The organism is Pseudonocardia xinjiangensis (assembly GCF_012911925.1).
Classification (GTDB): domain Bacteria; phylum Actinomycetota; class Actinomycetes; order Mycobacteriales; family Pseudonocardiaceae; genus Pseudonocardia; species Pseudonocardia xinjiangensis.
This window is the reverse complement of the sequence record NZ_JAAXKY010000016.1, coordinates 1-57,493: the sequence shown is the minus strand read 5'-3', so window position 1 is coordinate 57,493 and position 57,493 is coordinate 1. Positions and strand designations below refer to the sequence as shown.

53 protein-coding genes (1 of these 53 cut by a window edge) are annotated in these 57,493 nt (G+C 73.0%); 23 read left to right on the top strand and 30 right to left on the bottom strand.

Going from position 1 to position 57,493, the window contains the following annotated elements; genetic code table 11:
• The 6 genes from HF577_RS07805 to HF577_RS07780 form a co-directional block, all read left to right on the top strand.
• A protein-coding gene (locus HF577_RS07805; RefSeq protein ID WP_312859000.1) for an SMP-30/gluconolactonase/LRE family protein crosses the window boundary here: on the top strand, positions 1-28 show its end. It extends 842 nt beyond the left edge of the window; only the last 28 of its 870 coding nucleotides appear in the window; the start codon falls outside the window, past its left edge; the stop codon is at positions 26-28.
• A gap of 140 nt (positions 29-168) precedes the next feature.
• Complete coding sequence (gene mihF / locus HF577_RS07800) at positions 169-480, top strand: integration host factor, actinobacterial type (protein WP_169395071.1); 312 nt, start codon at positions 169-171, stop codon at positions 478-480.
• 157 nt (positions 481-637) lie between these two features.
• Positions 638-1,501, top strand: coding sequence for an alpha/beta fold hydrolase (locus HF577_RS07795; protein WP_169395070.1), 864 nt, complete (start codon positions 638-640; stop codon positions 1,499-1,501).
• 126 nt (positions 1,502-1,627) lie between these two features.
• On the top strand, positions 1,628-1,792 hold the full coding sequence (locus HF577_RS07790) for a hypothetical protein (protein WP_169395069.1): 165 nt from the start codon (positions 1,628-1,630) through the stop codon (positions 1,790-1,792).
• A 728-nt stretch (positions 1,793-2,520) separates the two neighbouring features.
• Complete coding sequence (locus HF577_RS07785) at positions 2,521-3,414, top strand: ParA family protein (protein ID WP_169395068.1); 894 nt, start codon at positions 2,521-2,523, stop codon at positions 3,412-3,414.
• Complete coding sequence (locus HF577_RS07780) at positions 3,411-3,842, top strand: hypothetical protein (RefSeq protein ID WP_169395067.1); 432 nt, start codon at positions 3,411-3,413, stop codon at positions 3,840-3,842. The genes HF577_RS07785 and HF577_RS07780 overlap by 4 nt, the downstream gene beginning before the upstream one ends.
• 93 nt (positions 3,843-3,935) lie before the next feature.
• On the opposite strand, the gene HF577_RS07775 is transcribed toward HF577_RS07780, so the two are convergent.
• From HF577_RS07775 to HF577_RS07740, 8 genes are all read right to left on the bottom strand, one after another.
• Positions 3,936-4,754, bottom strand: coding sequence for a DUF1684 domain-containing protein (locus tag HF577_RS07775; protein WP_169395066.1), 819 nt, complete (start codon positions 4,752-4,754; stop codon positions 3,936-3,938).
• 46 nt (positions 4,755-4,800) lie between these two features.
• Complete coding sequence (locus HF577_RS07770; protein WP_169395065.1) at positions 4,801-5,955, bottom strand: MsnO8 family LLM class oxidoreductase; 1,155 nt, start codon at positions 5,953-5,955, stop codon at positions 4,801-4,803.
• Complete coding sequence (locus HF577_RS07765) at positions 5,952-6,209, bottom strand: hypothetical protein (protein ID WP_169395064.1); 258 nt, start codon at positions 6,207-6,209, stop codon at positions 5,952-5,954. Before HF577_RS07765 ends, HF577_RS07770 begins: the two co-directional genes overlap by 4 nt.
• 62 nt (positions 6,210-6,271) lie before the next feature.
• Positions 6,272-7,954, bottom strand: coding sequence for a dipeptide ABC transporter ATP-binding protein (locus HF577_RS07760; RefSeq protein WP_169395063.1), 1,683 nt, complete (start codon positions 7,952-7,954; stop codon positions 6,272-6,274).
• Positions 7,951-8,865, bottom strand: coding sequence for an ABC transporter permease (locus tag HF577_RS07755; protein ID WP_169395062.1), 915 nt, complete (start codon positions 8,863-8,865; stop codon positions 7,951-7,953). Before HF577_RS07755 ends, HF577_RS07760 begins: the two co-directional genes overlap by 4 nt.
• Positions 8,862-9,806, bottom strand: a complete 945-nt coding sequence (locus HF577_RS07750) for an ABC transporter permease (protein WP_169395061.1) — start codon at positions 9,804-9,806, stop codon at positions 8,862-8,864. Before HF577_RS07750 ends, HF577_RS07755 begins: the two co-directional genes overlap by 4 nt.
• Before the next feature lie 3 nt (positions 9,807-9,809).
• Entirely contained in the window at positions 9,810-11,444 is a 1,635-nt protein-coding gene (locus tag HF577_RS07745) for an ABC transporter substrate-binding protein (RefSeq protein WP_169395060.1), read from the bottom strand.
• 313 nt (positions 11,445-11,757) lie between these two features.
• The gene (locus HF577_RS07740) at positions 11,758-12,123 is read right to left on the bottom strand and encodes a hypothetical protein (RefSeq protein ID WP_169395059.1); all 366 of its coding nucleotides are present in this window, start codon (positions 12,121-12,123) and stop codon (positions 11,758-11,760) included.
• A gap of 89 nt (positions 12,124-12,212) precedes the next feature.
• Here HF577_RS07740 and HF577_RS07735 point away from each other — a divergent pair, with 89 nt between their 5' ends.
• The 6 genes from HF577_RS07735 (at position 12,213) to HF577_RS07710 (ending at position 19,268) form a co-directional block, all read left to right on the top strand.
• Entirely contained in the window at positions 12,213-12,932 is a 720-nt protein-coding gene (locus HF577_RS07735) for a GntR family transcriptional regulator (protein WP_169395058.1), read from the top strand.
• A 127-nt stretch (positions 12,933-13,059) separates the two neighbouring features.
• Positions 13,060-14,370 (top strand): sugar ABC transporter substrate-binding protein, encoded by a 1,311-nt coding sequence (locus HF577_RS07730; RefSeq protein ID WP_169395057.1) that lies wholly within the window; start codon positions 13,060-13,062, stop codon positions 14,368-14,370.
• The gene (locus HF577_RS07725; RefSeq protein WP_211173928.1) at positions 14,367-15,350 is read left to right on the top strand and encodes a carbohydrate ABC transporter permease; all 984 of its coding nucleotides are present in this window, start codon (positions 14,367-14,369) and stop codon (positions 15,348-15,350) included. The genes HF577_RS07730 and HF577_RS07725 overlap by 4 nt, the downstream gene beginning before the upstream one ends.
• Before the next feature lie 113 nt (positions 15,351-15,463).
• Positions 15,464-16,261 carry a carbohydrate ABC transporter permease gene (locus HF577_RS07720; RefSeq protein WP_425563880.1) on the top strand — a complete coding sequence of 266 codons (798 nt, stop codon included), beginning with the start codon at positions 15,464-15,466 and terminating at the stop codon, positions 16,259-16,261.
• On the top strand, positions 16,258-17,664 hold the full coding sequence (locus HF577_RS07715; RefSeq protein ID WP_169395055.1) for a glycoside hydrolase family 3 protein: 1,407 nt from the start codon (positions 16,258-16,260) through the stop codon (positions 17,662-17,664). The genes HF577_RS07720 and HF577_RS07715 overlap by 4 nt, the downstream gene beginning before the upstream one ends.
• A gap of 89 nt (positions 17,665-17,753) precedes the next feature.
• On the top strand, positions 17,754-19,268 hold the full coding sequence (locus HF577_RS07710; protein ID WP_211173927.1) for a S1C family serine protease: 1,515 nt from the start codon (positions 17,754-17,756) through the stop codon (positions 19,266-19,268).
• Between the two features lie 79 nt (positions 19,269-19,347).
• On the opposite strand, the gene HF577_RS07705 is transcribed toward HF577_RS07710, so the two are convergent.
• From HF577_RS07705 to HF577_RS07670, 8 genes are all read right to left on the bottom strand, one after another.
• On the bottom strand, positions 19,348-20,505 hold the full coding sequence (locus HF577_RS07705) for a CaiB/BaiF CoA transferase family protein (RefSeq protein WP_169395054.1): 1,158 nt from the start codon (positions 20,503-20,505) through the stop codon (positions 19,348-19,350).
• 24 nt (positions 20,506-20,529) lie between these two features.
• Entirely contained in the window at positions 20,530-21,942 is a 1,413-nt protein-coding gene (locus HF577_RS07700) for an MFS transporter (protein ID WP_169395053.1), read from the bottom strand.
• A 71-nt stretch (positions 21,943-22,013) separates the two neighbouring features.
• Entirely contained in the window at positions 22,014-22,517 is a 504-nt protein-coding gene (locus HF577_RS07695; RefSeq protein WP_169395052.1) for a MarR family winged helix-turn-helix transcriptional regulator, read from the bottom strand.
• A gap of 72 nt (positions 22,518-22,589) precedes the next feature.
• On the bottom strand, positions 22,590-23,324 hold the full coding sequence (locus HF577_RS07690; RefSeq protein WP_169395051.1) for an alpha/beta fold hydrolase: 735 nt from the start codon (positions 23,322-23,324) through the stop codon (positions 22,590-22,592).
• A gap of 19 nt (positions 23,325-23,343) precedes the next feature.
• On the bottom strand, positions 23,344-25,509 hold the full coding sequence (locus HF577_RS07685; RefSeq protein ID WP_312858998.1) for a phage holin family protein: 2,166 nt from the start codon (positions 25,507-25,509) through the stop codon (positions 23,344-23,346).
• Positions 25,479-26,075 (bottom strand): DedA family protein, encoded by a 597-nt coding sequence (locus HF577_RS07680; protein WP_312858997.1) that lies wholly within the window; start codon positions 26,073-26,075, stop codon positions 25,479-25,481. Before HF577_RS07680 ends, HF577_RS07685 begins: the two co-directional genes overlap by 31 nt.
• The gene (locus HF577_RS07675; protein WP_169395050.1) at positions 26,072-26,923 is read right to left on the bottom strand and encodes an MBL fold metallo-hydrolase; all 852 of its coding nucleotides are present in this window, start codon (positions 26,921-26,923) and stop codon (positions 26,072-26,074) included. Before HF577_RS07675 ends, HF577_RS07680 begins: the two co-directional genes overlap by 4 nt.
• A gap of 291 nt (positions 26,924-27,214) precedes the next feature.
• A complete protein-coding gene (locus tag HF577_RS07670) occupies positions 27,215-28,519 on the bottom strand; it encodes an ATP-dependent 6-phosphofructokinase (protein WP_169395084.1) in 1,305 nt (434 codons plus the stop codon).
• A gap of 348 nt (positions 28,520-28,867) precedes the next feature.
• Here HF577_RS07670 and HF577_RS07665 point away from each other — a divergent pair, with 348 nt between their 5' ends.
• The gene (locus HF577_RS07665) at positions 28,868-30,298 is read left to right on the top strand and encodes an MFS transporter (protein ID WP_312858996.1); all 1,431 of its coding nucleotides are present in this window, start codon (positions 28,868-28,870) and stop codon (positions 30,296-30,298) included.
• Here the strand turns inward: HF577_RS07665 and HF577_RS07660 are convergent.
• Positions 30,261-31,679: a DHA2 family efflux MFS transporter permease subunit gene (locus HF577_RS07660; protein WP_169395048.1), complete on the bottom strand. Its 1,419-nt coding sequence runs from the start codon at positions 31,677-31,679 to the stop codon at positions 30,261-30,263. The genes HF577_RS07665 and HF577_RS07660 overlap by 38 nt on opposite strands.
• A gap of 94 nt (positions 31,680-31,773) precedes the next feature.
• Here HF577_RS07660 and HF577_RS07655 point away from each other — a divergent pair, with 94 nt between their 5' ends.
• Positions 31,774-32,187: an SRPBCC family protein gene (locus HF577_RS07655; protein WP_169395047.1), complete on the top strand. Its 414-nt coding sequence runs from the start codon at positions 31,774-31,776 to the stop codon at positions 32,185-32,187.
• Positions 32,188-32,190: 3 nt separating this feature from the next.
• On the opposite strand, the gene HF577_RS07650 is transcribed toward HF577_RS07655, so the two are convergent.
• Together HF577_RS07650 and HF577_RS07645 are read right to left on the bottom strand one after the other, a co-directional pair.
• A complete protein-coding gene (locus tag HF577_RS07650) occupies positions 32,191-32,559 on the bottom strand; it encodes a VOC family protein (protein ID WP_169395046.1) in 369 nt (122 codons plus the stop codon).
• A gap of 122 nt (positions 32,560-32,681) precedes the next feature.
• Positions 32,682-33,536, bottom strand: a complete 855-nt coding sequence (locus HF577_RS07645) for an alpha/beta fold hydrolase (RefSeq protein ID WP_169395045.1) — start codon at positions 33,534-33,536, stop codon at positions 32,682-32,684.
• A gap of 168 nt (positions 33,537-33,704) precedes the next feature.
• Here HF577_RS07645 and HF577_RS07640 point away from each other — a divergent pair, with 168 nt between their 5' ends.
• Entirely contained in the window at positions 33,705-39,398 is a 5,694-nt protein-coding gene (locus HF577_RS07640) for an ATP-binding protein (protein ID WP_312858995.1), read from the top strand.
• 12 nt (positions 39,399-39,410) lie between these two features.
• On the opposite strand, the gene HF577_RS07635 is transcribed toward HF577_RS07640, so the two are convergent.
• Positions 39,411-40,622: a glycoside hydrolase family 3 N-terminal domain-containing protein gene (locus tag HF577_RS07635; RefSeq protein WP_169395044.1), complete on the bottom strand. Its 1,212-nt coding sequence runs from the start codon at positions 40,620-40,622 to the stop codon at positions 39,411-39,413.
• A 96-nt stretch (positions 40,623-40,718) separates the two neighbouring features.
• On the opposite strand from HF577_RS07635, the gene HF577_RS07630 reads away from it, so the two are divergent.
• Positions 40,719-40,967: an AbrB/MazE/SpoVT family DNA-binding domain-containing protein gene (locus HF577_RS07630; RefSeq protein WP_169395043.1), complete on the top strand. Its 249-nt coding sequence runs from the start codon at positions 40,719-40,721 to the stop codon at positions 40,965-40,967.
• Positions 40,964-41,368, top strand: coding sequence for a PIN domain-containing protein (locus HF577_RS07625; RefSeq protein WP_169395042.1), 405 nt, complete (start codon positions 40,964-40,966; stop codon positions 41,366-41,368). The genes HF577_RS07630 and HF577_RS07625 overlap by 4 nt, the downstream gene beginning before the upstream one ends.
• Here the strand turns inward: HF577_RS07625 and HF577_RS07620 are convergent.
• The 7 genes from HF577_RS07620 to HF577_RS07590 all read right to left on the bottom strand — a co-directional run bounded on the left by HF577_RS07620 (position 41,361) and on the right by HF577_RS07590 (position 47,470).
• Positions 41,361-42,359, bottom strand: a complete 999-nt coding sequence (locus HF577_RS07620; RefSeq protein WP_169395041.1) for a glutathione S-transferase family protein — start codon at positions 42,357-42,359, stop codon at positions 41,361-41,363. The two genes, HF577_RS07625 and HF577_RS07620, sit on opposite strands and share 8 nt — an antisense overlap.
• A gap of 52 nt (positions 42,360-42,411) precedes the next feature.
• Positions 42,412-43,125 (bottom strand): SDR family oxidoreductase, encoded by a 714-nt coding sequence (locus HF577_RS07615; RefSeq protein WP_169395040.1) that lies wholly within the window; start codon positions 43,123-43,125, stop codon positions 42,412-42,414.
• A 170-nt stretch (positions 43,126-43,295) separates the two neighbouring features.
• Complete coding sequence (locus HF577_RS07610) at positions 43,296-43,850, bottom strand: GtrA family protein (RefSeq protein WP_169395039.1); 555 nt, start codon at positions 43,848-43,850, stop codon at positions 43,296-43,298.
• A 164-nt stretch (positions 43,851-44,014) separates the two neighbouring features.
• Entirely contained in the window at positions 44,015-44,563 is a 549-nt protein-coding gene (pcaG, locus tag HF577_RS07605) for a protocatechuate 3,4-dioxygenase subunit alpha (RefSeq protein WP_169395038.1), read from the bottom strand.
• The gene (gene pcaH / locus HF577_RS07600) at positions 44,556-45,272 is read right to left on the bottom strand and encodes a protocatechuate 3,4-dioxygenase subunit beta (RefSeq protein ID WP_312858994.1); all 717 of its coding nucleotides are present in this window, start codon (positions 45,270-45,272) and stop codon (positions 44,556-44,558) included. The genes pcaG and pcaH overlap by 8 nt, the downstream gene beginning before the upstream one ends.
• 22 nt (positions 45,273-45,294) lie before the next feature.
• The gene (locus HF577_RS07595; RefSeq protein ID WP_169395037.1) at positions 45,295-46,464 is read right to left on the bottom strand and encodes a 4-hydroxybenzoate 3-monooxygenase; all 1,170 of its coding nucleotides are present in this window, start codon (positions 46,462-46,464) and stop codon (positions 45,295-45,297) included.
• Positions 46,465-46,555: 91 nt separating this feature from the next.
• Positions 46,556-47,470 carry a helix-turn-helix transcriptional regulator gene (locus HF577_RS07590; RefSeq protein ID WP_169395036.1) on the bottom strand — a complete coding sequence of 305 codons (915 nt, stop codon included), beginning with the start codon at positions 47,468-47,470 and terminating at the stop codon, positions 46,556-46,558.
• A gap of 121 nt (positions 47,471-47,591) precedes the next feature.
• On the opposite strand from HF577_RS07590, the gene HF577_RS07585 reads away from it, so the two are divergent.
• Together HF577_RS07585 and HF577_RS07580 are read left to right on the top strand one after the other, a co-directional pair.
• Positions 47,592-48,968, top strand: coding sequence for an MFS transporter (locus HF577_RS07585; protein WP_169395035.1), 1,377 nt, complete (start codon positions 47,592-47,594; stop codon positions 48,966-48,968).
• A gap of 63 nt (positions 48,969-49,031) precedes the next feature.
• The gene (locus HF577_RS07580) at positions 49,032-49,772 is read left to right on the top strand and encodes an IclR family transcriptional regulator (protein WP_169395034.1); all 741 of its coding nucleotides are present in this window, start codon (positions 49,032-49,034) and stop codon (positions 49,770-49,772) included.
• Between the two features lie 306 nt (positions 49,773-50,078).
• Here the strand turns inward: HF577_RS07580 and HF577_RS07575 are convergent, their stop codons facing one another.
• Positions 50,079-51,356 carry an HNH endonuclease signature motif containing protein gene (locus HF577_RS07575; RefSeq protein WP_169395033.1) on the bottom strand — a complete coding sequence of 426 codons (1,278 nt, stop codon included), beginning with the start codon at positions 51,354-51,356 and terminating at the stop codon, positions 50,079-50,081.
• A gap of 371 nt (positions 51,357-51,727) precedes the next feature.
• Between HF577_RS07575 and HF577_RS07570 the strand changes: the two genes are divergently transcribed.
• Genes HF577_RS07570 through HF577_RS07560 form a run of 3 tightly spaced genes read left to right on the top strand, consistent with a single transcriptional unit; the run spans position 51,728 to position 54,632 of the window.
• Positions 51,728-52,726 (top strand): acetamidase/formamidase family protein, encoded by a 999-nt coding sequence (locus tag HF577_RS07570; protein WP_169395032.1) that lies wholly within the window; start codon positions 51,728-51,730, stop codon positions 52,724-52,726.
• A 12-nt stretch (positions 52,727-52,738) separates the two neighbouring features.
• Positions 52,739-53,497, top strand: a complete 759-nt coding sequence (locus tag HF577_RS07565) for an SDR family NAD(P)-dependent oxidoreductase (protein ID WP_169395031.1) — start codon at positions 52,739-52,741, stop codon at positions 53,495-53,497.
• Between the two features lies 1 nt (position 53,498).
• Complete coding sequence (locus tag HF577_RS07560; RefSeq protein WP_169395030.1) at positions 53,499-54,632, top strand: epoxide hydrolase family protein; 1,134 nt, start codon at positions 53,499-53,501, stop codon at positions 54,630-54,632.
• A 136-nt stretch (positions 54,633-54,768) separates the two neighbouring features.
• On the opposite strand, the gene HF577_RS07555 is transcribed toward HF577_RS07560, so the two are convergent.
• Together HF577_RS07555 and HF577_RS07550 are read right to left on the bottom strand one after the other, a co-directional pair.
• Entirely contained in the window at positions 54,769-56,058 is a 1,290-nt protein-coding gene (locus HF577_RS07555; protein ID WP_169395029.1) for a competence/damage-inducible protein A, read from the bottom strand.
• A gap of 47 nt (positions 56,059-56,105) precedes the next feature.
• Positions 56,106-57,098, bottom strand: a complete 993-nt coding sequence (locus HF577_RS07550) for a patatin-like phospholipase family protein (protein WP_169395028.1) — start codon at positions 57,096-57,098, stop codon at positions 56,106-56,108.
• Positions 57,099-57,268: 170 nt separating this feature from the next.
• On the opposite strand from HF577_RS07550, the gene HF577_RS07545 reads away from it, so the two are divergent.
• Positions 57,269-57,493: hypothetical protein (locus HF577_RS07545; RefSeq protein ID WP_169395027.1), on the top strand; the 225-nt coding region annotated here is incomplete at its 3' end.

Here is a 57,493-nt window from a genome sequence, read left to right as displayed (position 1 = left end):
TCTTGAACCCCTCCCGTACCAGGGCTAGACCCCCCGATCGGGGGACCCGCCAGGGCCCCCACCGAGGGGGGCATTCGCGTGGCGTTGTGCGGTTCTGTCAGGCTGAGCAGTGAAGATGACCTGCGGACATCCGGTTCGAGGTGTCCGCACGGAGAGGAGAACCACGACATGGCACTGCCCACGCTCACTCCCGAGCAGCGCGCCGAAGCCCTCAAGAAGGCAGCCGCTGCCCGCACCGCGCGCAAGGAGCTGCGCGACTCGATCGCCCGCGGGGAGCAGACCATCCCAGCGGTCCTCGATCGCGCGAAGTCCGACACGATCGTCGGCAAGACCAAGGTGGCCGATCTGCTCAAGAGCCTTCCCGGGTACGGACCGGCGAAGGTCTCCGCGCTGCTGGAGCAGACCGGTATCGACGCGTCGCGGCGGGCCGCCGGGCTCGGCGAGCGCCAGCGCCAGGCCCTGCTCGACGCGCTGAAGTAGGACCGCGGCTCCAGATCCCTCAGGAGGGTCCGGAGCACGCACGAGGCGACCTCCCATGCCCTGGCTCCCGGCGTTCGCGCCGGGGCCGGCAGGGGTGGCCGTCCCACCGGGGCGTACCGGTTCGACACGCAACACGGGCGGCAGGCAGTCTGACCCCGTGGAACGCTACGTCGATGTCGCCCCGGACGTCCGCCTCTGGGCCGAGGACATCGCCCCCACCGGGCCGCGCCCCGGCGAGCCGTTGCTCCTCGTGATGGGAGCGGCATCGTCCGGGCTCGTGTGGCCGGACGCGCTGGTCGCCCTGCTCGCGGAACGGCACCGCGTGATCCGGTACGACCATCGGGACACCGGCCGCTCGTCCGCCGTCTTCGACGAGCAGCCCTACGGGATCACCGACCTCGCCTCCGACGCGATCGCGGTGCTGGACGCCTTCGAGGCCCCCCGGGCGCACGTCGTCGGCATGTCGATGGGCGGCCTGCTCGTGCAGCTGATGCTGCTCGACCACCCCGGGCGCCTCGCCTCGGCCACCCTGTTCTGCACCGGTGCCCTGCCGTTCCCCGGTGCGCCCGACCTCCCCGCCCCCGACCCTGCCCTGCTGCGGATGTGGGGCGAGCTCGACGACCCGCGCGACGCCGAGGGCGAGCTCCGGTGGCGCGTGGAGCACTGGCGCCTCCTCAACGGCTCCGGCACGTCGTTCGACGCCGCGGAGTTCCGCGCGCTCGAGGAGCGCGTCGTCGCCCACACCGGCCGGCACGACCCGGTCGTCGCGCACGCCCTGATGGACACCAGCGGCTTGGAGCGGGGCGCCGAGCTCGCCTCCGTCACCGTGCCGACGCTGGTGATCGAGGCACCCGAGGACCCCGCGTACCCGCCACCGCACTCCGGTCACCTCGTCCGCACCCTGGGCCATGCCCGGATGGTCCGGATCCCCGGCATGGGTCACACCATCAACCGCACGGTGATCTCGCCACTGGCCGCCGCGATCCTGACACAGACGACCCAGACCGCGGCTCCGGCCTGACCCGGTGGGCCGAGGCGGCGCCCCGGCGCGGTCGGCCATGATGGGCGGCGCCATGGTGTGGACCATGACAGCGCCGCGCGGAACCGGAGGCCGTTCCGCGCGTCCGAACCGCACGAGAGGTGAACGATGGGCATCGAGGATCCCGACGCGGACGTGGCCGAGCAGCTACAGGCGATCGATGACGACATCGACCCCGTGACCGACCCCAACGGACTCCCGTTGGAGGCCGACCCGGCCGATGTGGCCGAGCAGCGTGAGGTCGTCCCGCAGGACGACGACGAAGAACGGTGACCCGCGGCGGCCGGATTCGGTGGACCTCCGCCGAACCGGCTCCTGTATGGGGTATGCATTCCCACGAGGTGGACGCACCCATCATCCGACCGGGTGGTTTATCGCAGAGGCCGTTCTGCGAATCCGCGAACCCGCCGGCTCTGCGCGTGGCCCGGGACGAGCTCGTCCGGGCGGGCCCATGGGTGCCACCCCTCGGGGTGGGCGCTTTCCCTGTCCGATTCCCGCCCCCCGACGAGCCCGGCGACGACGGCCCGGCGCGTCGCGGGGAGCGTCGCCGACCCCATGGGGCCACCGGCTGAACCTGCGCTCCCGCGGGCGGGCCGCTGCTGATGTTGGTCCCGTTCTCCGACGTGGGTCGGGCCGACGCGCCCCCGCGGGCCCGGGCGGCCTCTCACCAGGACATCGGCCCCGTACGGCGACGCCGGTGCCGAGCTCTTCCCGGCTCGCGGCGGCGCGGAGCGGGTCACCCGGGACCGGCCCGGCGGGACGGCCACCGGGGCGACCGGGAGCGTCTCCTGCGCCACCCGTTCCCCGCCAACGCGGGCCGGTGGCACCGGGAACCCCGGCCGCGCTTCCTGGCGTAGCCTCCGCTCGGACCAGCGGACTGGTCGGTATGGAGTATCGCGCCGTCGCCCACCGAACGGGCGACGCGACACGGAGTGACCTAAGGGCGGGGCGGTTCGAGCGGTATGGCATCGTTCCCGCCGCGTGATGCGGGGAGGAGAACGGTGAAGGTCATTTCGATCATCAACCACAAAGGCGGAGTGGGAAAGACCACTCTCACCGCCAACCTTGGCGCCGGGCTGGCGGCCCGTGGCCAGAAGGTGCTACTCGTCGACCTCGATGCGCAGGCCAGCCTGACCGTCTCGTTCTTCACCCAGAGCGAGTGGACGGCCGACCTGCTGCCGAGCAAAACCATCAAGCACTGGTTCGACGACATCGGCACGCCGGAGGCGATGCAGAACCCGGCACCGCTCGTGTCGGCGCCACCACGGGTCCACGACAAGCTCGCCCGTAGCCGCGGCACGCTCGGCCTCATCGCCGCGCACCGCGACCTCTCCGACGTCGAGACCGGGCTCGCGGCGGAGCTCCTGGGAGAGCCCAAGCGCTTCGCGGAGCTGCACGGGCGGCTGCGGGAAGGGCTGGCCCACCCGGCGTTCGCCGAGTACGACACCGTGCTCATCGACTGCGCGCCGAACTTCGGGCTCATCGCCAAGAACGCCGTGGCGGCGAGCGACCTGCTGCTGATCCCCACAAAGCCCGACTACCTGTCGACCAACGGGATCGACTCGCTCGGGCTGAAGATCAGGGCCTTCATCGAGGAGTACAACGAGTTCTCCCCGGAGCACCCCGTGCAGCGCCCGGCCGCCGCAGTCGTGTTCACCATGGTCCAGAACCACGACGGCGCTCCCATCGAGGCGCAGCGCAGCGTCATCAGCCGGATCGTGGCGCGGGAGGTGCCGACCTTCGCCACCACGATCCGGGACAGCAAGTCGGTCTACGGACCGGCGCCCGAGCACGGGGTGCCGGTGATCCTCGGTGGTACCGGCCGCGCCCAGACCCGCGAGCTGCGGGACTTCGTCTCCGAGCTCACGGGCAGGCTCGAGGGGAGCGCTGCATGACAGGTACGACCGGATCGACCTCCTTCACCGTCGCGCTCCAGCAGGCCACGGAGATGGTGAAGACCCTCACCCCGCAGCAGCTGGACGATCTCGCCGCCGGGCGCGGCGAGCTCGTCTTCCGCCGCGCACCGCACGCTGCCACCACGAGTTCCACCGCTCCCACGCGCCGGCAGCGGCCCGACGTCGACATCTCCGCCGACGTCGACGAGATCAACCGCCTCGGTACCCCCGGCGAGGTGGACGACTACCTGCACCACCACGACAGCCGGTTCACGGTGCCGGTGCTCCGGCAGATCGCCAGGGCGCTCGGCCCGACCGTCGCGACCACCGGTCGCACCAAGGCCGAGATCCGGCGGGACATCGTGGCCGGCACCGCGGGTTTCCGCACCCGCTCAGCGGCGATGTCCGGCGGAGCGTGGTCCAGCTAGGCCCCGTCGGGCCACCGACCGCTGTGGGCCGCCCTCAGCGCCCCTGAGGGGCACTGCCGGGCGACCCACGCGAGTCGGTCGGTCTAGAAACGTCTAGACCCGGTCCGGCCGCAACGGGTTCCGCTCCCCCGCCTCAACGGCCACGGGGAGCACGTTGCCGGCCGGCGGCAGCGGGCAGGTGGCGAAGTCGGTGAACGCGCACGGCAGGTTGACCACGCGGTTGAGATCGAGGGTCAGGCTGCCGTCCGGCGCCGGGTCGGCGGTGCGCACGACCCGGCCGCCCGGGTAGGTGGAGCCACCGGAGGTGGCGTCACGGAAGTGCAGCGACAGGCCACCGGCCTTGCCCCCCGTCGCGACCAGACGGTGCTCCTGCCCGTCGAGCTCGAACCGCACCTCACCCACCGCACTCAGGTAGTGGTTGAGGCCCTCCACCACGGCGTCGACCGTGATCGCACGCGGCTCCGGGTACGGCTCGAACCGCGCGTGAAGCACCCAGCGCTCGTCCACCGGGAAGGTCGGGACACCCGCGAAGGCGGTGCGGGTGACGGCCTCGGGGTCACGCACGCGGATCGCGTGCGAGTCGGTGCGCCGGACGACCTCGATCACCGCGGCGCCCATCTCCACGAGCGTGCCGGGAAGGCCGTCCACGGGGTGCAGGGTGACGGTCCCGTCGATCCGGCGCGGCTCGCGGACCGTGCGGACCACGAGGTCGTCGGCCGCGGTCGCGGTGATCACCACGCCGTCCGGGGTGGCGCTCCAGAGGCCCGGGATCCCGTCGAACGTCGCGGGTTCCGGGGTGAGCCAGTGCAGCGCGGTGAGGCTCAACCAGCCGTGCGGAGCGCGTAGCTCCTCCTCGCGCAGGCTGTGCCATTCGGTCCAGCTGTGCTCCAGGTCGGACAGGGTGCTCGTCATGTGAACTCCAACGTCGCAGGATCACCGTTCATGCCGGAACCGCAGCTCACCCTGCGTTCCAGACCTTCGCGAGCAGCTCGTAGCTGCGCACCCGGTCGGCGTGCTCGGTGGTGATCGTCGTCACCACCAGCTCGTCGGCCCCCGTGACGCGCGCCAGCGTCTCCAGCTTCTCGGCGACCGTGGCGGGCGAACCGACGATCTGCGTGGACACCCGGTCGGCCACGACGGCCCGCTCCGCGTCCGTCCACGTCCTGGCCCTCGCCTCCTCCGGGGTCACGTACGGCTCCGCGCCGCGGCCGCTCCGGATGCCGAGCACCCACTGCGCGTAGGGCGCGGCGAGCTCCTCTGCGGTGGCGTCGTCGTCGGCCACGACGACGTCGGCCGAGACGGCCACGTAGGGCCGCTCCCGCCCCCGCGGGCCCACTCCCGGCCGGAACGCCGCCCGGTAGGCCCCGACGGCGTCCAGCACGGCGTGCGGGAACACGTGGTAGGCGGCGGCGAGGGGCAGTCCGGACGCCCCTGCGACCTGTGCACTGGCACCCCCCGTGGAGGCCAGCACCCAGACGTCGAGGTCCGCGCCCTCGGCCGGCAGTACGTGCAGCGGCTCGCCGTCCGAGCGCACCGCCGTGCCGTCGAGGTAGGAGAGGATGTCGGCCACCTCCTGCGCGTAGTCCGACGGCGGGCCGTCCGCGGTGATGCCGAGCATCGCACCGAGCGTCACGAACTGCGTCAGATCACCGCCGGGAGGGGCCGGCCGCGGTATCAGCAGGCCGTCGACCACCCGCTCCTCGGCCGGCGGAGGTCCACCCGGTCCGGGAGGCGGCACACCGCGCTCCCGGAACGCGAGGACCCTCTGCAGGTCGAACCGACCGACCCCGAGGTCGATGCGCCCGGGGTGCAGCGCCGCGATCGTGCCGAACTGCTCGGCGACGAGCAGCGGCGGCGTGTTCGGCATGAGCACGGCCCCGGACCCGACGCGGATCCGCTCGGTGGCGCCCGCGAGGAGTGCCACCAGCACCGGCGTCGACGACGACGCCACGCCCGTGACCAGGTGGTGCTCGGCCACCCAGTAGCGGCGGTAGCCGGCCCGCTCGGTCGCCCTGGCGAGGTCGATCGTGTTGCGGATCGCATCGGCCGCGGTGCCGCCTGCCGGCACGGGCGCGAGGTCGAGCACCGACAGGGGTAAGGAACGGTTCGTCATGCCGGTACCTGCGCCTTCCGGTCGGCGGGTGCCACATGGGTCGTCCGGTCGATCCCCTGCTGGGAGCTCCCGCTGGGGACTGAGCTGCGCTCCACGAATTCCTCCAGTGTCGTGACCACGGGGTTCAGGCCGAGGACGGCGCCGAACGTCCTCCGTCGCGGCCCGAAGATCGGCCAGAACATCGCGTAGACCTCCGCGCAGGTGTGCGCCGGCGGTTCCCGTGCCCACGACGGTGTCGGCCAGATCAACTCCATCGTGCACCTGCCGAGCCGCCCACCCACTGCCCGACTGGCTGGCAGGCAGTCTGCGGGCAACCTCACGGAGTGCCCACCACCGGCGCCGGGGTGCGACGCCGCCCGGCGATGGCGGCCAGCAGTTCCCTGGTGTACTCCTCCCCGGGGGCGTCGAACAGCTCCTCGGTCGGGCGCAGCTCCAGCAGTCTGCCGTCCCGCATCACACCCACGCGGTGCGCGACCCTGCGCACCACCGCGAGATCGTGGGAGATGAAGAGGTAGGCGAGCCCGGCCTCGGCCTGGAGCTCGGCGAGCAGGTCGAGCACCTTCGCCTGCACCGAGACGTCGAGCGCGGACACCGGCTCGTCGCAGACCACGAGGTCCGGTGACAGCGCCAGTGCACGCGCGACGGCGACGCGCTGGCGCTGGCCGCCGGAGAGCTCCACGGGCCGGCGCGCGAGCACCGACGCCGGCAGCGCCACCTTCTGCACCAGGTCGGCGGCCCGCTGCCGCTGCTCCGCCGACGACCCCACCCTGAAGGCCCGCAGCGGCTCGGTGACGACCTCCTCCACGCTGAACTTCGGGTCCAGCGAGGCGTAGGGGTTCTGGTAGACCAGCTGTGCCCGGCGCCGCAGCGCCCGCCAGTCCTTCCCCGTCACCCTGGTGATGTCCGTGCCGTCGAAGAGCACCTGCCCCGCCGTCGGGTCGGCCAGCCGCAGCACCAGCCGGGCCGTCGTGGACTTGCCCGACCCCGACTCCCCCACCAGCGCGAGCGTCTCGCCGCGCCCGATGGTGAAGCTGACGTCGTCGACGGCCCGGAGCACGCCGCGCCTGCCGTTCACCCGGGGCAGGGGGAAGTCCTTGACCAGGTTGCGCACCTCGACGAGCGGCTCACCCACCGGCACGGGCGCGCGCGTCTCCGCGCCGGAGCGCCGCAGCCCGGGCGCGCTCGCGAGCAGGGTCCGGGTGTACGGGTCGGCGGGCGAGCCGAGGATGGTGCCGACCGGCCCCTCCTCGACGATCTCCCCGCCCGACATCACCAGGATCCGGTCCGCCCGGTCGGCGGCCACGCCCAGGTCGTGCGTGATGAGCAGGACAGCGGTGCCCGTCTCGCGGGTCAGGTGCTCGAGGTGGTCGAGGATGCGGCGCTGCACGGTGGCGTCGAGCGCGCTCGTCGGCTCGTCGGCGATCAGCAGCGCCGGGTTCGCCGCGACCGCGATCGCGATGAGCACCCGCTGACGCATGCCGCCGGACAGCTCGTGCGGATACTGCCCCGCCCGCACCCGCGGATCGGGCAGACCGGCCCTGGCCAGGAGCTCCACCGCGTCGATCGCCGCCTGCCGCCGGTCGGCCAGCCCGTGCACCCGTAGCGCCTCCGCCACCTGCGTGCCGATCTTCTGCACCGGGTTCAGCGACACCGTCGGGTCCTGCGGGACGAGCCCGATCCGGCGCCCCCGGATCGACCGGAACGCCTTCTCCGGCAGGCCCGCGAGCTCCTCGGCCGGCCCGTGGCCGCCGGCCAGCCGGATGCTCCCCGCGTCGACCGAGCCGTTCGGCGGGAGCAGCCCGATCACCGACTGGGCCAGCGTCGACTTGCCCGACCCCGACTCCCCCACGATCGCCACCACCTCGCCGGGCGCGACCGTCAACGACGCACCGCGGACGGCGTGCAGCGACCCGCCGGCCGTCCGGTAGGAGACGTCGAGACCCTCCACCCGCAGCAGCGGCTCACCGCCCTGCTCACCTGGCACCGGTGTCCCGGTCATCGCGCCCGGCCCCACTCCCCGTCCAGTGCCCGGGAGATCCGGTTGACCGACAGCACCGTCGCCGCGATGGCGAACCCCGGCATCGCGCAGAGCCACCACGACGCCGCGATGTAGTTGCGGCCCTCCGCGATGAGCGATCCCCACTCCGGAGCAGGCGGGGCCGCCCCGTACCCGAGGAAGCTGAGCGAGGAGACCGCGAGGATCGCGAGCCCGAACTCCAGCACCGCGAGCACCAGCACCGGGCCTGCGGCGTTGGGCAGCACGTGCCGGGCCAGCGTCACGTACCACCGCGTCCCGACCGAGCGGGCGGCCTCGACGTAGGTCGACTGCCGGATCCGCAGCGTCTCCGCCCGCATCACCCTGGCGAAGTGCGCCACGCTCGCGACGCCCACGGCGATCGCCACCTTCACCGTCCCGTAGCCCAGCGCCGTGATCAGGGCGAGCGACAGCAGGATCGCCGGGATCGCCATCAGCACGTCGACGAGGCGCATGAGGCCCTCGTCGACCCAGCGGCCGACGAACCCGGCGAGCAGGCCGATGAGCCCCCCGACCACCAGGGCCACCGCCACCGCGATCACCGTGGCCTGCAGGGAGAGCGAGGCGCCGTGCACCACCCTCGTGTAGACGTCCCGGCCCAGGTAGTCGGTGCCGAACACGTGGGCGGCGCTCGGGGCCTGGAGCTTGTCGGCAGGCACCCCCACGGCCGGGTCGCCGCCCGCCAGCACCCCCGGCGCGAACGCCGCGACCAGCACGATCGCCACGAACACGATCGACACGACCAGTCCTGGCCTGCGCGCGAAGAAGCGCAGCGCGCGGGCCGCCCGTTCCCGGGGCGTCGACGCCACCGGCTGGGCGGTGGCCGCGCCCGGCGGGACGTCCCCGATGGGCTCCCTGATCAGCAGTTCGGTCATACCGCCGCTCCCGTCGCGATCCTGGGGTCGAGCACCGGGTAGACGAGATCCACCAGCAGGTTGACCGCCACGAACACCGCGGCCGCGAAGACGACGATCCCCTGCACCAGCGGGATGTCCTGGACGCTCACGGCCGCCACTGTCAGGCGGCCCAGCCCCGGGCGGGTGAACACCGTCTCGACCACCACCGAGCCGGCCAGCAGGTTGCCCACCACGTAACCGAGGACGGTCAGCGCAGGCAGGGCGGCGTTGCGCAGGGCGTGCCGGAGGTGGATCACGACCCGCCCGGCGCCCTTGGCCCGTGCTGTGACGACGTAGGGCTCGTCGAGGACGATGGACAGGCTCTTCGCGAGCACCTGCGCCACGAGCGCGCCCGTGGGCAGCCCGAGGGTGATCGCCGGCAGCACCAGCGACTCCGGGCCCTTCGCCCCGACCGAGGGCAGCAGCCCGAGCCGGAACGAGAACAGCTGCACCAGCATCAGCCCCACCCAGAAGACGGGCAGCGACACCGCGAGAGACGGCAGCGCCATGAGCACCTGCCGCAGCCAGCGCACGGACGTGTAGGTCGCGACCAGCGCCACGACGGACCCGAACACGACGGCGAAGGCCAGCCCGGCCACCGAGATCTGGATGGTCGGCGGCAGTGCCTCCCGGATCGCCGCGCCGACGTCCTGCCCGCTCTGGATGGAGGTGCCGAAATCGCCGTGCAGGGCGGCCCACAACCGCGTGCCGTACTGCACGATCAACGGCTGGTCGAGGCCGTAGCGGGCGCGCAGCGCGTCGAGCGCCGCGGGGCTGAGCGGCTCACCGTCGAGCCCACCTCCGGCCATGGTGGCCACCGGGTCGCCGGGCAGCAGGTAGAGCACGACGAACGAGACCGTGAACGCCGCCCACAGCACCCCGATCGCGAGCGCGACACGTCGGACGAGGTAGCCGGCCATCCGCTACTCCGACTTCCAGGCGTCGTGCAGGAAGATCCGCGACGACGCGTCGAACCGGACGTCGTGGGTGTTCGATGCGACGCCGAGCACCGTGGTCAGCTCCACCACCGGCACCGTGTAGGTGTTCTGCAACAGCAGTGCCTGGGCCTGGCCGACGATCGCGGTGCGCTCGGCCTGGTCGGGCTCGGCCGCCTGGTCGGCGAGGAGCTGGTCCAGGGGGCCGGGCGGCAGCCGGAAGTAGTTGTTGCCCGCGGTGGAGTACTGGGTGCGCAGGATGTCGGGGTCGGCGCGGGTGAGGTTCCCCCAGGTGGCGACGAAGTCGCCGCTCTGCTGCACCGGCGTGGCGTCGGAGATCGGCCGTTCCCGCAGCTGCAGGTCGATCCCGACCTTCCTGACCTGCTGCTGGATGAGCTCCAGCGCCGGCTTGTTCGTCGCGGCGTTGGAGAAGAACGTCAGCTCGATCGTGAGCGGCTGCCCGTCCTTGACCCGGATGCCGTCCGGGCCGGGCGCCCAGCCGTCCGCGTCGAGTGTGGAATCCGCCCTCGCCGCGTCGAACGTGAGCTGCGCCGACGCGTCGGCGTAGGACGGCGTGCTCGACGCGAGTACGCCGGTGGCCGGTCTGGTCTGGGAGGTGAAGACCGCGCTGACCACCTCCGGGCGGTCGATCGCGAGCGAGAGCGCGCTGCGCACGCTCGGGTCCGACACGATCGGCTTCTGCAGGTTGAAGTTGACGCCGAACGGGACGCCGGGGTTGGCCCTCGCGAGCAGTTGGACGCCGACGGCGGTCAGCGGGGCCTCGTCCTGCGGGCCGATGCTGCCGATCGCGTCGACCTCGCCGGACTGCAGGCTGCCGGTCCGCACGCCCGACTCGGGGACCACGCGGAACTCGATCCGGTCGAGGTAGGCCTCGCCGGGGTGCGTCCACAGCGAGGACCCCCAGTCGTACCCCGTCCGTTTGGTGAGGACCGTCGACTGGTTCAGCGTGTAGCTCTCGATCACGAACAGGCCCGAGCCGATCACCCCCGCGCAGCGCTCGTCGTCGGTCTTCGCGACCGAGGCCGGCGAGAGGATGCCGAGGCTGAACGTGGAGGAGCCCTGCAGGAACTGCACGTTCGGCTTGCTGAAGGTCACGGTGAACGTCGTCGGGCTCGTCACGGTGGTGCCTTGGTAGCCCGCCAGGTAGCCCTTGGCCAGTGTGGCGCGCGCGCCCAGCTGCTGGACCTTGTCGAAGTTGGCCTTCACGGCGTCCGCGTCGAGCGGCGTGCCGTCGCTGAAGGTGACGCCCTGGCGCAGTGTGAACGTGTAGGCCGTGGCGTCGGGGCTGACCTGCCAGCCGGTGGCCAGCCACGGCTTGATCTCACCGGTGGCGGGGTCCTGGTCGGTGAGCGAGTCGACGATCTGGCGCAGCGAGTAGACCGAGTCGTTGCTGGTGACCTGCTGCGGGTCGGCACAGCCCTGGTCGCTGCCGACCGCGAAGCGCAGGGTGCCGCCGGCCTGCGGCGGGCCGGCCGCGGCCTGGTCGGCGCCGCCTGCGCCCGCGCCACCGGAACCGCATGCGGCCAGCACGAGCGCGGTGACGGCGCCGAGCGCGGCCAGGACGATCCCGCGCCGGGGAGCGGATCGGGAGACCGCACGCATGACAGGGAGACTTCTGTCCGATGTGGACATGGGGGTGCGCCACTTCCCGCGGCCCGGGGCCGCGACTGTTCAGGGGAGGGAACGGGGAGGCGTTATCCCTGACAGGAGGCGCTCGCGACGCGCAGCAGATCGACGTGCAGGCGGTGGGAGCAGCCCGTCGCCCGGTAGAACGAGCTCACGTGACCCCCCATCGATCTTCGCGATCAGGACGGTACGTAAGGGATCCTGAGCGTTCAACCCATCGTGACGAACTGTGTCCGGCACCGCCTCCCCCCGCGGCGGGCGGCGACCGGCGCCGGAACAGCAGCGGGAGTCAGGGCCGTTCGAGCACCGCGGCCACCCGGCCCGCCCAGCGCTCGTGCGCGGTCTGCCGGGTGATCCCGGCGGCGCGGGCGATCTCCTCCCACGTGGAGCCGTGGCGCCGCAGGCCGATCAGCACGGGCAGCGGGTCCATCCCGGCCCCGAGCCCGATGCGCAGCTGCAGCAGCTGCCACGCCCGCTCGCGGCGCACCGGCACGTCGGTGCCCTCCTCCGCGTGCCATTCCACGCTGCCCGGAACCGGGGGCTCACCGAGCAGTGCGTCGGCCTGCCGGCCGGCTTCGGTCACCGCCGCGACCTGTACCGCGGCTGCGGCCGCCGCGACGTCCGCCGTCAGAGCCGTGTCCACCCAGTCGTCCACCGTGTCAGGATCTCCCTGACACGGACTCGTCGTCAACCGGACGGGCGGCACGTTCCCCGAGGACCTGCGCACTGGTGTACCAATGGGCTATGAGCGCGCCGCCCGGCGAGACCGACAAGCAGCGACGCCTGCGCGCGCGCCTCGGCGAGCTGATCTCCGCCATGGCGCCGGGCGAACCGCTCCCCGCCGAGCGCGACCTGGCGCGCGACCTCGGCGTCGCCCGGATGACCCTGCGCCGCGCCGTCGACGGGATGGTGGCCGACTCGCTGCTGGTCAGGAGGCAGGGAGCCGGCACGTTCGTCGCTCCCGCGAAGGTGGCCCACCGGCTCTCGGCCAACTCGTTCTCCGCCGACATGCGCGCCCGCGGGCTGCGCCCCGGCAGCCGCACGCTCTCGAGCAGCCGCGCGCCGGCAGGCGTCATGCTGGCCGCGCTGCTGGAGGTGCCCCCGAGCACTCCGGTGCTGCACGTCCGCAGGCTGCGGCTCGCCGACGGCGAACCGATGGCCGTGGAGGACCTGCACGTCCCGGGCGACCTGGTGCCCGGACTGACGGGTGCCGAGCTCGAGAACCGGTCCTACTACGAACTGCTGGCCGAGCGGTACGGGCACCGCATCGCCTCCGGCACCCAGACCGCCGAGGCGGCGCTGGCCGGCGCGGAGGACGCCGACGCGCTCGGCGTCCCGCCGGGCTCGCCTGCCTTCTGCTTCGAACGCACCTGCCGCGTGGACGGCGGCCGGGTCGCCGAGTTCGTCCGGTCGATCTACCGCGGCGACCGCTACCGGATCATGGTCGACATCTTCCCGTCCTGATCCCGTCTCTCGATTCGGACACGCGGTCTTGACGCCGCCATGGTGACGAGCGCTACAGTTTCGGACATTTAGACCTCTGGTCTCAATGAACGGTCTGCTCTGCCGCGCCCGTCGGAAGGGGAACCACATGTGGTCGACATCCCGAGGGGCGCGGCGCACCGCCGCCACCCTCCTCGCCGTCTCGGCGCTGGCGGTCGCCGGCTGCGGCGGCCCCGGTGCCGGTGAGGCGGGGGGCAGCGGGGACAGCGGTGGCGACCGGGCCCTGACGGTCTGGATCATGGAGGGCACCAACCCGGACGCCCGCCCCTTCTTCGACGAGCTCTCCACCGCCTTCCGCAACCAGACCGGCGCCACCCTCGACGTGCAGTTCGTGTCGTGGGCGTCGGCGCACGACAAGTTCGTCACCTCGATCGCGGGCGGCACCACACCCGACGTGGCCGAGGTGGGCACCACCTGGACCGGCGAGTTCGGCGAGGCGGGCGCACTGGCCGACCTCGCCCCGCGCGTGCAGGAGGCGGGCCTGGCGAACGGGCTGGTCACCGGCCTGACGGAAGCCGGCACCGTCGGTGACGCCCTCTACGGCATGCCCTGGTACGCCGGGGTCCGCTCGATCGTCTACCGCACGGACGTCTTCGCCGAGGCCGGCGTCACCCCGCCCACCACGTGGGAGGAGCTCGCCGCGGCGGGCGAGAAGATCAAGGCCGCGCGTCCCGACCTGATCCCGTTCCCGATCGCGGGCGACAACGAGTACGGCGTCTACCCCTTCGTCTGGGGAGCGGGCGGCGAGATCGCCGCCCAGAACGGCGGCACCTGGACGAGCACCCTCGACTCGCCGCAGGCCCGCCAGGGCATCCAGTTCTACGCCGACCTGGCACTGAAGCACGGACTCTCCACCCCCGCCGCGGCCACGTGGAAGGAGACCGACCTGCAGGACTCGTTCAGCAAGGGCCAGTCGGCGATGATCATCTCGGGTAGCTGGACGCCGAAGGCGATCCTCGAGGCGGCGCCGGACCTGCAGGGCAAGATCGGTGCGTTCCCGATCCCCGGCCCGACCGGTGGGCTGTCGCCGTCGTTCCTCGGCGGTTCGCACCTGTCGATCTTCGAGGGCAGCCCGAACCAGGATCTCGCCTGGCAGCTGGTGCAGCTGATGAGCACCGGTGACTTCGCGGCGAAGTGGGGCTCGGAGTCGAGCTTCTTCCCCGGCACCACGGCACTGCTGCAGCAGGCCGCGCAGTCGTCCGACCCGCTCGTGGCCCCGTTCGCGAAGCAGATGGTCGACGCCGGGCGCAGCGTGCCGGTGACGCCGCTCTACGGGCAGGTCCAGGGCAAGAAGACGATCCCGGCCATGATGAGCGCGATCCTGGGCGGCACGCCCGTCGACCAGGCCACCTCCACCGCCGTCGCGGAGATGAACCAGATCTTCGCCGGCGGCGCGTGACCGACGTCGTGACGACGCTCCGGGAGCGCACCCGTCCGGGACGCGGGGCGGCCACCGCCGGCCCGCGTCCCGGACGCTCCCGCCGCGGCGGCACCAGGGCCCTCCGGCCCTGGCTGCTGCTCGCACCCGCGCTGCTCGTGATGGGCGGGCTGCTGCTGTACCCGCTGGTCCGGGTCGTGGCGATCTCGCTGCAGGACTTCGGGCTGCGCCAGCTCGTCTCGGGCCGCACCAACTGGGTGGGCCTCGACAACTACGTCGAGCTGCTCGGCAACGCCGACCTGTGGCGCACGGTGCTGCCCAACACGGTGGTGTTCGCCGTGGTCGCGGTGGCGCTGACGGTGGTGGTCGGCACGCTCGTGGCCCTGCTGCTGGTCCGCCTGCAGCCCGTCACCCGGGGCATCGTCACCACGGCGATCATGCTGGCGTGGGCGATCCCGGCGGTCACCGGCACCTACGTGTGGGTCTTCCTGTTCTCCCCAGGCGACGGTCTGGCCGTCCAGGCCCTCGACGCCCTCGGGCTCGCCGACGCGGCCACCGCCAACCCGTTCGCGTCGCGCGTCTCCTTCTACGGCGTGGCCACCCTGAACGTGGTGCACCACGGCTTCCCGTTCGTGGCGCTCACCGTGCTCGCCGGGCTGCTCACCGTGCCGCAGGAGATCACGGAGGCGGCGATCGTCGACGGCGCCGGGGCGTGGCGGCGGTTCTGGTCGGTCACCTTCCCGATGCTGCGGCCGGTCTTCGCCGTGGTGACGGTGCTGTCCACGATCTGGGACTTCAAGGTGTTCACCCAGATCTACCTGATGCCGGGCGGTGACGGCGTCAACCGGGGCGTCCTCAACCTGGGCACCTGGTCCTACGTGGAGTCGTTCGCCCAGAACCGCTACGGGCTCGGCGCGGCGATCGCGGTACTGCTCACGGTGCTGCTCCTGCTGATCACGGTGGCCTACCTGCGCCTGCTGTTCAAGGAGGACGAACTATGACGCCCCCCGCGGCCCCCACCGAGTTCAGGAAAGCCACTTTCAGGCCCTCTCCGGGCAGGAAAGTGGCTTTCCTGAACCCCCGGGACCACCGCCGCAGCCTCGGCAGCCGCGCGTTGCTCGGGCTCGGGGTGGGCGTGGTGCTCGTCTTCACGCTCTTCCCGGTGTGGCTCATGGTGTCCACGGCCTTCAACGGGCGCGCGAACGCCGGGTCGCGGTCGCTGTGGCCCGAGGACTGGACGCTCGACAACTTCGCCTTCGTCATCGGGGAGGGCGGGTTCGGCCGCTACCTCACCAACTCGCTGCTCGTCGCGCTCGGCACGGTGCTCGCCGGCGCCCTGCTCGCGTTGCTGGCGGCCGTCGCCGTGGCCCGGTTCCGCTTCCGGTTCCGCACCTCGGTGCTGGTGATGATCCTGATCATCCAGATGGTGCCGGTGGAGGCGCTGGTCATCCCGCTGTTCATCCAGGCCAGAAGCCTCGGGGTGCTCGACAGCCTGGTCGGGCTCGTCGTGGTCTACCTGGCGTTCTCGCTGCCGTTCGCGATCTGGACGCTGCGCGGGTTCGTCGCCTCGGTGCCCGTCGAGCTGGAGGAGGCCGCCTACCTCGACGGCGCGTCGTGGGGGCGCATGTTCTGGTCGGTGCTGCTGCCGCTCGTGGCCCCGGGGCTGGTGGCGACGAGCGTGTTCTCCTTCATCACCGCGTGGAACGAGTTCATCTTCGCGCTGACCTTCATGGCCGACCAGGACAACTACACCGTCGCCGTCGGGCTGCGCCGCTTCTTCGGGCAGTACGGCACCGACTGGGGCGCGCTGATGGCGGGGTCGACGCTGATCACGATCCCGGTGATGGTGTTCTTCGTGATCGCCCAGAAGCGGCTGACCGACGGGCTCGTGGCCGGGGCGGTGAAGGGGTGAGCACAGACCGGCGGCTGGTCGACGCGGTACTGCTGCCCGGGTTCACCGGTACGACCGTGCCGGACTGGCTCGCCCGCGCGGTCGACGACGGGCTCGCCGGGGTGTGCGTGTTCGCGGCGAACGTGGGCACGGACTTCCCGGCACTGACACGGACGCTGCACGGACGCCGCCCGGGGTTCCTCGTGGCCGGTGACGAGGAGGGCGGCTCGGTCACCCGGCTCGAGCACCGCACCGGCTCGTCGTGGCCCGGCGCCGCGGCGCTGGGCCGGCTCGACGACCCCGCCACCACGCAGGCGGTGGCCGCCGCGATGGGTGCGCAGTGCCGGGCCGCCGGGATCGACCTCGCCCTCGCACCGGTGGCCGACGTCAACGCCGAGCCGGAGAACCCGGTGATCGGCATCCGGTCCTTCGGAGCCACGCCGGACCTCGTGGCCCGCCACACCGCGGCGTTCGTGCGGGGGTTGCAGGGCGCGGGCACCGCCGCGGCGGCGAAGCACTTCCCCGGCCACGGCTCCACCACGGTCGACTCGCACAAGGCGATGCCCGTGGTCGACGCCGACCTCGCCACCCTGCGGTCGCGTGACCTGCCCCCGTTCGCCGCCGCGGTCGAGGCCGGGGTGCGCAGCGTGCTCACCGCGCACGTGCTGTTCCCTCCGCTGGACGACCGGCCGGCGACGCTGAGCCCTCCGCTGCTGCAGCTGTTGCGCCGTGACCTCGGCTTCGACGGCGTCGTGATCAGCGACGCCGTCGACATGCAGGCGATCGCCGGCACCGTCGGGCGCGGGCCGGGTGCGGTCGCGGCGGTCGCCGCGGGCGTCGACCTCGTGTGCATCGGCAACCCGGCCAACGGCTACGACGACGAGGCCGGCTATCTCGAGGTGCGCCACGCGCTGCTCGACGCGCTGGCCGACGGCAGCCTGCCCCGGGCCCGGCTGGCGGATGCCGGCCGGCGGGTGGCAGAGCTGGCCGGCTGGGTGCGCCGGGCGGCGGACGCGGCGGTGGCCGGCGACGTCCCGGAGCACCTGGGCCACGAGGTCGTCCGCCGGGTCGCGGAGGTGTCCGGGGACGTGCGGGTCGGACCGGGCCCACACGTCCTCGACCTCACCGGCCCCGCGAACGTCGCCGCCGGCCTGCGCCGGGAGCCGTTGTTGCCGGCCGCCCTGCGCCGCCGCGACCCGGAGGTGACGACGGGGCGGGCACTTCCCGACACCGGGCGCCCGCTCGTCGTCGTGGCGACCGGCCCGACCCCGGAGCTCGACACGGTACGCACCGCGCGCCCCGACGCGGTGGTCGTGAATGTCGGATTTCCGGGCCGATGGACGCCGCCGGCGCCGTCGGTCACGGTCTGGGGGGACGGGCGCGCCCAGGCCGAGGTGGCCGCCGAGCTGCTGAAAGGCAGGTGAGAGCACCGGGCATCTGCAGGCAGGAAAGAGGTGCGGTTTCCCAGGCACTCCTCAGGCAGTTCCCAGGTTCCGAGCGGATCGTCTGTCCCATGAGCGACGAGCAGAGGGAGCAGGGCCGGGACGCGAGCGCCTCGACCGATGGCCCCCGCACCGACCAGCACCCCGTTCCGTCGTACGCCCCTGGGCACGAGCACACGGTCCCGAACTCGATGGGACCGGGCGCCATGGGACCGGAGGCGCCCGGCGCCAACCCCTACTCCACGGCCGCGTACCCGTCCCACGCCGGCTACCCGCCCTACGGAGCACCGGCCGCCGCGCCGGCGCCCGGGAAGCAGCGCAGGCCGCGCACCATGGCCGGCATCGTGGCGGCCGCACTGGTCGCCGGCGTGGTCGGCGGCGGCGCCGCCTTCGGCGGGGCCTACGCGCTGCTCGGCGACCAGCCGGTGCAGACGATGCTCACCTCCGCCCCCGCCAGCCCGGCATCCACGACCGCGACGCCGGGCACGGTGGCGGCGGCCGCCCAGAAGGCCATGCCGAGCACCGTCGACATCCGGGTCAACCTGGCGCAGGGCACCGCGGAGGGCAGCGGCGTGATCCTCACCGCCGACGGCGACGTCCTCACCAACAACCACGTGGTGGCGGGCTCCACCGGCCAGATCGTCGTGACCCTCGCCGACGGCAGCCAGCACCCCGCGACCGTGGTCGGCACCTCGCCGAGCTACGACCTCGCGGTGATCAAGCTCCAGGGGGTGTCCGGGCTCACGCCGGCGACGCTGGGCCAGAGCTCGAGCCTGCAGGTGGGCCAGCAGGTGGTCGCGATCGGATCCCCGCAGGGCCTGACCGGCACCGTCACCACCGGCATCGTCAGCGCCTTCGACCGCACCGTCCAGGTGCAGGGCGAGGACGGCTCCAGCGTGGTCTACAACGGCCTGCAGACCGACGCGCCGATCAACCCGGGCAACTCGGGCGGCCCGCTCGTCAACCTCGACGGCCAGGTCATCGGCATCAACTCCGCGATCGCGACGGGCGGCGGGCAGAGCGACGGCAGCGTCGGGCTCGGCTTCTCGATCCCGATCGACCAGGCCAAGCGGGTGGCGCAGGAGCTCATCAACAGCGGCACCGCCACCAAGCCGGTGCTCGGTGTGCAGGGCAACGCCTCGTCCTCCGGTGGCACGGGCGGCGGCGCTCCGATCGCCGCTGTGCAGCCCGGTTCGCCCGCCGCGCAGGCCGGGCTCGCCGCGGGTGACGTCGTCACCAAGGTCGGTACCGCCCCGGTGCAGAACTTCGCCGACCTCATCGCCCGGATCGGCGCCAACGACCCGGGCCAGCAGGTGGCACTGACGGTGCAGGGGACCAACGGGGGCGCCACCCGCACGGTCAACGTGACGCTGGGCAGCCAGCCCGACAAGGCGGCCACCACCGCAGGCGGGGGCCAGAGCCAGGGTGGCAACAACCCGTTCGGCGGCCAGAACCCGTTCGGGGGCGGCAACGGCTTCGGCGGGGGCGGCAACGGCGGCGGCAACGGGAACGGTGGCGGCGGCGACAACGGCAACGGCGGCGGCGACAACGGCGGCGGCAGCGACAGCAGCCCGTTCGGCAACTGATCCATCTCGGGGGGACGCCACGGCGCTCCCGTCCACTCCGGTGGACGGGAGCGCCGTTGTCATGGGGGGTGCCGGCAGCTCAGCGTTCGTCGTCGAGCCAGGCGCGGATCTCCGCACCGTCGGCTCCCAGCGCGGGCGGCGGCCTCCGGTAGGACGGCGGTGTGGCGGAGTACGTCACCGGGTTGCGGACGCTCGCCACCCCGCCGGGCGTCACCACCGGGTCCAGCCCGAGCCGTTCGGCGAGCGCCAGCCCCTCGTCGATCGTGTTGATCGGGCCGCACGGAACCCCCGCGGGCGCGAGGATGTCGAACCACTCCTGCGCCGACTTCGTCGCGAGCCGGGCCAGGAGCAGCGTCCGCAGCTCGTCGCGGTGGGCGTTGCGGTCGCCCATCGACCCGAAGCGCGGGTCGGCGAGCAGCTCGGGGGCGCCGATCGCGGTGGCGAGGCGGCGGAACTGGCCGTCGTTGGCCGCGATGACGATCAGCTCGCCGTCGCCGGTGGGGAGCGGCTCGTAGGGGAACAGGCTCAGGTGCGCGTTGCCGAGGCGCCCGGGGACGACACCGCCGGTCAGTACCGCTGACGTCTGGTTGACCAGGCCCGACAGCGCCGCGGAGAGCAGGTTCGTCTCCACCTTCTGGCCCTCGCCCGTGCGCTCGCGGTGCTGCAGCGCCGCCAGGATCGCGACGGCGGCGTGCAGGCCGGTGATCACGTCGAACACGGCGACCCCGGCCCGGTACGGCGGCCCGTCGGCCGCGCCCGTGACGCTCATCAGGCCCGACGTCGCCTGCACCAGCAGGTCGTAGCCGGGCAGCGCGGCGCCGGCCGCCGTGCCGAAGCCGGAGATCGAGCAGTAGACGATGCGCGGGTTCCCCGCCGCGACGGTGGCGTGGTCGAGGCCGAACCGCGCCAGGCCGCCCGGCTTGAAGTTCTCGATCATCACGTCGGCGCGTGCGGCGAGGCGCTGAGCGACCTCGAGGTCGGCGGGATCGGCGAGGTCGAGCACGATGGAGCGCTTGCCCCGGTTGATCGCCAGGTAGTAGGTGGCCGTGCCGTCCTCGGACCGGGGCGGCACCCAGGTGCGCGTGTCGTCGCCGGTGCCGGGGCCCTCCACCTTGATCACCGTGGCGCCGAGGTCGGCGAGCAGCATCGTGGCGTAGGGCCCGGCCAGGATCCGGGAGAAGTCGGCGACGACCACCCCGGCCAGGGGGCCCGTGGCCGGCTGGTCGTCATCGAGCACGGTCCGACCCTATGCCAGACCGGATCAGGCGCGGGGGCGCAGCACGGTCAGGGTGAGCAGCGCCGCCACCCCCACCGCGGCGGCGGCGGTGCCGAAGGCCAGGTGATAGCCGCCGGCGACCGCCTCCCGCAGGGGCACGCCCGCCGCCGTGGCGGCATCGGTCCGGGCGGTCGCGATGGCGGCCAGCACCGCGATCCCCAGCGCGCCGCCCACCTGCTGGCTGGTGTTCGCGAGCCCGGATGCCAGCCCGGCGTCGGCCGGTGTGGCGTCGGACATCATCACCGTGGTCACCGCCGGTAGCGCGAGCCCGGCACCGAGGCCGAGTACCAGCATCGACGGCAGCACGTCCACCACGTAGCTGCCGGTCGACGGACGGGTCAGGAGCAGCAGGCCCGCCACGAGGAGCACCTCGCCGACCAGGAGCACGGGCCGCGGCCCGAACCGGGCGATCAGCCGCCCCGACACGCTCAGCGAGACGACGGCGATCGTCACCGCGATGGGCAGGAGCGCAAGCCCGGTCTGCGCGGGCGCATAGCCCAGCGCCCGCTGCAGGTGCAGCGCCGCGGTGAACTGGAACCCCAGCATCCCGGCCACCATCAGCAACTGCACGAGGTTGCCGCCCGACACCGCCCGCGAGCCGAAGATGCCCAGCCGCACGAGCGGCTCCGCGGCGTACCGCTGGCGCACCACGAACCCGGCGAGCAGCGCCACCGCGAGCGCACCGAGGCCGAGCCGGCTCCCGGTCCCCGAGCTGTCGACGATCGTGAACACTGCGAGCATCAGACCTGCCGTGACAAGAACGCCGCCGAGCACGTCGGCTCCCCGCAGGCCACCCCGCAGCGGCGCGTCACGCTCGATCACCCGCAGGGGGAGCAGCACCGCCGCCACGCCGATCGGGACGTTGACGAGGAAGATCCAGCGCCAGCCGACGGTCTCGGTGAGCACCCCGCCGAGCAGCAGCCCGAGCGACGCCCCGGCCGCGCCGACGAACGCGTAGACGCCCATCGCCCGCGCCCGCTCCTTCGGCTCGGGGAAGAGCCCGACGATCATGCCGAGGACCACGGCCGACGCCATCGCCGCGGCCACCCCCTGCAGGAACCGGGCCACCACCAGCATCCCGGCGCCGGTGGCGAGCCCGCAGAGCAGCGAGGCCACGACGAAGAGCGCGAGGCCCGCCACCAGCATGCGTCGCCTGCCCAGGAGGTCACCGAGCCTCCCGGCGAGCAGGAGCAGGCCGCCGAGCGGGACGAGGTAGGCGTTGACGGTCCAGGCGAGTCCGGCAGCGGTGAAGCCGAGGTCGGTCTGCAACGCCGGCAGCGCCACGCTGACGATCGTGCCGTCGAGAATGATCATGAGCATGCCCGCACAGAGCACGGTGAGCGCGGCCCATCGGGACGGGGCGGGGCGGGTGGCCGGACGGATGCCGGTCGACGTCATGGCGGGACCTCCTGTTGGCGGACAGGAGGGACCGTAACAGATAGTTTTGTTCTAGACGATCTGGTTCGAGATCAGGCCGTCCGGGACGACTTCTGGGACCGTCGGCGCGGGGCGTTCAGGACGGGCTCCACCTCCGACAGCGGGCCACCCGCTCCGACCAGCGCGACCAGCGCGTCGAGCAGCGCCGCGCGCTGGGCGTCGGGCAGGACCCCGAGCACCTCGTCGTAGACGCCGTCGATGACCGTGCGCGCCTTGTCGACCACCTGCCTGCCCTCGTCGGTGGTCTGCACGATCCGGGCCCTGCGGTCCGTGGGGGACGGCGTGCGCCGGGCCAGCCCGACGTTCTCCAGGTGATCGAGGGTGACGACCATGGTGGTCTTGTCCAGCAGCGCCAGCTCCGCCAGCTCACCCTGGGTCAGCTCACCCGGCGTCGCCTTGGTCAGCACGCAGTAGCTCCGCGGGGTGATGTCGAGGTCGGCGAGCGCGGCGCCCATCCGTGCCGCGAGCGCCTGGCTCGCCTTGTCGAACAGGTAGCTCAGATCACCGCGGATCTCGTCGTTGCTGCGCTGGGCCATGACAGCCATCGTAGAAGACCTTCTGCTCCGGGACCGTCCCGCAACGGAACGATCCCGGAGCGGATCGGACGGTCAGCGCAGCAGTTCGGCCACCGTCGCCTCCGGCGCGGAGATCATGGCGTCGTGCCCCGTGGCGAGCTCCCGCCATTCCCAGCCCTCCCGGCGCACGATCGCGTGGCCCGAGCGGAGCGTGGGATAGGGCGGGTCGGTGCAGCAGATGTAGGTGACCGGCACCCCGTTGCCCAGCGGGTGGCGGAGCCCGAACGACTCGGTGTAGGACCGCAGCGGTTGCGGGGTGAGCCGCCGGTCCACCCACGCCAGGTCGTCCGGCTCGGACAGCCCGACCACGGTGGCCGGGATCGGGCCGAACGCCAACCCGGTCGGGGATGCCTTCGCCGACGCGACGCGCTCCTCGACCACCTCGGGTGGCACCCCGTCGAACCCGGACGCACCCGGTTCCACCACCAGCCCGTCGAGCAGGACGATCCGGCGCAGCCGGTGGGGCACCCGGTCGGCGACCCCCAGCGCGACCAGTGCGCCGAAGCTGTGCCCGACCAGCACGACGTCGCGCAGTTCCTCGTTCTCCAGCACCGCGACGATGTCCTGCACCATCGTGGCCGGGCCGACGTCCTCCGTCAGCAGGTGAGCCCGCTCACCGAGGCCTGTCAGCGTCGGTGTGAAGACCTCGTGGCCTGCCGCGCGGAGCAGGCGCGCGACCCGCACCCAGCACCAGCCGCCGTGGCCCGCGCCGTGCACCAGCACGAACGGGTCCCGCCGTTCCGAGGGTTCGCTCGTTGCCTCGCTCATGCGCTCCAGTCTCCCCCTCTCAGCCCGCCGGGACGGTCGGCGAGGCCGGCGCACCGACCGGGGGCGCGGGCTGCCCGAGATGGGTGAGCCAGCCGCGCAGGACCCGGTGCAGTACCTCCGCTCCCACGATCTCCCCCGGCGCGGGCAGCTCCGCGGGGTAGAGGAGGAAGCCCTTCGACTGGGGACCTCCCATCCCCCCGTGCGAACCCACATGTGGCTCGAACGGCGACGCCTCCTCCATGATGGGGTCGAACCTGCTGTTGATCATGATGTCGGGGCAGTGCGCGAACCCGTCGACCCGGCGGACCAGATCGGCGGCGTGCGGCCCGTAGGGACCGAGCGGGTCCTCCCCGCTCACCTGGCCCGTCGCCAGCCGGTGCACCCCGTCGCGGCCGAGCACGATCGGGCCGGACTCGGCGCTGCGGACCAGCAGGAAGCCGACCCCGGCGTGGTCGACGAGCGCGGGCAGCAACTCGGGGAACTCGCGCTCGATCGTCTCCAGCTCGACCCGGCCATCGTGCTCGGTGAACGACACCATCGCCACGTGCCCGGAGGCCACCACGACGACGCCGGGCGCCACCCGGGTGACCGCCCCGGGAGCCCCGGTCACGGTGCGCGGGTGGTCCGGCGCCGAGCCCGCCCGTTCCACCCGGGCCCGCAGCCTGCGGGCGATCGGGCCGCCCCCGGCGGAGGCCTCGGCCAGCGCCGCCCCCACCTGCCACCCCTCCGAGGCCCGGCCCGCGTCGGAGTTGACGCCGCGGCGCGGCTCCGGCTGCGGTGCCCCGCACAGCCGTCCCACCAGCGCCTCGACCGACTCGCCGAACCGGTCGGTGAACGCCCAGCCCTGCGTCTGGCCGTGGTCGGACAGCGCCACGATCTGGTAGCGCCGCGGCGCGAGCTGGGTGGCCCGGTACAGCCTGCCGATCTGCTGGTCGATGGACCGCAGCACCGCCAGTGCGTCGAACCGCTCCACCCCGGAGTGGTGGGCCACCTCGTCGTACCCGAGGAAGTCGGCGTAGATCGCCGCGCGGCCGGCGAGCATGTCCTCGATGATCGCCGAGACCACGACGTCCCGGACGATCACCGTGGTGGCGCTGCGGGCGAACGGGTAGAACCCGCCCCGGCGCACGCGCGGCACCACTCCGGCGCGCCGCTGCCGGGTGGACGCCGAGATCTCCCGGCCGACGTCGACGAGGGCCCCGGCGAGGGTGCGCAGTGTGTTGGCCGGGTTGGCGAAGTAGGCGTAGTAGCCGGCACCGAGACGTCCGGACCGGCGCCTGCGCGCCGCCCCGGCCAGCACCGGCAGCGCGCTCATCGTCAAGCTCACGTGCGCCGCGTCGCCGGTGAAGAGGTTGCCGTGCCCGGCGCCATCGACGCTGAGCAGCCCGGCGCCGTCGGAGTGGCGCCGCTCGATCTCCGCTGCGTCCTCGGGGTGCGAGCACGCCATGACGTGGTCGCGGTCCTTCTCGTACCAGCGGAAGCCGAGGATGTCGTCGTTGTCGCCGTGCAGGATGCCGCACACGCTGGCCCCGGTCTGCGAGCTCCAGTCGGTGTTCCACTCGGTGAGCCGGTGGCTCCCGGCGGCGAGCAGGCGGGCGAAGGTCGGCATGTCCCCGTCGCGGACGGCGCGCCGCACCGTGTCCATACCCAACCCGTCCACCTGCAGGAACAGCACACCGGGCGGCATCTCGGCGTCCCCGCCGGTGCCTCGCCGGGCCCCGCGCCGCGCCGCGCGCCGGAAGAACAGCTCGTCCTGGTCGAGAGCCAGCAGGCCGGACGCCAGCGCGGCGAGCACCGACACCGCGACCGCCACGACCACCGCAGTCTCGAAGTCGGCGATCACCACCCCCGGCACCACGAAGGAGATCGCCAGCACCCCCGCGCCGAGCACCAGGAACGACCCGATCCCCAGCGTGAACACCGCGATCGGCAACGCGATCCGCAGGACCAGCGGCCACACCACGGCGCTGAGCACCCCGAACAGCAGTGCGCACACGATCGGCTGCCACCAGCTCGCCATGGAGAAGCCCGGCAGCCACCGGTCGAGCAGCCGCAGCGCGCCCGCCGACAGCACCCACACCAGCAGCACGCGGGCCACCACCCGGCCGCCCCGCAGCAGCCGTCCCGCGCCGTGCCCCGGCCCGGCCGTGGCGCTCACCGGCCGGCCCTCCGCCGGCGCAGCCACGTGGCCACCAGCGACGCCGCGCCGCCGACCGCCAGCACGAGCACCGCCGCCAGCAGCGTCGCGACCAGCGGGTTGTCGAACAGGCCGCCGCTGACGATCCCCAGCGCGGCGTACGCGACCGCCCACAGCAGGCAGGCCACGGCGGCGGCCGGCACGAGCCTGCGCCAGGGGTAGTCGAGCGCGCCCGCGGCCAGCAGCACCGGGATCCGCCCGGCCGGCACCAGCCTGCCGACCACGACCAGCTGCCAGCCCCGCGTCGCGAACCGCACGCGGGCCGACGCCAGCCGTTCCGGGGTCTGCCCCCGGGCCACCCAGCGCAACGCCGCGCCGCTGCCCGCCCTGGCGACGCCGAAGGTCACCAGGTCACCGAGCAGCGCCGCCACCGCCGCCAGCAGGACGACCAGCGGGAGCGACAGCTGGGCGGTGGTCGTCGCGATCGCGGCGGCCGCCCCGACCACGGCACCGGTCGGCACGACCGGGACCAGCGATCCGAGCAGCACCCCACCGAACAGGGCCGGATACCCGATGGCGGACGGGTCGGTCCAGCTGCCGGACAGGGCGATCACGAGGCGTCCGAACCGGGCCGCGGCGATCGGGAGGACGGTGGCCGGGGTGACGGGGACGGCAGGGCGACCACGGTGCCGGGTTCCGTGACCGCCACCGTGGTGCTCCCGCCCCCGGCCTCGACGGCCGCCGCGAACTCCCACGGCGGCTCGACGAGCAGCCTGCGCATCCGCGCCCCCGCCCGTCCGGGGGCACGGACCAGACCGGCGAGGGCGAGCGTCCCCCAGTGCACCGGGACCGCCACCCGGGGGCGCAGCAGCTCCACCGCGGCCGCGGCGCGGACCGGGTCGAGATGGCCGGGACCCAGCGTCGGGCCCCAGCCCCAGACCGGCAGCAGCGCGACGTCGAGCCGGTCCGCGGCGAGCGCGGCCATCCCGGGGAACAGGTCGGTGTCACCCGCCGCATAGACCCGGACGTGCGGGCTCGCGAGCAGGTGTCCCATGGCCTGCGCCTGCGGGCCGTGGGTGGAGCGCGGCCCCCACCGGTGCCCGCTGTGCTCCGCCGCCACCCCGGTGACCCGGAGGTCGCCGTCCTGCAGGCTCTCCCCCGGCGCCAGCTCCTCCACCCGCTCGATCCCGCGTGCGCGCAGCCACCTGCCGGCGCCGCGCGGCACCACCACCGGCGCGCTGCGCGGCAACCGGCGCAGCGACGGCAGGTGCAGGTGGTCGCCGTGCAGGTGGGAGATCAGGACGAGGTCGACGTCGGCGTGGTCGGCCTGCTCGGGCGCCGGCCCGACCCGGCGCAACGGCCCGATCCCCCTGGTCAGGACCGGATCGGTGAGCACCACCCTCCCGGCCAGCTCCATCCGTACCGTGGAGTGGCCGAGGAACCGCATCGCGAGCCCGTGCACCCGATCAGTATCCCGGGCCGCGGCCCCAGGCCGCCCGATCCCTGCGCCCGAGCGACGCCCAGATCGTTCCGAGACACACGCATCCGCCCTCCCCAGGACCGATCAGCGAACCTCCCGGCGACCACCACCCGCGAGTCGCCCGTTCCCGACCCGCGAGTCGCCCGTTCCCGGCGCGCGAGTCGCTCCCCTCCGGAGCCCGCGCGGCTCCAAGATCGCCACGAGATCCGCGTGTTCGCCCTCGCCAGGGCCGATCCGTGGATCTCGCGGCGATCACCGGCCGCGCGCCGCAGCTCAGCCGAAGCGGACGGGCTGGCCGGTGGACTCGAGCACGGCCATCCAGAGGTCGCCGTGGGGGTCGACCTGGTTGCGCCTGCTCACCGCCACCTTCATGGGGATGTGGACGAAGCGCCTGCGGTAGCGGCCGACGACCATCTCCGTGCGTCCCGACATCGCCGCGTGCACGGCGGCCTGCGAGAGGCGCACGCAGTACACCGAGTCGTAGGGGTTGGCGGGGACGCTGCGGATGGCGTAGCTCGGGTCGATGTAGCGGATCGAGGTGTCGACGCCGGCGTCGGCGAAGTGGTCGGCGATCCGCCTCCGCAGGTAGGGCCCGATGTCCTGGAGCCGCGCGTTGCCGGAGGCGTCGATCGCGTCACCCGACCCGCCGAGCAGTTCCTGGCCCGCCCCCTCGGCCGCCACGACGACGGCGTGCCCGCGTTCGGCGACGCGGCGGCGCAGGTGGGCGAGCAGGCCCTGCTCGCCGTCCAGCGCGAACGGCACCTCGGGGATCAGGACGACGTCGGCGCCGCTGCGGGCCAGTGCCGCGTAGCAGGCGATGAAGCCCGAGTGCCGGCCCATCAGCTTGACGAGCCCGATGCCGTTGGCCGTGGACTTCGCCTCGACCTGCGCCGCCCGGATGGCGTCGCTGGCGAGGCTGAACGCGGTCTGGAAGCCGAAGCTCTGGTCGATGTAGGGGATGTCGTTGTCGATGGTCTTCGGGATGCCGACGACGGCGATCAGCAGCCCGCGCTCGGCCACCGTCCGCGCGATCTCCATCGCGCCGCGCATCGAGCCGTCCCCGCCCACCACGAACAGCACGTTGACGTGCAGCCGCTCCAGGCAGTCGACGATCGCGTCGGGGTCCTGCGGGCCGCGCGAGGTGCCGAGGACGGTGCCGCCGTCGGTGGCGATGTCGCGCACGGACTCCGGGGTGAGCTCGACGACGTCGTGCCCGTAGTCGGCGACGAAGCCCTGGTAGCCGTTGCGGATGCCGACCACGCGGCGCACGCGGTAGTGGTAGGTCAGCGTGCGGACGAGCCCCGCGATCACGTCGTTCAGGCCCGGGCAGAGTCCGCCGCAGGTGACGATGGCCGCCCGGGTCTTGGCCGGGTCGAAGAAGATCTTGCGACGCGGACCGCACGGCTCCATGCCCGGCAGCTCGGAGGCCGGCACGCCGCGGGAGCTGATGCCGGCGAGGGTGTCGTCGAGCAGGACGCGATCCTGCTCGTCCACGTAGTGCTCGGTGGTGCGCCGGGCGTCGAGCAGCGGGGCCATCGGTGAGGTGATGCGGCAGGCGCCGAGGGTGGTGACGGCCATGTCCGGCGTGGGCCGGACGCGCGACAGCTCCAGGACGTTGTCGTGCTGACCCTCGTCGGTCGGCACGCTCTCGCCCTGATGGTTGTCGCCCTCGGAGAAGGCAGTGCTCACGGCGACGGCTCCCTGCATCAACGGAACGACCACGCCGCTGCTCCGAGGACATTGGTCTTCTTGACCGTTCCAGGATGCCCTGCGGCCGAGGCGGTGGCTAGACCGGTCCCGGCACGTGGGCCCGGGTTCGCCCGTCTGCTCACTGACGGTTCGGGCACCGGGCACGAGACGTGACGAACCTATCGGAACACGACAATAAGCTTGCTTATGGCAACGATCGCGTGTTCAGGTGGGAAAGTGGTCGTACCGTCAGCGCGTCCGGCGCTCGTCATCGGCGTGCTCGCCTCCTGCGGGCTGGCCGTCTCCCTGATGCAGACCCTGGTCGTCCCGCTCCTGCCGCAGTTCCCGCGCCTGCTGTCGGCCTCGCCGGCAACCGTGGCGTGGCTCGTCACGGCCACGCTCGTCGCGGGGGCGGTGTGCGCACCCGTGCTGGGCAGGCTCGGCGACATGTACGGCAAGCGCCGCATGCTCCTCGTGGCGCTCGCGATGGTCACCGCGGGATCGGCGCTGGGCGCCGTCGCACCCGGTGTGGGCGTGCTGATCGCCGCCCGCGCGCTGCAGGGGGCGGCGCTGGGTGTGGTCGCGTTGGGCATCAGCATCATGCGCGACCTGCTGCCGCCCGACCGGGTCGGGAGCGGGATCGCGCTGATGAGCTCGTCGCTCGGCATCGGCGGTGCGGTCAGCCTCCCGATCACCGGTCTCGTCGCACAGCACGCGAGCTGGCGCTGGCTCTTCGCGGGCGCCGCGGTGGTCGGGGCGGCCCAGTTCTTCCTGGTCCGCGCGGTGGTGCGGGAGTCCCCGCAACGCTCCGGGGGCCGCTTCGACCTGCCCGGCGCCGTGGGGCTCGCGCTCGCGCTGGTCTGCGTGCTGCTCGCGATCTCGAAGGGCGCCGAGTGGGGCTGGGGCAGCACCCGCGTGCTCGGCCTGCTGGCGGCTGCTGTCGTGCTGTTCGCGCTCTGGAGCCGGCTCGAGCTGAGGGTGCGCTCCCCGCTGGTGGACCTGCGGGTCTCGGCGCGTCCCACGGTCCTCTGGACGAACGTGGCGTCGGTCCTCATCGGGTTCGCGATGTTCGCGGGGTTCCTCGTGACCACCCAGGTTCTGCAGGCGCCGCAGGCGAGCGGGTACGGGTTCGGGCTGTCACTGGTGGCCGCCGGGGTGGTGCTGCTCCCGATCGGCGCGGCGATGACGATCTTCTCGCCGGTCTCCGCGAGCGTGTCGCGTCGCCGCGGCGCCCGCACCACGCTCGTGCTCGGCACGTGCGTGCTCGCCGTCGGCAACGTCGCGATGGCGACGCTGCCCGGGTCGATCCCGCTGATCATGGCGGCGTCCACCGTGACGGCGATCGGGGCCGCGCTGGCCTACTCGGCCCTGCCGCTCCTCATCATGGACGCGGTGCCCTCGACCGAGACCGCCGCGGCCAACAGCCTCAACACCCTGATGCGGATGCTCGGGACGTCGTCGTGCAGCGCGGTCGTCGCGGCCGTGACGACCGGCCTGGTCACGTCCGTGAACGGGCAGTTGCTGCCCTCGAGCACCGCGTACACGGTGGTGTTCCTCTCCGCGGCCGCCGCCGCGGTGGTGGGCGCCGTGCTCGCCGCCGTCACGCCGCGGACCCGGGCGCCCGGATCGGCTACGCCGGACCTGGTACCGGCGGGGGCACAGGCGTAACGGCTGCGGTCCGGTCGCGTTCGGCGCGAACCGCACCCACCACGAGGCCGCACACCACCGTCGCCAGCGCCCCGGCCGCCATCACGAGCCAGCCCGTGCGGAACACCGCCGGATGCGTGCCGGCGGCGGCCAGTCCGGACAGCAGCAGCGAGATCCCGAAGACCGCACCGATCTGCCGCGCGCAGGTGCCCACGGCGCTGCCGGTGGCGTAGCGGCCAGCGGGCAGCTTCGCGACGGCGGCCGACCCGAGCCCGGAGAAGACGAGACCGGTTCCCGTACCGGTGAGCAGCGTCGCCGGCAGGAACGTCGTGACGTACGCGGGATCCACGCCGATGCGGGTGGCGAACAGGAGACATCCGCAGGCGAACAGGAGCGCCCCTGGCGCGATCGAGGCGCGGGCGCCGTACCGGTCGCTGATCCGCCCGCCCACGGTCGAGGCCACCGCCGCCATCAGCGGCCCCGGCGTGACCGCGAGCCCGGCCGCCAGCACGTCGTAGCGCCAGATCCCGGTCAGGAACAGCACGTTGGAGAGCAGCAGCGCGTAGAAGGCTGCGGAGAACAGGAGATATCCGACCGTCGCACCGGCGAACGACCGGAGGCGGAACAGCCCGAGCTCCACGAGTGGGTTCGACACGCGCATGCTCCGCAGCACGAACGCGCCGACCAGCGCGATGCCGGCGAGCAGGGGGCCGGCGGCACCGGGGGCGAGCCACCCGCCGTCCTCGCCGCTGACGATGCCCAGCGACAGCAGTGCGACGCCGCCGCCGAGCAGCAGCACGCTGAGCGGGTCGGGCAGAGCGGCGCGCTCGTCGCGCGACTCGGCGAGCACGAGCAGGCCCACGACGAACGTCACGACCACGAGCGGCAGGTTGATGAAGAAGACCGCGCGCCAGCCGAGACCGTCGACGAGCACCCCGCCGAGCGCGGGTCCCGCCGCGGCGGCGATCCCGCCCATCGCGCCCCAGGTGCCCACGACGGCGCCGCGGCGCTCCGGCGGGAACGCGGGCAGCAGCAGGGCGAGGGAGGACGGCGCGAGCAGCGCCGCGGCCACCGCCTGCACGGCACGGGCACCCACGAGGACACCCGCGTTCGGCGCGAGAGCGCATGCGGCCGAGGCGAGTCCGAAGAGGGCCAGGCCCGCGAGGAACACCCGGCGTCGGCCGAGCAGGTCGGCCAGCCGCCCGGCCGGGACGAGCAGCGCCGCGAAGGTGACGTTGTACGCGCTGAAAACCCAGGAGAGGGTGGCCAGCGACGTGGTGGCGAACTCGGCGCTGATAGCCGGGAACGCGATGTTCACGATCGTCACGTCCAGGAACGCCATGAAGGCGGCGAGCGAGGACACCGTGAGCACGAGACCGGGCTTTGCCTGCTGAGTCCTCACGATGAACCCACCATAACCGCAGAGTCGTCCGGAACCACCCGGGCAGGTCGAGCGATGCGGGGTTGGACACCGGCGCGCCGGGTACCGGGCGGCCATGGGCAACTACGAGCACAGCACCACCGTCACGACCGACCCGGACGCGCTGTTCGACTACCTCGCCGACATCCACCACCTCCCCGACTACTTCGCCGCCATGCGCAGCGCCGAGCCGGCAGGCAACGACGCCGTGCACACCGTCGCCGAGGTCGACGGCAACCGGCGCGAGGGTGAGGCGTGGTTCACCACCGACCCCGACGCGCGGACGCTGCGCTGGGGCTCCGAGGGCCCCAACGACTACAGCGGCGAGCTCGAGGTCACCGGAGCCGACGGGGGCGCACAGGTGACTGTCCGGCTGCACACCGAGCGGGTCGAGGGCCACGACATCGACGAGGGGCTGCAGGCGACGCTCGCGCAGATCAAGCGCAATGTGGAGGGCGGCGCGGACCGGGCGGCTCCCCGGCCGTCCTGAGCCCTACGGGCGGGAGTCCCGGCGGATCGGGTGGTCCTCGGGGATCTGCACCAGCACGATCCGGGTGCCGTCCGGGTCGGCGATCCACATCTCGTGCAGGCCCCACGGCTCCTGCCGCGGCGCGCGGACGACGTGCGCGGCGAGCTCGTGGTGGGCCGCGGCCAGGTCGCGCACCTGGAGCCAGAACGCGATCGCCCCGCCTGCCGGCGCCGTCGCGTTCCCGGAGAGCTCCAGGAACCCGCCGCCCATGAAGAACACCGTGCCGCCGGGGAACTCGCGGGCGATCGCCAGGCCGAGCACGTCCCGGTAGAACTCGATGCTGCGCTGCATGTCGACGGGGTGCAGCAGCACCCGGGAGGCGAGCACCTCCATCAGCGGGACCGGTCGCAGGCCATGGCGGAGGACCCTAGCGCCGCCCGTTTCCCCCGCTTCACCCGAGTTGCAGCAAAGCCACGTTCAGGCAACGTGGTTGCCTCAAAGTGGCTTTGCTGCAATCAGCTCGGGTGCTCCCCGAGCTGGTCGAGCACCAGCTGCGCGAGCTGGTCGGGCGCCTCCTCGAGGATCCAGTGGCTCACGCCCCGCAGCTCGACGTAGCGGAAGGGGCCGGTGACGTGCTGGTGCGTCAGCTCCGTGGCCTGCCGGGTGATGGCGGTGTCGCCGTCGCTCCACACGAACTGGGTGGGCACCGCGACGGGTGGCTCCTGGGAACCGGACGGGCGGGTCGGCAGCGCCCGGTACCAGTTGATCGCGGCGGTCAGCGCCGCCGGGTCGGCGAGCCCGGCCGCGTCCCGCTCGGCGGCGGCCCGCGACTGCCCGGACCTCTGCAGGGCGGCGACGAGCGCCGGGGAGAACGGGCGGCCCCTCGCCCCGAGCAGCCGCTCCGGCAGCACCGGCAGCTGCAGCGCGTAGATGTACCAGGACGCAAACGCCTGGCGGGTGGTCAGGAGTGACTGGACGTAGACCGGTGGCGGCGGGACCGACACGGCGGTGAGCGACCGGACGCGGTCGGGGTGGCGGGCCGCCAGTGACCAGCCGACCGCAGCTCCCCAGTCGTGCCCGACCACGTGCACGCGGCCGCTCGGGCCCACCAGCACGTCCACGATCGCGAGCGCGTCACCGACGATCTCGGAGAGCCGGTAGGCGCTGCGTCCGCGCGGCCGGGCGCACGGAGAGTAGCCGCGCTGGTCGGGCGCCAGGGTCCGGTAGCCGGCGGTGACGAGACGTGACGCCACGCCGTCCCACGCGGTGCCGCGCTGGGGGAACCCGTGCAGGAGCAGCACCGGGACGCCGTCGGCGGAGCCGTGCTCGTGCACGTCGAAGGTCAGGTTGCCCCGCGTCACCGTCAGCACGGGATCATCATGCTCTCGCCCCTCTCCCGGGCGGTTACCCGCTCGTCAGTTGTGCGACGGCCAGAGGTCGAGTTGGGTGGGCCCGGGCCGTGAGATCCAGGCGATACGGTCCCCGCCGGGAGTCGCCGCGGGTGGGGCCGTGGCACCAGCGACGAGAGTGAGCAGATCGTGACGGAGCAGTCGTTCCACCGGGTCGTCATCGTCAACCGAGGTGAGCCGGCGATGCGGCTGATCCACGCTGTGCGCGAGTGGAACGCGGAGATCTCACCGGGGGCCGACGGTGAGGTCCGCGAGCCGCTGCGCACGATCGCGTTGTACACCGCGGTCGACCGGCACGCGATGTTCGTCCGCGAGGCCGACGAGGCCGTGCTGATCGGGCCGGACGACCCCGAGCAGGCCTTCGCCGCGAGCCCCTACCTCGACCACGCCGAGCTCGAGCGGGCGCTGCGGGAGGCGCGGGCCGAGGCGGTGTGGCCGGGCTGGGGCTTCGTGTCGGAGAAGGCCGACTTCGCGCGGCTGTGCCGCGACCTCGGCATCGTGTTCATCGGTCCCTCCCCCGAGGTGATGGACCGGCTCGGCGACAAGATCGCGGCGAAGCGCCTCGCCGAGGAGGTCGGCGTGCCGCTCGCCGCCTGGAGCGGCGGCCCCGTCCCCGACGTCGCGGCCGCCCGCGAGCACGCCGAGCAGATCGGGTTCCCGCTGATGGTCAAGGCCACCGCGGGGGGTGGCGGGCGCGGTATCCGGCGGGTCGACCGTCCGGAGGACCTCGAGGAGGCCTTCGAGCGGGCGAGCTCGGAGGCGTCGAAGACGGCGGGTGACGCCACCGTGTTCCTCGAGCGGGCGATCAGCGGCGGTCGTCACGTCGAGGTGCAGGTGATCGCCGACGCCGGCGGCGACGTCTGGACGCTCGGGGTACGCGACTGCTCCGTGCAGCGGCGCAACCAGAAGGTGATCGAGGAGTCCGCGTCCACCGCGCTCGACGCGGAGCAGGAGGAGCTTCTCCGCAGCTCCGCGGCCGAGCTGGCCAGGGCGGCGGGCTACGTCAACGCCGGCACCGTCGAGTTCCTGTACGAGCCGACGGAGCGGCTGCTGTCGTTCCTGGAGGTCAACACCCGGCTGCAGGTCGAGCACCCGGTCACCGAGGCCACCACCGGCGTCGACATCGTCAAGCTGCAGCTCCACGTGGCGATGGGCGGCAGGCTGGCCGAGATCGCCGCGGAGGCGCCGCCCGCGCGCGGGCACGCGATCGAGGCCCGGCTGACGGCCGAGGATCCCGAGCAGGGCTTCGCGCCCGCGCCCGGGCGCATCGAGCACCTGGCACTGCCCAGCGGTCCGGGCATCCGTGTGGACACCGGTGTCGCCACGGGTGACCTGATCCCGCCCCAGTTCGACTCGATGATCGCCAAGGTGATCGCGTGGGGCCGGGACCGGGGCGAGGCCAGGGCCCGGCTGTCGCGGGCGCTGCGCCAGACCGCCGCGGTGATCGACGGCGGCACCACCAACAAGGCCTTCCTGCTCGACCTGCTGAGCCGCCCGGAGATCCTCTCCGGCAACACCGACACCACCTGGCTCGACGGGATGATGGCGAACGGCTACACCCCGCCGCTGCGGCTCGACGTGGCGCTGCTCGCCACCGCCGTCGAGGCGCAGGACGCGCACGTCATGCGGCAGCGGGAGCGGCTGTTCGCCTCCGCGGAGCGCGGGCGCCCCGAGGTGGGGCACGAGACGTGGCACCAGGTGGACGTGCGCGCGGCGGGCGAGTCCTACCGGCTGCGCGTGGCCCAGGCGCGGGGCAACCGGTACCGGGTCGAGCTGGACGGTCACGTCGTCGACGTCGACGCGGAACGCACCGGTCGCTTCGAGCGGAAGCTCACCGTCGGCGGCAAGACCTTCGCGGTGCTCTCGGTGCCGCAGGGCTCCGACTACCTCGTCGAGGTGGACGGGGCGGTGCACCGCATCTCCGGCGGCGAGGCCGGCCTGGTCCGGGCACCGGCCCCGGCGATGGTGGTGTCGATCCCGATCTCGGCGGGCGACGTCGTCGAGGCGGGCGACGTGGTGGCCGTCGTCGAGAGCATGAAGCTGGAGACGGCGCTGCGCGCGCCCGTGGCCGGCCGGGTCGTCGAGATCCTCATCGCTCCCAACACGCAGGTGGAGGGCGGCACGAAGCTCGTGCGCCTGGAGCCCGACGCCGACGCAGGAGCCGATGGCGGGGAGCGGGCGGACCTGGCCGCGCTGGCGGGCCCGGCCGCCGCGGGGTCGCGCCCCGCCGCGGTGGCCGCGGACGCGCTGACGTCGCTGCGGTTCCTCGTGCTCGGCTACGACATCGACGAGCGCGCCGCGCGCCCGCTGCTGGCCGCGCTCGCGTCGGCCCGCGAGGAGCTCGCCCCCGACGACGCCGGTGTGCTGGCCGCCGAGACGGCGGTGCTGCGGATCTTCGCCGACCTGTGCGCGCTGTCGCGCAACCGCCGTGGCCCCGAGGACGAGACACAGCAGATCGACCCGGCGGGCGAGGAGGCCCGCAACCCGCAGGAGTTCCTGCACGCCTACCTGCGCTCCCGGGACGCGGAGACCGAAGGGCTGCCGGAGTCGTTCCAGGAGAAGCTGCGCCGCGCGCTGGTGCACTACGGCGTGTCGGACCTGGCTCCGACGGATCCGGTCTCCACGGACCTGCTCAACAGCGCGCTGTACCGGATGTTCCTGGCCCACCGCCGGGCCACCGCGCACGTCCCGGTGGTGCTCGCGCTGCTGCAGTGGCGCCTGCGCAACCCCGGGTCGCTGCCGGCGTCGGCCCGGGAGGAGTACCAGCTCACGATCGACCGTCTCGTCCGCGCCACCCAGCTGCGCCACCCCGTGGTCGGCGGCCTGGCCCGCCGCGTGCGCTACACCGTCTTCGACGCCCCGCTGATCGACGCCGAGCGCGTGGCGGGCCAGAACCAGGTGCGCGCCGAGCTGGACCGGCTGTCCGACGACCCCGCGGTCCGGGCGGGGCAGATCGACACCATCGTGGCCGCCGCGGAACCGATCCTCGAGGTGTTCGGGGAGCGCCACCACGCCGCGATGCTCGAGGTGATGACGCGGCGCTACTACCGCGTGCGGACGCTGACCGACGTCCGCGTCGAGGACCGGGGCGGACGCCCGCTGCTCACGGCCACCTACTCGCTCAAGGACGGGGTCGGGAGCCGCTCCAACGGCCCCGACCAGGACGACCACCTCGAGCAGGTCGTGCTGGCCACCACCGTGCACACGGCGCCGGACGCACCCCCGGCGGGCGACCCGATGGCGGTGCAGGGCGACCTGCGCCGGATCATCGCGCAGCTGCCGGAAGGCCGTACCGCGCTGCTCGACCTGTACGTCATCGCCGGGGAGGCGCCCGACGCCGATCCGGAGCGGTCGGCGGAGAAGATCCGCGCGATGCTCGGCAGGCTGCCGAACGGCCTCGCGCGCGTGGCGGTGGCGGTGCGCAGGCCCGGCGGCGACGAGCGGTCGGCGTGGTTCACGTTCCGCCCCGACTCGGACCGGCGCCCGGTGGAGGACCGCACGCTGCGCGGGCTGCACCCGATGGTGGCCGAGCGGCTCGGGCTGTGGCGGCTGTCCGCGTTCGAGCTGACCAGGCTGCCCTCCCCGGTGGACGTGCACCTGTTCCGCGCGGTCGGCAAGGAGGTTCCCGACGACCGCAGGCTGATCGCACTGTCCGACGTCCGGGAGCTGACGGTGCTGCGCGACGACAAGGGCCGGATCAGGGCGCTGCCGCAGCTGGAGCACGTCCTCGACGCCTGCCTGGACGCCCTGCGCGCGGCCAGGGCCGCCGACAGCGGCGACGCGAAGCTCGGCTGGAACCGCGTCCTGCTCTACGTCTGGCCGGTGGTGGAGGTCCCCGTCGACGAGCTGGACTCGGTGGTCCGGGTGCTGGCCCCGCGCTCGGAAGGGCTCGGGCTGGAGCAGGTGCTCGTGCAGTTCCGCCACGGCGGCGACGGGCCGGATGTCGACGAGAACGGGCACCGCGAGCCGCACGAGCTGCTGCTGCGGATGTCCCGGCCGCCGGGCGCCGGGCTCACCGTCCAGGTCACCGAGCCCCCCACCGGGCCCCTGCGCGAGCTGGACGCCTACGCGCAGAAGGTGATCCGGGCGCGGCGCCGCGGCGCCGTCTACCCGTACGAGCTGGTCCCGATGCTGCTGCGCGACCCCGACCGGCGCGGCAGCGACTCGCGCTCCGCCGACACCGCACCGGGTGTCTTCACCGAGTACGACCTCGACCCCGCCGGTTCCCCGGTCGTGGTGGAGCGGCCGCCCGGCGGCAACACCGCCAACATCGTGCTCGGCACCGTCACCACGCCGTCGCAGCGCTACCCCGAGGGCATGACCCGCGTGGTCCTGATCGGCGACCCGACCAAGGCACTCGGCGCCCTCGCCGAGCCGGAGTGCGCCCGCGTGCTGGCCGCGATCGAGCTGGCCCGCCGGTTCGACGCGCCCATCGAGTGGTTCGCGGTGTCGGCCGGGGCCAAGATCGCGATGGACTCCGGCACGGAGAACATGGACTGGATCTCCCGGGTGCTGCGCGGGATCATCGAGTTCACCCAGGACGGCGGCGAGATCAACGTCGTGGTCACCGGCATCAACGTCGGCGCCCAGCCGTACTGGAACGCCGAGGCCACGATGCTCATGCACACCAAGGGCATCCTCGTGATGACGCCCGACAGCGCGATGGTGCTCACCGGCAAGCAGTCGCTCGACTACTCCGGTGGCGTCAGCGCCGAGGACAACTTCGGGATCGGCGGCTACGACCGGATCATGGGCCCGAACGGGCAGGCCCAGTACTGGGCCCCGGACCTGTCCGGCGCGGTGGACGTGCTGCTCGCGCACTACGCCCACACCTACCGGGCTCCCGGCGAGCGGTTCCCCCGGCCGGCACCCACCAGCGACCCGGTGGACCGCGACATCAGCAGCTCGCCGCACTCCGGCCCCGGCTGCGACTTCGCCACCGTCGGCGAGATCTTCACGGGCAACCCGGGGCGCAAGAAGCCGTTCGACATCCGGTCGCTGCTGCAGGCGGTGTCCGACGCCGACCACCCCACCCTGGAGCGTTGGGTCGACATGATCGACGCCGAAGGTGTTGTGGTGCTCGACGCCCACCTCGGCGGCCAGCCGATCGCGCTGCTCGGCATCGAGTCGCGCCCGCTCCCCCGCCGCGGCCGCCCGCCGGTGGACGGGCCGACCGCGTTCACGGCGGGCACGCTCTTCCCGAAGTCGTCGAAGAAGACGGCCAGGGCGATCAACGCGGCCAGCGGCAACCGGCCGCTGGTGATCCTGGCGAACCTCTCGGGCTTCGACGGCTCGCCGGAGTCGCTGCGCCAGCTGCAGCTGGAGTACGGCGCGGAGATCGGCCGGGCGGTGGTCAACTTCGACGGCCCGATCGTGTTCTGCGTGGTCTCCCGCTACCACGGCGGCGCGTTCGTGGTGTTCTCCGGAACGCTCAACGACAACATGGAGATCGCCGCCGTCGAGGGCTCCTACGCGTCGGTGCTCGGCGGCGCACCCGCCGCGGCCGTCGTGTTCGCAGGCGAGGTCAACAAGCGCACCGCCGCCGACCCGCGGATCTCCGACCTCGAGTCGCGGATCTCCGAGGCCCAGCAGGCCGGAGCCGACTCCGAGGCCGCCCGGCTCACCGCCGAGCTCGCGGAGCTGCGCCCGGGCGTGCGCTCCGAGAAGCTCGGACAGGTGGCCGACGAGTTCGACGCGGCCCACAGCGTCGAGCGGGCGCAGCGGGTCGGCTCGGTGCACACCATCGTGGCGCCCGACCGCCTGCGCCCCTACCTGGCGGACGCGGTGCAGCGCGGAATGAAGAAGGCAGGCACGACGCGGTAACCCCGCGCCGGTTCAGGAGCAGGTCTGTTTGGCCTTCAGGACGCGGGTCACGGCGGCGTCGTTCGGCGCGGGGCCGAGGCGGCCCGCGTCCAGGGCCTGCACGAGCCGGTCGAGCACCGGGGTGACGCGGCCGCCGCTCGACCAGAGCGCCATGTCGGCGCCGGCGGCCAGGGCGTGCTCCACGGCCTCGGGCAGCTCGAACGTGCCGGTGATGGCCTTCATGGCGCCCAGGTCGTCGGTGAGCACCAGCCCGTCGAAGCCGTAGTCGGTGCGCAGCAGCCGGTAGACGGCGGGGTCGAGCGAGCTGGGCAGGTCGGCGGTGAGCCCCGGAACGTCGAGATGCCCGACGAGCACGCCGGTGCGGCCGTCGGCGAGCGGGCCGCCCGGGCCCAGCAGGTCCGCGTAGGGCCGCAGGTCGGCGTCGCGCAGCTCGGCGAGCGGTGGCGTGGTGACCCGGCCCCGGTGCGAGTCCCCGTCGGCGTGGCCGTGGCCGGGGAAGTGCTTGAGGACGGTGAACACGCCCGCGTCCCGCTGCCCCTCGGCGAAGGCTGCCGCGTAGCTCGTCACCGCGTCGGCGTCCACCCCGAAGGACCGGTCCCCGATCACCGTGTTCGCCGGGCGGCCCCCGAGGTCGACCACCGGGGCGAGGTTCATCGTGATGCCGCGGGCGAGCTGCTCCCGGCCACGCTCGAGGCCCCGTTCGCGCACCTGCTGCGGCGTCAGCTGGGCGGCCATCGCGCGGGCGCTGGGCAGCTCGCCGTCGAGATCGTCGATGCGCTGCACGCGGCCACCCTCGTCGTCGGCGGCGACCGTGAGCGGGATGCGGGACATCGCCTGCACCTCGCGCAGTGCCTGGCCGGTGAGCAGCTCGGTGGCGTTGCCCCCCACGAAGACCCCACCCACCTGGGTGGCCCGCACCGTCTCGGCGGTGGTGGCCGGGTCGGCGGCGTCGACGCCCACCATGAGCCGCTGCGCGAGCTTGGCCCGCGGCGACATGGCGGCGACCACGGCGGTGCAGCGGGGCAACCGGTCCGGGCCCAGGTTCTCACCGGAGACCGGCGGTGCCGGAGCCGGCGGCCCCGGCGGTGTGGTTCCCGCCGCGGCCACGGCGGGGACCACGAGCAGCACGGTGAGGGCCCCCGCCAGCGCACCGGCCAGGGCGCGTGCCCGGCGCAGGCCGGGGCGCAGCGGTGGTGGGGTCGGGGACGGCACGGAGGTCGGCATCGCCACCATCATCAGCCCGCGGCGGTCGGCGGTACTGCCGGGGTCGGGGCACTCGGAACGGCCGGTCTGCTCCGCGCACAATGGTAGATTCCTACCATGCGAACTACCATCGACGCTGCCGGTCGGGTGGTCATCCCCAAGCAGCTTCGTCAGGCAGCCGCGTTGGAGCCCGGCCAGGAACTGGAGATCATCGAGCGCGACGGCCGCATCGAGATCGAGCCGGTGTCCGTGCCGATGGAGCTCGTCGAGCGCGACGGTTTCCTGGCCGCGGAGGTTCCGGGCGACGAGGCGCCGACCTTGACCGCGGACGAGGTACGCGAGCTTCTGGAGCGCACCCGCCGGTGATCACCTGTGACACCTCGGTCCTGGTCGCGGCGTTCGCACGATGGCACACCGATCATCCGCTCGCCTCGACGGCGCTCGGCAGAGTCGATGCTGCCGTCGACCACGTGGTGATCGAGACCTTCTCGGTGCTGACGAGGCTCCCACCGCCGCGCCGCGTGCCGGCGCCTCTCGTCACGGCCTTCCTCGCCGGCCACCTCCCCGCGTCGACCCCGCGGCTACCGGGCGTCCCGCCGTCCGAACTCCTGACCGCGGCGCAGCGCTCAGGCATCGTCGGGGGTGCCGTGTACGACCTCGTGGTCGCCCTGGCCGCCGGCCGGGCCGGGGCCGTGCTGCTGAGCCTCGACCGGCGCGCCGCCTCGACCTACGAGTCAGCAGGCGTCGAGTGCGAGCTGCTCAGCTGATCGGGGGCACCCGCTCGGCCTCCGGCGGCGGGCCGGGCGGCGTGCCGTTCCCGAACGGGCGGCCGCCGAGCGCCTCGCGCCCGTGCGGGGTGAGCCAGCCGCGGAGGTCGGGTCCGAGTGGCACGATCCCCGACGGGTTGATGTCGGTGTGCACGCCGTAGTAGTGCTGTTTGATCTGCTCGAAGTCGATGGTGTCGCCGAATCCCGGCGTCTGGAACAGGTCGCGGGAGTAGGCCCACAGCACCGGCATCTCGGCGAGCTTCTGCCGGTTGCACTTGAAGTGGCCGTGGTAGACGGCGTCGAAGCGCACCAGCGTGACCCACAGCCGCACGTCGGCCTCGGTGATGGTGTCACCGACGAGGAAGCGCCTGGTCGCGAGCCGCTCGGACAGCGCGTCGAGCCGGTCGAACAGTGCCCGGTAGGCGTGGTCGTAGGACGCCTGGCCCTTCGCGAAGCCGCACTTGTAGACGCCGTTGTTGACGTCCTCGTACACCGCCTGGTTGATCTCGTCGATCTCGGCGCGGTGCTCCTCCGGGTAGAGGTCGGGGGCGCCGTCGCGGTGATACGCGGTCCACTGGGTGGAGAGGTCGAGGGTGAGCTGCTGGAAGCCGTTGGTGGCCACCTTCCCGCTGGCGATCTCCACCACGGCGGGCACCGTGACGCCGCCGTCGTAGCCGGGGTCGGCCTTGCGGTAGGCCTCGCCGAGGTACTCGACGCCGAGCACCGGGTCCCGGTTGTCCGGATCGAGGTGGAACCGCCAGCTGCGCTCGTCGTGCAGCGGACCCGCGATGCCCATGGACAGCACGGGCTCCAGCCCCAGCAGCCGGCGGACGATCACGCTGCGGTTCGCCCACGGGCACGCCCTGGCCACGACGAGCCGGTAGCGACCCGGCTCCACCGGCCATCGGGACGAGCCGTCGGCCGTGATCCGCTCGGTGAGCGACACCGGTTCGCGCTCGAACGCCTCGTTGCTCGACTGTGTGGCCGTCATGCCTGGAATCTAGGCCGCGTCCCCGCGGTGCGTCTCGTCCGACACGTGCTCCTCAGTCCGGGATGTCGGCCGTCGGGTCGCCCTGCACCCGGTAGGACAGAGCCGCCTTGACGGTCCGCGCGGGTTCGTCGGCGAGAACCTCGGGCCGGTCGTGGAGGATCGCGTCGATCGTCTGCGCTGCAACGGACTCCGCCGTGACCTTGGGCGCGTCGATGTTGGTCACGAACTCGGTGTCGACGTACCCGACGTGCACCCCCACCACGAGGGTTCCCTGGTCCCGCAGCCCGGTGCGCAGGGCGTTCGTGAGTGCCCACTCCGCCGACTTCGACGCCGCGTAGCCCACCGCCGGGACCCGCGCGCGCCACGACGCGACCGACAGCATGTTCACCAGCGCGCCGCCTCCGTTGCGGGCGAGGACGGGCGCGAAGGCGCGGGAGACCGACCAGGTGCCGAAGTAGTTCACCTCCATCTCCCGCCGCGCACCGTCGAGGTCACCCTCGAACAGCCCGACCCCGCTCTGGACCCCCGAGTTGTTGATCACGATGAGTGCGTCGCCGACCTGCTCGGCCGCGGCTGCCACCTGGTCGGGGTCGGTGACGTCCAGCGCTAGGGGAATCAGCCGCGCGTCGGCGACGGTGGTGGTGGAAGGGTCACGGACACCGGCGTAGACGGTGGCCGCCCCGTGGTCCAGCAGGGCCTGCGCGAACGCGAGGCCGATGCCGCGCCTCGCTCCGGTGACCAGCGCTGTTGCACCTTCGATTCGCATCTGTTGCTCCGCTCCTGTCGGTCGGCCCCCTCAGCGCGGCGCGCTGAATACAGTTGCTACACGTAGCCCGTTGCCGGTCTTCCCCGGTCGACACGACTGTGAGCAGGGAGACCCTGTGGAGCCACTCGCAAAACCCCGCGTTGCCGTGACGGGTGGAGCGAGCTACCTCGTCATCCGTGCCGGTGCAGCAGGTGCCCGCGGAGAACGGGCCACGTGCGCGGCGAGCCCTCCTGCGCCTCGTGGTGGCTGTCCGGGCCGAACACCCAGTAGCGCAGGACGAGGAACCGGCCCAGGCCGCCGAGCACGCTCGCCACGGCCACCGCCAGCGTCTGCTCCCATGCGATCGGGGAGTCGATCACCTCTGCGAGCAGCATGAGCACGGCGGAGCTGTAGAAGGCGTAGAACAGCACGGTGCCGCCGCTCTGCACGTGCGAGCGCAACCGGTGCACCTCGACGCCGCCGAAGGTGAAGCGGCGGTTCGCCTCGGTGCTCACCACCGTGCTCAGGACGAGGGCGGTCAGGTTGGCCGGCACCGTGTCCCACCACGTACGCAGCAGCAGGAAGATCGCCGCGTTCACGAGCGTGCCCAGACCGCCGACGACGGCGTACCGCAGCACCTGCACGAGCAGCGGGTACCGCTCCCGGACCGCGGACGGCCGCCACCTGCCCGGCAGCTCGTCCGGCGGGACGCCCACATGGAGCGCTGCGCCCGCCACCTCGACCACGTCCCCCCACTGCGTCGCGAACCTCGTGGTCCCTTTATCGCAAGGGGACCGGTGCCCGCGCTGTGCTTCACCTGTGACAACGATGTGGACGATCACTCATTCCGGCCAACCGGCACATACTGCAGTGATCGGCGACACGCGCCGCAGCGGGGGGCGGGTCGGGCTCAGACGGCCAGGAAGACGGTCTCCCCGTCGCCCTGGAGGCGGATGTCGAACCGCAGCTCGGAGGGGCCGGTCTCCTGGGCCACCAGGGTGGCCGCACGCTCCTGCGGGAGGGAGGCGAGCAGCGGGTCGGCCGCGTTCGCCGTGGCCTCGTCCGGGAAGTAGATCCTCGTGACCACCCGGTCGAGCAGACCCCGGGCGAGCACGGTGACGTCGATGTGGGGGGCCTGTCCGTCACCGAGCGGCCCGGGCTTGATCGTGAGGATCTCGAAGCGGCCCCCGGGGTCGGTGGCGCAGCGCCCGAACCCGCGGAACCCGGAGCCGGTGGCACCCCGCGGGTCGTCGGGGTGGTCGAAGCGACCCTCGGCGTCGGCCTGCCAGGTCTCGACCAGCCCGTCCCCGACGGGCTCGCCCGCTCCGTCGGTGAGCACGCCGGAGATCCGGATCGCCCCCGGCGAGCCGGGCGGCACGACGAGGTGCCCTTCGAGCCAGGTGAGCCCGAGGCTCAGGAACGGTCCGACCGTCTGGGACGGGGTCAGCAGCTCACTCATGGGGCTCCTCGAACGGGGTCTGCTCGCGGCCGCGGAGCACGACGTCGAAGCGGTACGCCAGCGCCCACTCCGGGCGGGTGGCCTCCAGGTCGAACGTGGAGACCAGCCGCTGCCGGGCGGTGGGGTCCGGCACCGAGTTGAAGATCGGGTCCTGGGCGAACAGCGGGTCGTCCGGGAAGTACATCTGGGTGACCAGCCGTTGGGTGAACGACCGGCCGAAGAGCGAGAGGTGGATGTGCGCCGGGCGCCACGCGTTGTGGTGGTTGCCCCACGGGTAGGCGCCCGGCTTGATCGTGGTGAACGAGTAGTTCCCCTGCGCGTCGGTCACGACCCGGCCGCCACCGGTGAAGTTGGGGTCCAGCGGCGCCGGCCAGTTGTCGCGGGCGTGGGCGTAGCGACCCGCGGCGTTGGCCTGCCACACCTCGACCAGCGTGTTCGGCACCGCCCGGCCGTCGCTGTCGAGCACCCGCCCGAACACGACGATCCGCTGCCCGATCGGCTCGCCGTCGTGCTGCGCGGTGAGGTCGTGGTCGTTCGGCCCGATGTCGCCGGTGAGCAGCGGGCCCGTGACCTCGGTGAGCCGGTGGCGCAACACCACCGGCGCCTCGGAGGGCGCCCGCAGCACGGTGCTCCGGTAACCCTCCGACAGCAGGGGCGGATGGTTGCCATCCGGGGCCGGGCGATAGCCGGCCGGGTGCGGGATCGTCACGAACAGCTCCTCGGAAGCTCGGTCACGGACTCACTCCGTGGGGCAGCCCCACGTAGTTCTCGGCGAGGGTGGTGGCCGCCGCGCGGGACGTCACCGTGTAGCGCAGCTGGGACAGCTGGAGACGACGGCCGAACGGGTCGCTCTCCGGGGGCACGTGCAACATCGAGGTCATCCACCAGGAGAAGTGCTCCGCGCGCCACACCCGCCGCAGGCAGGTGTCGGAGTAGCCGTCGATCCCGGTCTCGTCGCCGCTGCGCAGGAACGTGGTCAGCGCCTCCGCGAGCACGCGGACGTCGGCGATCGCGAGGTTCATGCCCTTCGCGCCGGTGGGCGGCACGATGTGCGCAGCGTCGCCCGCCAGGAAGAGCCGCCCGTGGCGCATGGGCTCCGCCACGAAGCTGCGCATCCCCGTGACGCCCTTCTCCAGGACCGGCCCCTCGTTCAGGGTGAAGCCCCGGGCCGCGAGGCGGGTGCCCAGCTCGTCCCAGATCTGCGCGTCCGACCAGTTGTTCACGTCGGTGTCCGGCGGCACCTGGAGGTAGAGCCGGGTGATCTCCGGGCTGCGCATCGAGTACAGCGCGAAGCCGTGCGGGTGGTTGGCGTAGACGAGCTCGTGGTGCGTCGGGGCGGCCTTGGCGAGGATCCCGAGCCAGGCGTACGGGTAGGTCCGGTCGAACATCTGGGGGTCGTACGCGTCGCGGGTGATGCCGTGGAAGCCGTCGCAGCCGGCCACCACGTCGCACTGCAGCTCCTCGCGCCGCCCGTCGGCGCCGGTGAAGCCGACCACCGGGGCGTCGGCGAGCCCGTCGAGGGTCACGTCGGTCACCTCGAAGCGGAGGTCCCCACCGTCGCCCAGGCGCGCGGCGATGAGGTCCTTCACCACCTCCTGCTGCCCGTAGACGGTGATCCCCTTACCGACGAGGTCGGCGAAGTCGATGCGGTGGTCACCACCGTCGAACCGCAGGGAGATGCCCTCGTGCCGCATGCCCTCACGGTCGAGCCGGTCGGCCAGGCCGACCTCGCGCAGCAGCTCCACCGTCGGGTGTTCCAGGACGCCGGCGCGCACCCGCCGCTCGACGTAGTCCCGGCTGCGGGTCTCCAGCACCACCGAGTCGACCCCGGCCCCGGCCAGTAGGTGGGAGAGCAGGAGTCCTGCCGGCCCCGCCCCGACGATCCCGACCTGGGTGCGCATCGTCAAAGCCTGGCGCACCCGGCGGGACCGGCTCGACTCCGCTTCCGGCCAGTGGAAGGCCGAGGCACACTGGTCCTGATGGTCCAGTCGTTCACGCCGAGGTGTCGGCACGGCGCGATGGCACCGGCCCGGCTCCGGACGTCCGGCGTCCGCACAGTCGAGCGAGAGCACGGAAGTCGACACTCCCTTCGACGGCGCTGTAGACGACCAAGCGGTGGTGGCACGTCGCCGGAATCTCGAGCACCCGGTAGTCGAGCTCGAGCCGTCCCGCCGTCGGGTGCTCGAACACCTTCCGCCCCCTGTGACACGGCCGCACGTCCCGGCGCTCCCAGCGTTGCGCGAAGTCCGGTGACCGTGTGCCGAGATCGGCGAGAAGCGCCCGCAACGCGGGGTCGTCGGGCCGGTACCCGATCGCCGCCCGCAGATGCGCGACCGCGTCGTCGGCGATCTCCTCCCAGTGCGGAAACAGCCGTCTGGCGGCCGGGTTGAGAAAGGCGTAGCGAACGTTGTTGGGACGAACGCCGCCGGGCCGGTTCGCGGCAGTGTCGAGGCCGGCAGGGAAGTTGTCGACGAACAGCTCCGCCGCGATGGCGTTCCACGCGAGTACGTCCCCGACACGGTCGATGACGTATGCCGCCGACGGCGGTGCGAGCAGGCCGAGCACGTCGTGCGCCTGCTGGAGCAGCTCGGCGGACACGACGGTCGGACGCCGGTTGCCGCCGGGATCGGCCAGAGCGTGCAGATGGGCCTGCTCGTCGTCGTCGAGGCGCAGTGCCCGCGCGAGCGCGTCGAGAACGGCGGCCGATGGTGCACCGCCGCGGCCCTGTTCGAGGCGCACGTAATAGCCGAGGCTCACGCCGGCGACCTCCGCGACCTCCTCGCGGCGCAGGCCTGATGTGCGCCGCGGGCCCGAGCCGCCGATGCCCGCCTCGGCCGGTTCGAGACGGCCGCGGCGGCCACGCAGGAACGCTCCCAGCTCCCGCAACCGGGCGTTCTGTGCCGTCATGTCCTCACCTCCCCTGGCCCGGAAACCGGACCGGGCCACCGGTGCATTTCCGATCAGGGTGACCATGTCCTGGTCACCCTGACCGCTGGCCCGCGCCCCTGCCGATCCGCAGGCTGTCGCCATGACCGATGTTCTCGCCGACGCCGCCGACGGCGCCGCCGCGCACCGCGGTTCGGCAGGCCTGACCCTCGCCGCCGCCGCGCTGGGGTTCTTCGTCCTGACGCTGGACACGCAGGTCGTGACGGTTGCCATGCCCGTGATCGGGACCGAGCTGAACGGCGGCATCACCTCGCTGCAATGGGTGGTGAGCGGCTACACGTTGATGCTGGCCGCGCTGCTGCTGTCGGCCGGGTCGCTGTCCGACCGGATCGGCGCCAGCCGGGCCTTCGCGGTCGGGCTCGCCGCGTTCACCGCAGCCTCCGCGGCATGCGGTGTCGCGCCGGAGCTCGGTGTCCTGGTGGCAGCCCGGTTCCTGCAGGGCGCCGCCGGCGCCGTGCTGCTGCCCGCGTCGCTGGCACTGGTCCGTCAGGCGTATCCGACGGCGGTGGCCAGGGCTCGTGCCGTCGCGGTGTGGACTTCCGCCGGCGGTGCGGCGATGGCCGCCGGCCCACTCGTCGGCGGGCTGTTGACCACCACGCTCGGTTGGCGGGCGGTGTTCTACGTCAACCTGCCGATCGGGCTGGTGGGGCTGCTCGCGCTCATCCGGAGCCCGCGTTCGCTACCTCGCCGGGCGCCGTTCGACCTTCCCGGCCAGCTGTCCGCAACGCTGGCGCTCGCGGCCGTCACCTATGCGGTGATCGAGCGCAGCGTGGTCGCGACGGCGGTGTTCTGCGTGGCCGCCGCCGCCTTCGTGATCGTCGAGCGCCGGTCCACGCACCCGATGATCCCGCCGCGGCTGGTCCGCCTGCCCGCAGTGGCGGTGCCGGCCGCCACGGGGCTCGCCCTCAACTTCGCCTTCTACGGCGCGGTCTTCCTGCTGGCCCTCTACTTCGAGCAGGTCCACGGGTTGTCCGCGCTGGAGACCGGCCTGATGTTCCTCCCGATGACGGCCCTGATCACCGTGGTGAACCTGCTCGCCGGACGCCTCGGCACCCGCTGTGGCCCGCGGCTGCCGATGGCCCTCGGACAGGTGGTGCTCCTCGGCGGGGTGTGTGGGCTGCTCGCCCTCCGGGAGGACACTCCGCTGGTCGTGCAGGCCGCTGTCCTGCTGCCCTTCGGGATCGGTGGCGGACTCGCCGTGCCCGCGTTGACCGCGGTGCTGCTCGAATCCGTTGACGCGGGGCGCGCCGGGCTCGCCGCCGGACTGCTGAACGCAGGACGGCAGTTCGGTGGGGCGCTCGGCGTGGCCCTGTTCGGCAGTCTCGCCGCCGGCGGAGCCGTCGTCGCCGGGCTGCACATGGGCGCCATCGTCGGCGCGGCGGTCCTTGCGGTGACGACGACCGCCACCGTCGTCCTGGTCAGGCCCCGGACGACGATGGACCCGTCGGACACCCGATAGGCCCGGCCGCGCTCGGCCGGACTCGGCTTCCGGCCAGTGGAAGGCCGAGGCACACTGGTCCTGATGGGCCAATCAGTCACCGCCAGGGTTCTGCGGGTGCTCGCGGCATTCAGCGCGGAGCGGCCCGAGCTCATGCTCACCGAGATCGGCAGGCGGGCCGAGCTCCCGCTGACCACCGCCCACCGCATCGTCGGCGAGCTCACGGAGTGGGGTGCGCTGGAACGTGCCGCCGACGGCCGCTACCGCATCGGGCTGCGGCTCTGGGAGGTCGGCGCGCTGGCCCCGCGCGGCCTGGGCCTGCGCGAGTCGGCCATGCCGTTCCTCGAGGACCTGTACGCGGTCACCAAGCAGAACGTGCAGCTCGCGGTGCTCGACGGCAACGAGGTGGTGTACCTGGAACGGCTGTCGGGACGCGGCGCCGTGCACGTGTTCACGCGCGTCGGAGGCCGGCTGCCGCTGCACGCCACGGGCGTCGGGCTCGTCCTGCTCGCCTTCGCCACGCCCGAACTGCAGGAGCAGGTTCTCGCCTCGCCCCTCAAGCGCTACACCTCGAAAACGATCTGCCACCCCGACGAGCTGCGCAGGGCACTGGCCGAGGTGCGCCGCACCGGGGTGGCCGTGAGCGAAGGGCAGATCGAGCTGGTCTCGCTCTCGGTCGCGGCTCCGGTGCGCGGACCGGACGGCGACGTGGTCGCGGCACTGTCGGTCGTGGTGCCGGCGGGGTCGGCCGATGCCAGGGCCTACGTACCCGTCGTCCTGACCGCGGCGCGGGGCATCTCACGGGTGCTCGGCTGCCCGGACTGAGCGGCACTGCTCGCCCGCCTGACCGTGCCTCGTGGCAGCGATCACGCTGCCTCACTCGACCACACCCCGGCTCGGGATGCTTCGTCAGCGCGATGGCCAGACGAGCCTTGGCAGCCGTCTCGGCCCAACCCTGGTGCGTCTTCCCGCCGTCCTGGACGAGCGTTCACCGCCCTGCCAACGGCCTGGATCGGTGATACACGCCGGCCGCCGGGCAGCACGGCCGCGAATCGGTGCCAGCACGGTTCGGCCAGGCTGGGTCGCAGTGATCACAGAGGCTCTGCCGGCCGCGTCCATCTGTTCGACCCCTTACGCGGCGAGGTGCAGAAGTGGTTGTCGGCGGGGTCTTCGCTCCGGATCAATCCAGGCCGGGGGGATCAACTCGGGCAACCCGTCGCGGATACGGACTTCCCATTCGGAGTGGTGCTGCAGGCGGTGGCACGCCCGGCAGAGCATCACGCAGTTGTGCAGGGCGGTGTCGCCGCCGTCTTGCCAGGCTGTGATGTGGTGGACCTCGCACCACGACGGTGGCCGCCCGCACCCGGCGCAGCCGCGGTCGCGGGCGGCGATCGCGCGGCGCAGGCCGTCGGGGATGGTGCGGGTGACCCGCCCGACGTCGAGCGGCTGACCCTTCCCGTTCAACACCACCGGCACGACCCTGGCGTCGCAGGCCAGCATCCGCAGCGACTCCGGCGACAACGTGCCACCGAAGTCCAAGCACGCCGCGCGGGCCCGGTTCTCCAGATCCTCCAGCCGGATCAACACGTTCAGGTGCGGACGGCGCCCACCGCATTCGGGCACATCACCATGGTCGAGCACATACCCACACACATCGGCCAGCGCGTCGGCCTGGCGTTGCGCGAGGCTGCGCTGCTCCTCGGCGGTGACCGGCCGGGCGTGGGCGTCGATCACGGTGGCGATGGCGTCGAACATGGCCGCGTCGTCGAACCGGCCCTTCAGCGTGCCGCCGGGCTTCCCGCGGTGACGGAGCACGTGCAACTCGTTGACCGGGGCGGGTGGACGGTCATCAGGCTCGGCGCCGTCCTCGTCGAGGGCCTCGACCAGCGCGATACCCCAGGCCTGCAGCTCCGACGGCGTATAGACCGCGGCTTTCTCGGCGAGCTGGGCTTCCGCACCCGCCCACACCTCGGGCGCGAGCCGCTCCGCGGCCGGGCTCGCCAACACCCGGGCGATCACTGCGACGTGGCGGAGGCCGGTGTGCCCGGCGGCGAACACGTCGGCGGTGGCAGGCAGCTTGGCGGGCAGCGCAGTGCCGTCGAGGCTCACCCGCGGGCACACCTGCTCGGCGGCGACCACCCGGGTGCGGGCCTCGAACCGCTCCCACCCGAGCAGATCCCCCAACGCCGCCGGGGTCGACTTGTAGCCCCGCTCGGCGAAAGTCCCACGCCGCTCCAACGTGGCCACGGTGGCCACGACGACCCGGTCCAGCCGCCTGCTGGTGCCCTCGCACAGGGTGAGCACGGAGAGCAGCTCATCATCGGTGGCGCCGGTCTCGGCGGCCGCGGACAGCGCGTCGATCGCCTCGACCAGGAGGGGATGCGCGGTGGTGAGCGGGCTGTCCGACACCCCTCCATCATACTCGAACACATGTTCGAATCGATGTTCGTCGTCGCAGGTCAACCGCCATTCAGCGCTCGTGGCGGTGGCCTGCCGGACTCACCGACCGCTCCGGGCGACGGACGCCACATCTCCCACCGCACCCCGTCCACGGCGGCGCGGCAGATCGTGGCTTTGCGGGTGGAGCGCCAACTCGGCCCGGCCCGAGTCGGCCCACTGGTCGGGCTGGCGGCCTCCACGATGCACGCCGTCCTGCCCGCCCCGGGACGATCACCTACGCAGACGCGTGGACCCTCCGGGGTCGCACCGCCCGTGCCGGGCGCTCCTTTACCTCGTGGGGGCTTGCGCGTCAGTGGCCATTGACACGACGATCACCCCTCGTGGACGTCGTCGAGTTCCGCCCCGAGCCCGAGCAGTACGCGTGGACGTTCGGCGGGGTCGCCCCGACCCACCGGATCAAGCCCGGCACCCTCCTGCGGCTGTGGACGGAGGACGCCTTCTCCGGCCGGCTGCAGCGCACCTCCGACAAGCCGTCGCAGGTGCTGGACATGACCCAGGTGAACCCGCAGACCGGGCCGTTCCACGTCGAGGGCGCCGAGCCGGGCGACACGCTCGCCGTGCACATCGTCGACCTCACCCCGGCCCGCGACTGGGGGGCCTCGACCACCATCCCGTTCTTCGGCGCGCTCACCGGCACCGACCGCACCGCGCTGCTGAACGACCCGCTCCCCGAGCAGACCTGGATCTACCAGCTCGACCGCGCCCGCGGCACCGTGCTCTTCGAGGCCCAGCGCTCACAGCTGGAGATCGAGCTGCCGCTGGCCCCGATGCTCGGCACCGTCGGAGTGGCTCCGCCCGGGCGGGAGGTCCGTTCGAGCCTGGTGCCCGACACGTTCGGCGGCAACATGGACACCCCCGAGATGCGGGCAGGCACCACCTGCTTCCTCGGGGTGAACGTCGAGGGCGCCCTGTTCTCCCTCGGAGACGGCCACTACCGCCAGGGGGAGGGCGAGAGCTGCGGCACCGCGGTCGAGGGCGCCATGAACGTCACGGTGATCGTCGAGCTGATCAAGGGTGGGGCACCGGCGTGGCCCCGGCTGGAGCACGATGACCACTACGCCGTCGTCGGCTCGTCCCGCCCGCTGGAGGACGCCTGGCGAGCCAGCCAGGTCGGGATGGTCGGGTGGCTCGGTGAGCTGTACGGGCTCGACCCGCTCGACGCCTACCAGCTGCTCACCCAGATCAGCCGGTCGCCGTTGGCCAACGTCTGCGACACCAACTACAGCGCGGTCACCAAGATCGAGAAGGCGCTGCTGCCCGCTGCCGATGCCTACGGTGGGATGCACCGTCACCTGCGCGAGCAGGCCCGCGCTCTCTAGCGAAGGACTTCCATGGATCTGCAGCTCACCGGCCGGACCGCACTGGTCACCGGCGGCACGAAGGGCATCGGTCGCGCCATCGTCGAGGGTCTGGCTGCCGAGGGCGTCAAGGTCGCCTTCTGCGCACGCACGGCCACCGACGTCGCCGCGGTCGAGGAGGAGCTGCGCGGAGCGGGCCATGATGTCACCGGCACCGCCGTGGACGTCGCCGACGCCGAGGCGCTCACCGCGTGGGTGGCGGCGTCGGCGGAGCACTACGGGGGCATCGACGTCGTCGTCGCCAACGTGAGCGCGCTGGCGATCGGTCCCGGCCCCGAGCACTGGAAGCCCAGCTTCGAGGTCGACCTCATGCACACCGTCCGCATGGTGGACGCGGCGCTCCCGCACCTCGAGGCCAGCGGCGTCGGGTCGGTCATCGCGGTGGCGAGCGTGTCCGGACGGGAGATCGACTTCGCGCTGGGCGCCTACGGCGTGATGAAGGCGGCGCTCGTGCACTACACGTCAGGGCTGGCCCACCAGCTCGCCGGGAAGGTCCGGGCCAACTCCGTGACGCCCGGCAACACCTACTTCGACGGCGGCGTCTGGCAGAGCATCGAGCGGGACGACCCGGACTTCTACTCCTACGCGCTGGGGCTCAACCCCACCGGCCGGATGGCGAGACCGGAGGAGATCGCGTACGGCGTGGTCATGCTCGCGAGCCCGCGGGCCAGCTTCATCACCGGCAGCCACCTCGTCATCGATGGCGCACTGACCCGTGGGGTACAGCTCTGACATGCGCGAGTTCCAGATCAAGATCCCGGAAACCGACCTGGACGACCTGCGGGACCGCCTCGCCCGCACCCGCTGGCCCGAGGCCGCCACCGCCGAGGGCTGGACGCAGGGCGTGCCGCTGGACTACGCCCGCGAGCTGTGCGACTACTGGGGCCGCCAGTACGACTGGCGGCGCTGCGAGGCCGAGCTCAACGCGCTGCCGCAGTTCCGCACCGGTCTCGACGGCGGTGGCGACGACACCGTCGAGATCCACCTGATCCACGCCCGCTCGCCGCATGCGGGGGCGCTGCCGCTGCTGCTCACCCACGGCTGGCCGGGGTCGATCGTGGAGTTCCTCGGCGTGATCGAGGCGTTGCGGAACCCGCCCGACCCGCGCGACGCGTTCCACGTGGTGGTGCCGTCGCTGCCGGGCTACGGCTTCAGCGGGAAGCCGACCGTGCCCGGCTGGGGTGTCGAGCGGATCGCCACGGCGTGGGCGCAGCTGATGGACCGGCTCGGCTACGACCGCTACGGCGCTCAGGGCGGCGACTGGGGCTCGATGATCACCTCGGCGCTCGGCACCGGCGCCCCGGAGAACCTCGTCGGCATCCATCTGACAATGCCGCTCGCCGCTCCCCCTCCCGAGGGGGAGGGCACCGCGCTCAGCCCGTCGGAGCAGGCGGGGCTCGCCGCACGCAAGGCCTTCCAGAAGGTGGGCACCGGCTACTCCAGCGAACAGTCCACCCGGCCGCAGACGCTGGGCTACGGGCTGGTCGACTCCCCGTCCGGGCAGTGCACGTGGATCGTCGAGAAGTTCTGGGACTGGACCGACTGCGCGGGACACCCGGAGAACGTCATCTCGCGGGACCGGCTGCTGGACAACGTGATGCTCCACTGGCTGCCCGGGACCGGAGCGTCCTCGGCGCGGCTGTACTGGGAGAGCTTCAAGCGGCGGCGGATGGACGAGGTGACGGTGCCCACCGGCGTCACCCAGTTCCCGCAGGAGCTGGTCCGGCTGCCCCGCCAGTGGATCGAGCGCCGCTACACCGACCTTCGGCACTGGAGCGAGCCCGCGACGGGTGGCCACTTCGCGTCGCTGGAACAACCGGACGTCTTCGTGGACGAGCTGCGCACGTTCTTCCGCAAGGTCCGTTGATCCGCATGTCCCGACCTGTCAGCCCGGTCCGTCAGCGCTGCCCCCGGCGCTGACGCACCGGCTGACCTGCTCCGGGTCCGGCCGCCGCCGACGACGGTGGCCGGACCCGACCTTCACGGGCCGGGCCACCGGAGTGTCACGGGCGCGGGGCCGCCGCTCTCAGCAGCAGGTGCATCCCGAGGTCGGTGGACCGCTCCCGCACGTCGGAACGACTCCCCGGCAGGCGTGGGTCGCGGGCCAGCACGAGCCCCTCTCCGGTGGTGACGCAGAAACAGACGTAGCCGACCGGCTTGGCCTCGGTGCCCCCGTCGGGGCCGGCGACCCCGGTGATCCCGACGCCGACGTCCGCCCCGAACCGCTCCCGCGCGCCGTCGGCCAGGGCCCTCGCCACCTCGGGTGACACCGCCCCGTGCTCCTCGATCATCTCCGCCGGGACGCCGAGCAGATGCGTCTTCGCGGTGTTCGAGTAGGCCACGACACCACCGGCGACGTACGCCGAGGACCCGGGCCGGTCCACGAGCCGGGACGCGAGCATGCCCCCGGTGCACGACTCGCCGGTCGCGACGGTCCAGCCGCGCTGCAGCAACGCCCGGGCGAGCAGCTCGTCGGTGGTGGTGCCGTCGGTGCTCACGAGGTGTTTCGCGTGCCGGGCCGCGAGAGCGGCGTGCAGCTCACCCGCGAAGACCGCGGCGCCGGGCTTCGGCCGCAGGTCCACCTCGAGCTCCCCGCGGCGCAGGCAGGTGGTGACCTCCACCCCGGACAGGTCGATCTCGGAGTCGAACTCGCGCAGGGTCGCCGCGATCTCGGACTCCGGCAGCCCGAAGAACCGCAACGCCAGCGACTCCGCAGGCGGCACACCGCCGAGCAGCTCACGGAACGGCGGCGCCTGGAGCGCAGCGGGCCACATCCCCTGCAGCTCGCGCGGCGGTCCGGGCAGCACCACCACCAGGGGGCCGCCCGGCCGCGGCACCACGAGCCCCGGCGCCGTGCCGACCGGGGGCAGCGCCACCGCGCCACGGGGCACCATCGCCTGCTTGCGGTTGGCCTCCTCGATCGCCTCCGCGGAGAACTCGGTGCGGGCCGCCCATCCGCGGCGCAGAATGCCGGCGATGTGCTCGCGCATGTCCTCGTCGAGCACGAGTTCGACACCCGCGAAGGACGCCACCACCTCGGCGGTGAGATCGTCCGCCGTGGGACCGAGGCCCCCGCTCGTGACGACGAGCACGCACCCGGCTTCCACGGTGAAGCGCAGCGCGGCGGCGAGATCGTCCGGCCGGTCGCCCACCAGCAGCACGTGCGCGACCTCGAAACCGAGCTCGCCGAGCTCACGGGCGACCCACGGGCCGTTCTTGTCGCTGATCGATCCCGTCAGCAGCTCGCTGCCCGTGACGACGACGGCCGCGCGCGGCCGCTCTCCTGCCTCCATGCCACCGACGTTATCCGCCGGGCGGCGATCGAGCCGGGTCGAGTCGTTCAGCGCGCTCCGAGGTCCCGTCGTTCCGCTGCAACCGCCTCGATCGCCGCCACCGCCGACTCGTCGCCGACCCGCACCGCCTCGCCCACCCGGTCGGGGTCGACGCACAGCGCGCCCATCCCGACCGACCGGGAGGGCCCGATGGCGGCCAGGTGGCCGGGACCGCGGTCGGGGTGCGCGGCATCGGTGACCAGCCGGAGGTCGGCGCCGTAGCGGCGGGAGCCCTGCGCCACCGTGCCCAGCCCCGGTACCAGGCGGTCGAGGGTCCTGGCCCAGAGCGAGAGCCCCGCGTCCGCGTCGGGGTGCAGGTCGTCGGTGCCGCGGCAGAGAACCACCAGCACGTGGGTGGCGCCCCCGCGCAGCGCCCTGGCCATCGCGAGCGGCTCACCGACCGAGCCGTCCACCCAGCGGCGGCCGCCGTAGGTCACCGGCGGACCGCACAGCAGCGGGATCGACGCGCTGGCCCGCAGCGCCTGCCGCCAGTCGGCGACCGTCTCCATCCCCGTGAGGGTGTGCGCGGTGAGGTCGCTCGCGTCGGTGGCCACGATGCGCAGCTCGGCGGCGGTGTGGCCCAGCGCGTCCCACGACAGCGGCTTGCGGCCGTCGAGCACCTCGTTGATCAGGTGGTCGAGCGCCACCACCGGGCGGCGCGTACCGAGCCTGCGCATGTTGATGAACGTGTCGGTGGAGAGGTCCTCCGGGTAGCTGGCGGCACACGCCGCGGCGTCCCCGGTGAGGAACGCGGCAGCGCTGAACGCACCGGACGACGCCCCGTAGACCTCGTCGAAGCCGGGGACGAGACCCGCTCTGTCGAGCGCCCGCAGCATTCCGGCGACGTAGGCACCGCGCATCCCGCCACCACCGATGACCAGTGCCACCCGGTGCTCGTCGGTGCGCGCGCCCGGCTCACTCCCCTCGGACCGGCGGTCGAGCAGGACGCTGAGCACATCCCGGTCTCCGTGCAGGAAGGGGACGATCGTCGCCGATGCCACGGGTGCAGCCTACGGCGCCGCTCGGCGCTTCTCAGTGCCACCACAGGCGTTCGGCCGCTCAGCCCGGACCGATCAACGCCAACAGGACATCCTTCTCATCAAGCTAGATGAGTTTTCACATAGCTTACGCACGGACACTCCCCCGACAGTCCGACCTTGAGAGGCCCTAGTTGCCCCCCTGGATCGCTCCCCATTCACCGACCTGGGTCGGTGAGCTGGACCGCAACTCCCCCGTCGCCGACCTCGCGGTCGACCCCCACTTCACCGCCGCCCGGCTGCTGGTCACCGCGGCCGGCGCCCCCGTCGGAATCGTCGAGCTGCCGCTCGCCGCCGGCCTGGCCGTCGCCTCCGACATCCGCACCGCACTCGAGTCACAGCTCGGCGAGGTGCCCGAC

Coding starts and splice junctions, on each gene's coding strand:
- mihF (WP_169395071.1), top strand. CDS start 169: ATGGCACTGCCCACGCTCACTCCCGAGCAGCGCGCCGAAGCCCTCAAG.
- HF577_RS07790 (WP_169395069.1), top strand. CDS start 1,628: ATGGGCATCGAGGATCCCGACGCGGACGTGGCCGAGCAGCTACAGGCG.
- HF577_RS07780 (WP_169395067.1), top strand. CDS start 3,411: ATGACAGGTACGACCGGATCGACCTCCTTCACCGTCGCGCTCCAGCAG.
- HF577_RS07775 (WP_169395066.1), bottom strand. CDS start 4,754: ATGACGAGCACCCTGTCCGACCTGGAGCACAGCTGGACCGAATGGCAC.
- HF577_RS07770 (WP_169395065.1), bottom strand. CDS start 5,955: ATGACGAACCGTTCCTTACCCCTGTCGGTGCTCGACCTCGCGCCCGTG.
- HF577_RS07765 (WP_169395064.1), bottom strand. CDS start 6,209: ATGGAGTTGATCTGGCCGACACCGTCGTGGGCACGGGAACCGCCGGCG.
- HF577_RS07760 (WP_169395063.1), bottom strand. CDS start 7,954: ATGACCGGGACACCGGTGCCAGGTGAGCAGGGCGGTGAGCCGCTGCTG.
- HF577_RS07755 (WP_169395062.1), bottom strand. CDS start 8,865: ATGACCGAACTGCTGATCAGGGAGCCCATCGGGGACGTCCCGCCGGGC.
- HF577_RS07750 (WP_169395061.1), bottom strand. CDS start 9,806: ATGGCCGGCTACCTCGTCCGACGTGTCGCGCTCGCGATCGGGGTGCTG.
- HF577_RS07745 (WP_169395060.1), bottom strand. CDS start 11,444: ATGCGTGCGGTCTCCCGATCCGCTCCCCGGCGCGGGATCGTCCTGGCC.
- HF577_RS07735 (WP_169395058.1), top strand. CDS start 12,213: ATGAGCGCGCCGCCCGGCGAGACCGACAAGCAGCGACGCCTGCGCGCG.
- HF577_RS07730 (WP_169395057.1), top strand. CDS start 13,060: ATGTGGTCGACATCCCGAGGGGCGCGGCGCACCGCCGCCACCCTCCTC.
- HF577_RS07710 (WP_211173927.1), top strand. CDS start 17,754: ATGAGCGACGAGCAGAGGGAGCAGGGCCGGGACGCGAGCGCCTCGACC.
- HF577_RS07700 (WP_169395053.1), bottom strand. CDS start 21,942: ATGACGTCGACCGGCATCCGTCCGGCCACCCGCCCCGCCCCGTCCCGA.
- HF577_RS07695 (WP_169395052.1), bottom strand. CDS start 22,517: ATGGCCCAGCGCAGCAACGACGAGATCCGCGGTGATCTGAGCTACCTG.
- HF577_RS07690 (WP_169395051.1), bottom strand. CDS start 23,324: ATGAGCGAGGCAACGAGCGAACCCTCGGAACGGCGGGACCCGTTCGTG.
- HF577_RS07670 (WP_169395084.1), bottom strand. CDS start 28,519: ATGGCCGTCACCACCCTCGGCGCCTGCCGCATCACCTCACCGATGGCC.
- HF577_RS07655 (WP_169395047.1), top strand. CDS start 31,774: ATGGGCAACTACGAGCACAGCACCACCGTCACGACCGACCCGGACGCG.
- HF577_RS07650 (WP_169395046.1), bottom strand. CDS start 32,559: ATGGAGGTGCTCGCCTCCCGGGTGCTGCTGCACCCCGTCGACATGCAG.
- HF577_RS07635 (WP_169395044.1), bottom strand. CDS start 40,622: ATGCCGACCTCCGTGCCGTCCCCGACCCCACCACCGCTGCGCCCCGGC.
- HF577_RS07630 (WP_169395043.1), top strand. CDS start 40,719: ATGCGAACTACCATCGACGCTGCCGGTCGGGTGGTCATCCCCAAGCAG.
- HF577_RS07620 (WP_169395041.1), bottom strand. CDS start 42,359: ATGACGGCCACACAGTCGAGCAACGAGGCGTTCGAGCGCGAACCGGTG.
- HF577_RS07615 (WP_169395040.1), bottom strand. CDS start 43,125: ATGCGAATCGAAGGTGCAACAGCGCTGGTCACCGGAGCGAGGCGCGGC.
- pcaG (WP_169395038.1), bottom strand. CDS start 44,563: ATGAGTGAGCTGCTGACCCCGTCCCAGACGGTCGGACCGTTCCTGAGC.
- HF577_RS07595 (WP_169395037.1), bottom strand. CDS start 46,464: ATGCGCACCCAGGTCGGGATCGTCGGGGCGGGGCCGGCAGGACTCCTG.
- HF577_RS07590 (WP_169395036.1), bottom strand. CDS start 47,470: ATGACGGCACAGAACGCCCGGTTGCGGGAGCTGGGAGCGTTCCTGCGT.
- HF577_RS07585 (WP_169395035.1), top strand. CDS start 47,592: ATGACCGATGTTCTCGCCGACGCCGCCGACGGCGCCGCCGCGCACCGC.
- HF577_RS07580 (WP_169395034.1), top strand. CDS start 49,032: ATGGGCCAATCAGTCACCGCCAGGGTTCTGCGGGTGCTCGCGGCATTC.
- HF577_RS07565 (WP_169395031.1), top strand. CDS start 52,739: ATGGATCTGCAGCTCACCGGCCGGACCGCACTGGTCACCGGCGGCACG.
- HF577_RS07560 (WP_169395030.1), top strand. CDS start 53,499: ATGCGCGAGTTCCAGATCAAGATCCCGGAAACCGACCTGGACGACCTG.
- HF577_RS07555 (WP_169395029.1), bottom strand. CDS start 56,058: ATGGAGGCAGGAGAGCGGCCGCGCGCGGCCGTCGTCGTCACGGGCAGC.